The sequence below is a fragment of the Kocuria tytonis genome (genome assembly GCF_003226895.2).
Taxonomy (GTDB): domain Bacteria; phylum Actinomycetota; class Actinomycetes; order Actinomycetales; family Micrococcaceae; genus Kocuria; species Kocuria tytonis.
Window position 1 is genome coordinate 397,796 of sequence record NZ_PNJG02000002.1, and the last position, 56,712, is coordinate 454,507.

At 69.5% G+C, this 56,712-nt stretch carries 52 protein-coding genes and 1 pseudogene (2 of these 53 only partly in view); 24 read left to right on the plus strand and 29 right to left on the minus strand.

Annotated features, from left to right (window positions below; translation table 11 throughout):
- From C1C97_RS12685 to C1C97_RS07705, 3 genes are all read right to left on the minus strand, one after another.
- On the minus strand, positions 1–279 hold the 5' portion of the coding sequence (locus C1C97_RS12685; RefSeq protein WP_121031027.1) for a heavy-metal-associated domain-containing protein. Its footprint begins 81 nt before the window's first position; only the first 279 of its 360 coding nucleotides appear in the window; it begins with the start codon at positions 277–279; the stop codon falls past the left edge of the window.
- A gap of 68 nt (positions 280–347) precedes the next feature.
- A complete protein-coding gene (locus tag C1C97_RS07700; RefSeq protein ID WP_064846434.1) occupies positions 348–1,487 on the minus strand; it encodes a sensor histidine kinase in 1,140 nt (379 codons plus the stop codon).
- Positions 1,484–2,185, minus strand: a complete 702-nt coding sequence (locus tag C1C97_RS07705) for a response regulator transcription factor (RefSeq protein ID WP_064846433.1) — start codon at positions 2,183–2,185, stop codon at positions 1,484–1,486. Before C1C97_RS07705 ends, C1C97_RS07700 begins: the two co-directional genes overlap by 4 nt.
- Positions 2,186–2,319: 134 nt before the next feature.
- Here C1C97_RS07705 and C1C97_RS07710 point away from each other — a divergent pair, with 134 nt between their 5' ends.
- Entirely contained in the window at positions 2,320–2,922 is a 603-nt protein-coding gene (locus tag C1C97_RS07710) for a CueP family metal-binding protein (RefSeq protein ID WP_121031029.1), read from the plus strand.
- A 72-nt stretch (positions 2,923–2,994) separates the two neighbouring features.
- On the opposite strand, the pseudogene C1C97_RS07715 reads toward C1C97_RS07710, so the two are convergent.
- The 3 genes and pseudogenes from C1C97_RS07715 to C1C97_RS12170 form a co-directional block, all read right to left on the minus strand.
- Positions 2,995–3,612 (minus strand): annotated as a pseudogene (locus tag C1C97_RS07715) (recombinase family protein).
- A 383-nt stretch (positions 3,613–3,995) separates the two neighbouring features.
- The gene (locus C1C97_RS07720) at positions 3,996–4,244 is read right to left on the minus strand and encodes a hypothetical protein (protein WP_121031031.1); all 249 of its coding nucleotides are present in this window, start codon (positions 4,242–4,244) and stop codon (positions 3,996–3,998) included.
- A gap of 129 nt (positions 4,245–4,373) precedes the next feature.
- The gene (locus C1C97_RS12170; RefSeq protein ID WP_147406063.1) at positions 4,374–4,823 is read right to left on the minus strand and encodes a hypothetical protein; all 450 of its coding nucleotides are present in this window, start codon (positions 4,821–4,823) and stop codon (positions 4,374–4,376) included.
- A 118-nt stretch (positions 4,824–4,941) separates the two neighbouring features.
- Between C1C97_RS12170 and C1C97_RS07730 the strand changes: the two genes are divergently transcribed.
- Positions 4,942–5,379 carry a GyrI-like domain-containing protein gene (locus tag C1C97_RS07730; RefSeq protein WP_110920741.1) on the plus strand — a complete coding sequence of 146 codons (438 nt, stop codon included), beginning with the start codon at positions 4,942–4,944 and terminating at the stop codon, positions 5,377–5,379.
- A gap of 44 nt (positions 5,380–5,423) precedes the next feature.
- Here the strand turns inward: C1C97_RS07730 and C1C97_RS07735 are convergent, their stop codons facing one another.
- Together C1C97_RS07735 and C1C97_RS07740 are read right to left on the minus strand one after the other, a co-directional pair.
- A complete protein-coding gene (locus tag C1C97_RS07735) occupies positions 5,424–6,275 on the minus strand; it encodes a hypothetical protein (protein ID WP_121031035.1) in 852 nt (283 codons plus the stop codon).
- Between the two features lie 90 nt (positions 6,276–6,365).
- Complete coding sequence (locus tag C1C97_RS07740; protein ID WP_121031037.1) at positions 6,366–6,974, minus strand: aminotransferase class IV; 609 nt, start codon at positions 6,972–6,974, stop codon at positions 6,366–6,368.
- 539 nt (positions 6,975–7,513) lie between these two features.
- Between C1C97_RS07740 and C1C97_RS07750 the strand changes: the two genes are divergently transcribed.
- The 3 genes from C1C97_RS07750 to C1C97_RS07760 all read left to right on the plus strand — a co-directional run bounded on the left by C1C97_RS07750 (position 7,514) and on the right by C1C97_RS07760 (position 12,459).
- Positions 7,514–7,810: a hypothetical protein gene (locus tag C1C97_RS07750; protein ID WP_121031039.1), complete on the plus strand. Its 297-nt coding sequence runs from the start codon at positions 7,514–7,516 to the stop codon at positions 7,808–7,810.
- 164 nt (positions 7,811–7,974) lie between these two features.
- Positions 7,975–9,396: a glucose-6-phosphate dehydrogenase gene (locus tag C1C97_RS07755; RefSeq protein WP_121031041.1), complete on the plus strand. Its 1,422-nt coding sequence runs from the start codon at positions 7,975–7,977 to the stop codon at positions 9,394–9,396.
- Positions 9,397–9,615: 219 nt separating this feature from the next.
- On the plus strand, positions 9,616–12,459 hold the full coding sequence (locus C1C97_RS07760) for a DUF4401 domain-containing protein (protein WP_233542817.1): 2,844 nt from the start codon (positions 9,616–9,618) through the stop codon (positions 12,457–12,459).
- A 243-nt stretch (positions 12,460–12,702) separates the two neighbouring features.
- Here C1C97_RS07760 and C1C97_RS07765 read toward each other — a convergent pair whose 3' ends face one another.
- Positions 12,703–14,265 (minus strand): AbgT family transporter, encoded by a 1,563-nt coding sequence (locus C1C97_RS07765; RefSeq protein WP_110919534.1) that lies wholly within the window; start codon positions 14,263–14,265, stop codon positions 12,703–12,705.
- A gap of 287 nt (positions 14,266–14,552) precedes the next feature.
- Between C1C97_RS07765 and C1C97_RS07770 the strand changes: the two genes are divergently transcribed.
- Genes C1C97_RS07770 through nadC form a run of 4 tightly spaced genes read left to right on the plus strand, consistent with a single transcriptional unit; the run spans position 14,553 to position 19,455 of the window.
- Positions 14,553–15,260 carry an NUDIX hydrolase gene (locus tag C1C97_RS07770; RefSeq protein ID WP_158591139.1) on the plus strand — a complete coding sequence of 236 codons (708 nt, stop codon included), beginning with the start codon at positions 14,553–14,555 and terminating at the stop codon, positions 15,258–15,260.
- Positions 15,257–16,582, plus strand: a complete 1,326-nt coding sequence (nadA, locus tag C1C97_RS07775) for a quinolinate synthase NadA (protein ID WP_121031044.1) — start codon at positions 15,257–15,259, stop codon at positions 16,580–16,582. The genes C1C97_RS07770 and nadA overlap by 4 nt, the downstream gene beginning before the upstream one ends.
- Positions 16,575–18,578, plus strand: coding sequence for an L-aspartate oxidase (locus C1C97_RS07780; protein WP_121031046.1), 2,004 nt, complete (start codon positions 16,575–16,577; stop codon positions 18,576–18,578). Before nadA ends, C1C97_RS07780 begins: the two co-directional genes overlap by 8 nt.
- Positions 18,556–19,455, plus strand: a complete 900-nt coding sequence (nadC, locus tag C1C97_RS07785) for a carboxylating nicotinate-nucleotide diphosphorylase (RefSeq protein ID WP_121031048.1) — start codon at positions 18,556–18,558, stop codon at positions 19,453–19,455. Before C1C97_RS07780 ends, nadC begins: the two co-directional genes overlap by 23 nt.
- Here nadC and C1C97_RS07790 read toward each other — a convergent pair.
- Positions 19,452–19,784 (minus strand): cupin domain-containing protein, encoded by a 333-nt coding sequence (locus C1C97_RS07790; RefSeq protein ID WP_110919530.1) that lies wholly within the window; start codon positions 19,782–19,784, stop codon positions 19,452–19,454. The genes nadC and C1C97_RS07790 overlap by 4 nt on opposite strands.
- 59 nt (positions 19,785–19,843) lie before the next feature.
- Between C1C97_RS07790 and C1C97_RS07795 the strand changes: the two genes are divergently transcribed.
- Positions 19,844–21,022 (plus strand): cysteine desulfurase family protein, encoded by a 1,179-nt coding sequence (locus C1C97_RS07795; protein ID WP_121031050.1) that lies wholly within the window; start codon positions 19,844–19,846, stop codon positions 21,020–21,022.
- Between the two features lie 167 nt (positions 21,023–21,189).
- On the opposite strand, the gene C1C97_RS07800 is transcribed toward C1C97_RS07795, so the two are convergent.
- A complete protein-coding gene (locus C1C97_RS07800; protein ID WP_121031052.1) occupies positions 21,190–22,167 on the minus strand; it encodes a 2-hydroxyacid dehydrogenase in 978 nt (325 codons plus the stop codon).
- Positions 22,168–22,275: 108 nt separating this feature from the next.
- A complete protein-coding gene (locus C1C97_RS07805) occupies positions 22,276–22,896 on the minus strand; it encodes a superoxide dismutase (RefSeq protein WP_110919527.1) in 621 nt (206 codons plus the stop codon).
- A 159-nt stretch (positions 22,897–23,055) separates the two neighbouring features.
- Here C1C97_RS07805 and C1C97_RS07810 point away from each other — a divergent pair, with 159 nt between their 5' ends.
- Positions 23,056–23,664: a GNAT family N-acetyltransferase gene (locus C1C97_RS07810; protein WP_110919526.1), complete on the plus strand. Its 609-nt coding sequence runs from the start codon at positions 23,056–23,058 to the stop codon at positions 23,662–23,664.
- 87 nt (positions 23,665–23,751) lie between these two features.
- On the opposite strand, the gene C1C97_RS07815 is transcribed toward C1C97_RS07810, so the two are convergent.
- The 9 genes from C1C97_RS07815 to C1C97_RS07855 all read right to left on the minus strand — a co-directional run bounded on the left by C1C97_RS07815 (position 23,752) and on the right by C1C97_RS07855 (position 34,015).
- Entirely contained in the window at positions 23,752–24,360 is a 609-nt protein-coding gene (locus tag C1C97_RS07815; RefSeq protein ID WP_121031054.1) for an SRPBCC family protein, read from the minus strand.
- Between the two features lie 410 nt (positions 24,361–24,770).
- Positions 24,771–26,663: an alpha-amylase family protein gene (locus C1C97_RS07820; protein ID WP_199712233.1), complete on the minus strand. Its 1,893-nt coding sequence runs from the start codon at positions 26,661–26,663 to the stop codon at positions 24,771–24,773.
- 531 nt (positions 26,664–27,194) lie between these two features.
- On the minus strand, positions 27,195–28,163 hold the full coding sequence (locus tag C1C97_RS07825; protein WP_121031058.1) for an ABC transporter substrate-binding protein: 969 nt from the start codon (positions 28,161–28,163) through the stop codon (positions 27,195–27,197).
- Positions 28,160–28,837, minus strand: coding sequence for an ABC transporter permease (locus C1C97_RS07830; RefSeq protein WP_110919522.1), 678 nt, complete (start codon positions 28,835–28,837; stop codon positions 28,160–28,162). The genes C1C97_RS07825 and C1C97_RS07830 overlap by 4 nt, the downstream gene beginning before the upstream one ends.
- Positions 28,834–29,589 carry an ABC transporter permease gene (locus C1C97_RS07835; RefSeq protein ID WP_121031060.1) on the minus strand — a complete coding sequence of 252 codons (756 nt, stop codon included), beginning with the start codon at positions 29,587–29,589 and terminating at the stop codon, positions 28,834–28,836. Before C1C97_RS07835 ends, C1C97_RS07830 begins: the two co-directional genes overlap by 4 nt.
- On the minus strand, positions 29,586–30,752 hold the full coding sequence (locus tag C1C97_RS07840; RefSeq protein ID WP_110919520.1) for an ABC transporter ATP-binding protein: 1,167 nt from the start codon (positions 30,750–30,752) through the stop codon (positions 29,586–29,588). Before C1C97_RS07840 ends, C1C97_RS07835 begins: the two co-directional genes overlap by 4 nt.
- A 63-nt stretch (positions 30,753–30,815) precedes the next feature.
- Positions 30,816–31,535, minus strand: a complete 720-nt coding sequence (locus tag C1C97_RS07845; protein ID WP_158591140.1) for a DUF421 domain-containing protein — start codon at positions 31,533–31,535, stop codon at positions 30,816–30,818.
- 45 nt (positions 31,536–31,580) lie between these two features.
- Positions 31,581–33,428, minus strand: coding sequence for an ABC transporter ATP-binding protein (locus C1C97_RS07850; RefSeq protein WP_407657266.1), 1,848 nt, complete (start codon positions 33,426–33,428; stop codon positions 31,581–31,583).
- Positions 33,429–33,529: 101 nt separating this feature from the next.
- Positions 33,530–34,015 carry a MarR family winged helix-turn-helix transcriptional regulator gene (locus C1C97_RS07855; RefSeq protein ID WP_110919538.1) on the minus strand — a complete coding sequence of 162 codons (486 nt, stop codon included), beginning with the start codon at positions 34,013–34,015 and terminating at the stop codon, positions 33,530–33,532.
- A 189-nt stretch (positions 34,016–34,204) separates the two neighbouring features.
- Between C1C97_RS07855 and C1C97_RS07860 the strand changes: the two genes are divergently transcribed.
- On the plus strand, positions 34,205–34,882 hold the full coding sequence (locus tag C1C97_RS07860) for a hypothetical protein (RefSeq protein ID WP_233542818.1): 678 nt from the start codon (positions 34,205–34,207) through the stop codon (positions 34,880–34,882).
- 108 nt (positions 34,883–34,990) lie between these two features.
- Here the strand turns inward: C1C97_RS07860 and C1C97_RS07865 are convergent, their stop codons facing one another.
- On the minus strand, positions 34,991–35,368 hold the full coding sequence (locus C1C97_RS07865) for a hypothetical protein (protein WP_121031066.1): 378 nt from the start codon (positions 35,366–35,368) through the stop codon (positions 34,991–34,993).
- Positions 35,369–35,511: 143 nt separating this feature from the next.
- Here C1C97_RS07865 and C1C97_RS07870 point away from each other — a divergent pair, with 143 nt between their 5' ends.
- The 4 genes from C1C97_RS07870 to C1C97_RS07885 all read left to right on the plus strand — a co-directional run bounded on the left by C1C97_RS07870 (position 35,512) and on the right by C1C97_RS07885 (position 40,179).
- Positions 35,512–36,342, plus strand: a complete 831-nt coding sequence (locus C1C97_RS07870) for an aldo/keto reductase (RefSeq protein ID WP_121031068.1) — start codon at positions 35,512–35,514, stop codon at positions 36,340–36,342.
- Positions 36,343–36,470: 128 nt separating this feature from the next.
- Positions 36,471–37,982, plus strand: coding sequence for a peptide MFS transporter (locus tag C1C97_RS07875; RefSeq protein WP_233542819.1), 1,512 nt, complete (start codon positions 36,471–36,473; stop codon positions 37,980–37,982).
- 225 nt (positions 37,983–38,207) lie between these two features.
- Positions 38,208–39,719 (plus strand): APC family permease, encoded by a 1,512-nt coding sequence (locus C1C97_RS07880; RefSeq protein WP_121031070.1) that lies wholly within the window; start codon positions 38,208–38,210, stop codon positions 39,717–39,719.
- Positions 39,720–39,768: 49 nt separating this feature from the next.
- The gene (locus C1C97_RS07885; RefSeq protein ID WP_121031072.1) at positions 39,769–40,179 is read left to right on the plus strand and encodes a universal stress protein; all 411 of its coding nucleotides are present in this window, start codon (positions 39,769–39,771) and stop codon (positions 40,177–40,179) included.
- Positions 40,180–40,310: 131 nt separating this feature from the next.
- Here the strand turns inward: C1C97_RS07885 and C1C97_RS07890 are convergent, their stop codons facing one another.
- Positions 40,311–41,087, minus strand: a complete 777-nt coding sequence (locus tag C1C97_RS07890) for a phosphatase PAP2 family protein (protein WP_233542820.1) — start codon at positions 41,085–41,087, stop codon at positions 40,311–40,313.
- Positions 41,088–41,454: 367 nt separating this feature from the next.
- Between C1C97_RS07890 and C1C97_RS07895 the strand changes: the two genes are divergently transcribed.
- The 3 genes from C1C97_RS07895 (at position 41,455) to C1C97_RS07905 (ending at position 46,474) form a co-directional block, all read left to right on the plus strand.
- Positions 41,455–42,675 (plus strand): ROK family transcriptional regulator, encoded by a 1,221-nt coding sequence (locus C1C97_RS07895; RefSeq protein WP_110919182.1) that lies wholly within the window; start codon positions 41,455–41,457, stop codon positions 42,673–42,675.
- Between the two features lie 421 nt (positions 42,676–43,096).
- Positions 43,097–44,527: a sugar porter family MFS transporter gene (locus C1C97_RS07900; protein ID WP_121031074.1), complete on the plus strand. Its 1,431-nt coding sequence runs from the start codon at positions 43,097–43,099 to the stop codon at positions 44,525–44,527.
- Positions 44,528–44,812: 285 nt separating this feature from the next.
- Positions 44,813–46,474, plus strand: a complete 1,662-nt coding sequence (locus C1C97_RS07905; protein WP_121031076.1) for a thiamine pyrophosphate-dependent enzyme — start codon at positions 44,813–44,815, stop codon at positions 46,472–46,474.
- Between the two features lie 121 nt (positions 46,475–46,595).
- On the opposite strand, the gene C1C97_RS07910 is transcribed toward C1C97_RS07905, so the two are convergent.
- Positions 46,596–47,852, minus strand: a complete 1,257-nt coding sequence (locus C1C97_RS07910; RefSeq protein ID WP_121031456.1) for an MFS transporter — start codon at positions 47,850–47,852, stop codon at positions 46,596–46,598.
- Positions 47,853–48,225: 373 nt separating this feature from the next.
- Between C1C97_RS07910 and C1C97_RS07915 the strand changes: the two genes are divergently transcribed.
- Positions 48,226–49,227, plus strand: coding sequence for a zinc-binding dehydrogenase (locus tag C1C97_RS07915; RefSeq protein ID WP_121031077.1), 1,002 nt, complete (start codon positions 48,226–48,228; stop codon positions 49,225–49,227).
- A 13-nt stretch (positions 49,228–49,240) separates the two neighbouring features.
- Here the strand turns inward: C1C97_RS07915 and C1C97_RS07920 are convergent, their stop codons facing one another.
- Positions 49,241–49,918: a DedA family protein gene (locus C1C97_RS07920; protein ID WP_110919186.1), complete on the minus strand. Its 678-nt coding sequence runs from the start codon at positions 49,916–49,918 to the stop codon at positions 49,241–49,243.
- A 315-nt stretch (positions 49,919–50,233) separates the two neighbouring features.
- Between C1C97_RS07920 and C1C97_RS12545 the strand changes: the two genes are divergently transcribed.
- Genes C1C97_RS12545 through C1C97_RS07930 form a run of 3 tightly spaced genes read left to right on the plus strand, consistent with a single transcriptional unit; the run spans position 50,234 to position 52,095 of the window.
- A complete protein-coding gene (locus C1C97_RS12545) occupies positions 50,234–50,734 on the plus strand; it encodes a hypothetical protein (RefSeq protein WP_233542821.1) in 501 nt (166 codons plus the stop codon).
- 29 nt (positions 50,735–50,763) lie between these two features.
- Positions 50,764–51,387, plus strand: coding sequence for an alpha/beta hydrolase-fold protein (locus C1C97_RS12550; protein ID WP_233542822.1), 624 nt, complete (start codon positions 50,764–50,766; stop codon positions 51,385–51,387).
- Between the two features lie 15 nt (positions 51,388–51,402).
- The gene (locus C1C97_RS07930) at positions 51,403–52,095 is read left to right on the plus strand and encodes a hypothetical protein (protein WP_121031079.1); all 693 of its coding nucleotides are present in this window, start codon (positions 51,403–51,405) and stop codon (positions 52,093–52,095) included.
- 7 nt (positions 52,096–52,102) lie between these two features.
- Here C1C97_RS07930 and C1C97_RS07935 read toward each other — a convergent pair whose 3' ends face one another.
- From C1C97_RS07935 to C1C97_RS07945, 3 genes are all read right to left on the minus strand, one after another.
- A complete protein-coding gene (locus C1C97_RS07935) occupies positions 52,103–53,353 on the minus strand; it encodes an MFS transporter (protein WP_121031458.1) in 1,251 nt (416 codons plus the stop codon).
- 400 nt (positions 53,354–53,753) lie between these two features.
- Complete coding sequence (locus C1C97_RS07940; RefSeq protein ID WP_110919187.1) at positions 53,754–54,392, minus strand: rhomboid family intramembrane serine protease; 639 nt, start codon at positions 54,390–54,392, stop codon at positions 53,754–53,756.
- Between the two features lie 103 nt (positions 54,393–54,495).
- A complete protein-coding gene (locus C1C97_RS07945; protein ID WP_199712214.1) occupies positions 54,496–55,050 on the minus strand; it encodes a peptidylprolyl isomerase in 555 nt (184 codons plus the stop codon).
- A 158-nt stretch (positions 55,051–55,208) separates the two neighbouring features.
- Between C1C97_RS07945 and C1C97_RS07950 the strand changes: the two genes are divergently transcribed.
- Positions 55,209–56,123, plus strand: coding sequence for a hypothetical protein (locus C1C97_RS07950; RefSeq protein ID WP_110919189.1), 915 nt, complete (start codon positions 55,209–55,211; stop codon positions 56,121–56,123).
- Positions 56,124–56,250: 127 nt separating this feature from the next.
- Here C1C97_RS07950 and C1C97_RS07955 read toward each other — a convergent pair whose 3' ends face one another.
- A protein-coding gene (locus tag C1C97_RS07955; RefSeq protein WP_110919190.1) for an Nramp family divalent metal transporter crosses the window boundary here: on the minus strand, positions 56,251–56,712 show its end. 834 nt of this gene lie beyond the right edge of the window; the window shows 462 of its 1,296 coding nt (coding positions 835–1,296); its start codon lies off the right edge, out of view — the gene reads right to left on this strand; it ends in the stop codon at positions 56,251–56,253.

A 56,712-nucleotide genomic window follows, 5' to 3' on the forward strand; every position in this document is an offset into this window, starting at 1 on the left:
GGTCACCGCGCAGACGCTGCCGGGCACCAGCTCGATGCTCGCGGCGTGAACGCCGTCCACCGCTTCCAGGGCCGTAGTCACGGCCCTGGCGCAGTGCCCACAGGTCATACCCTCCACTCGATATGTGGTTGCCGGAGCCGGGGCCGGTGCTCCAGGCCCGTCTGTTCCAGGGGTGGTCGGGACGGCGGCCGGGATGTCCTGGCCTGAGCCATCTTGGGTGGAGGCACAGCAGGCACAGCCGGCGGAGGCCATCGGCAATAGAGGGTGGGTCGGGGTCATGAGTGTTCCTTTCAGAACGAAGACTCTTCTTTTAGGGTATACCCCCAAGGGGTATTTTATAAGGAGTGTTAGGCGCCGTTTACCGCAGGTGGCGGCTCGAGGTGGTTCGCGGGCAGGCACAAGGTGAAGGTGGCCCCGTGGCCGCCTCCGATAGAGGCGGCGGTTAGGGTTCCACCGTGGGCCTCGGTCAGGGAGCGGGCAATGGCCAGACCCACCCCGGAGCCGCCGTGGTCACGGTCGCGGGCTGAATCCCCGCGGTAGAACCGCTCAAAGACCTGGCCCAGCTGCTCGGCGGTGATGCCCTCTCCGGTGTCGGTGACAGTGACCCGGGCCTGGCCGGTGGGGGCCCGGTCGGCGCTGAGGGTGACGGTCCCGCCGGTCGGGGTGTGGCGCAGCGCGTTGGTCAACAGGTTGTCCAGAATCTGGCCGATCCGCTGCCGGTCCACGCGCACCGTGCTGTCCTGACGGACCTGGAGGATCAGCTGGACGCCCTGGGCGGCGAAGGCCTCGTGGTGGGTCTCTGTGGTGGCTTGGAGCAGCTGGTCGAGGGTTTCGTCGGTGCAGTCCAGGTCGAGTCGGCCCTCTTCGGCGCGGGAGACATCGTGCATGTCCTCGACCAGCCGGGTCAGCCGCGCTAGCTGATCGGTCATCACCGCTGCGGTGGCCTGATCCCAGGCAGTGACCCCGTCGTGTAAGGCGTCCAGGTAGATAGTGAGCACCGAGACCGGGGTGCGCATCTCGTGGGCCAGGTCCGCCAGTAACCGCCGGCGGGTCTGTTCAGTGCCGTCCAGTCGCTCGGCCATGGTGTTGAACGCCTCCGCCACGGCATCGACCTCGATCCCGGCTCCTGTGGCGGGAACCCGGGTGCCATAGTGGCCGCTGGCCATCGAGGCCGCCGCGCCGGTGAGCGCGTGCAGGGACGCGTGGATACGGCGGGCAAAGAACCAGGCTACCGCGGTGGCCAGGACCAGCGCCGTGGCCAGGGCCACCCCCAGGGTCCACAGGTTGGCGTCTCGGTAGGCTCGCTCCACGTGCAGCACCTGACTGGCCTCCGGCGCCACGTCGGCCCGCAGCAGGTGCTCATGGAAGAGTGGGGGGCCGATCAGGGAGGCGATGACCACCGCCGCCAGGATGCTGGCGACCACCACCAGCAATTGGGCCAGGAAGAACCGAGAGGCCATTCCTCGGGGACGGTAAGGACCGGTCATCGGTGTGCCATCCGGTAGCCCACGCCCCGCACCGTCTCGATATAGCGGTTCGGATCCTCGTTGAGTTTGCGGCGCATGTTTCCGATGTGCACGTCCACGATCCGCTCATCCCCGACCCAGGCCGGATCCCAGACTACGTTGATCAATTGTCGCCGGGACAAGGCCTGGCGCGGGCGGGCCGTCAGTGCCGCCAACAGGTCGAACTCGGTGCGGGTCAGCGCCACCGCCGCATCCTGTGCCCGAACTTCATGAGCGACCAGATCCACCACCAGGTCCTCAAACACCTGTGCCGGTTCAGTGCCGTCCACGGTAGTGCGCGGCCGACGCAGCACCGCCTGCACCCGGGCCACCAGCTCCCGCACGCTGAACGGCTTGGTCAGGTAGTCATCGGCCCCGGCGGCCAGCCCGGCCAGCTTGTCCTCCTCCTGACCGCGCGCGGTCAGTATCACCACATAGCACTCCGAGTAGGTCCGCAGCTGCCGGCATACCTCCAGACCGTCCATCCCGGGAAGCCCCAGATCGAGTACGATCACGTCCGGACCCAGGGCATGTGCCGCTTGCAAAGCCTCCAGGCCGGTGTGCGCGGTGGTGACCTGATAACCCGCGCGCTCCAGGTACGTGGCGACCATCTTCGCCAACGGCTTCTCGTCATCGACCACCAGCACACGGTGAGCCCGTGGCCCCGGATGAATGTCCATTCCATCAGTGTCGCGCCCGCCCCCGTCGGAGGGGTTCAGCCAGGTCCCTTAACGCGGAAATCTTCAACGGATCTTCATACACTCCGCCCCGCGGCGCCCGAAATCAACGGCGAGCCAGCCGTAAAATGGACTGAGTGAAACGAGAACTGATCGTGGCCGGGGCGCTGCTGCTGGCCCTCACCGGCTGCACCGCCGCGCCACAGGCCCAGCCGGTAACAACAAGCACCGCGCCGACCAGCACCACGGCGACCACCAGTGAGTCCGGATTCCTCGCCGATCATGATCTGGCCGGACTGGACGCCGTGCAGATCATCGACCACCTCGACCAGGTCCCCGTCGCTGAGCGCCCGACCGAGCTAATGGCCTCGGTCCGAGCCGATCACCTCCTGCTCTCCGACACGGAACAGGAACTGATTCTCCCGCTGCCGCAGGACCGGTTCTACCTGTCTTTGGCCCCCTACCTCGATCAGACCCACGAGTGCCACTATCACTCCCTGACCACCTGTCGCGGCGAACTGGCCAACGAACAGATCACCGTCCGCATCACCGACGACGCGACCGGCCAGACCCTCATCGAAGAACAGGTCACCACCTTCAACAACGGCTTCGCTGGTTTCTGGCTGCCCCGAGGGATCACCGGCACCATCGAAGTCACCTACGACGGGTACACCGGCCAGAGCACCTTCTCCGCCAGCGACGAAGCCGCCACCTGCCTCACCACCCTTCAACTCACCTGAGTCTGAGGGAACCGCCAACACCGGGCCACTCCACGACCTAGACACAAGTCAGCCACGCAGCCACGCAGATGTTCATCGCCGCTGGGCCAGCACCTTGCATCCGGCCTCGCGCAGCTCACCGGTAGGTGAGACATGGCGGTAGAGCGTCTGGCGGGTGATGCCCAGTTCCTTGCACAGCGCGCTGACGTTCGTGTCACTCTTCCCCCTCGAGGCCATCGCCAGACGGATCTTGGCCGGGGTCATCTTGTAGGGACGCCCGCCCCTGCGGCCCCGAGCCCGGGCCGAGGCCAGGCCGGCCTTGGTGCGTTCGGAGATCAGCTCGCGCTCGAACTCGGCCAAGGCCGCGAAGATCCCGAACACCAGCTTGCCCGAGGCAGTGGTGGTGTCGATCGCCGCCCCCTGGCCGGTGAGCACCTTCAATCCCACGCCCTGCTCGGTCAGGTCGTGCACGATGTTGACCAAGTGGCGCAGGTCCCGCCCGGGTCGGTCCAGCTTCCATACAAGCAAGGTGTCCCCGGAGCGCAGGGCCTTGAGGCAGGCGGCCAGCTCGGGGCGGTCGTTGGTCTTGCCGGAGGCCTTGTCCTCTTACAGGGCATCAGCCTCGACACCGGCGGCGAGCAGGGCATCGCGCTGCAAATCGGTGGTCTGGGACCCGTCGGCCTTGGACACACGCATGTACCTCACCAGCACCCTGCACCTCCATTGTCATGTATTCGACCGTTTCTGCACTGCTCGGAGCCATACCTTCAGCAGCTTCACTTCAGGCCACGAGGGTGAGTGGCCCCAGGGGTGACGGGGGGGGACTGCTGTACGGATAGGTGACACCGAGCCTGGCTGTGAGCTAGTCGCCTACGCGCAGACTTGAGAAGGGCCTCAGATGACTCGTCACCTGGGGCCCTTCTCCCCGTCTACGCTCATGCCGCGTTGTCGCACCTGGCCGGGCACACGACCTACGCGTCCGGGACGCACCCCCACCACGCCCTGAGCCGACTGGAGCTCAAACGACCGTTTGCGCTACACGCAGTGATGCCCCACCCAATTCAGGGTGGGGCATCACTGCGTGTAGCGTCCTGTCAGGCAGCTCGGGCCTTAGCGCGCTGGGCGATGTAGCTCGCCGTCGCGAGAGTGAGGTCAGGGCGAGTTTCGCGGATCTGCTTGATCAACGCGAGTTCGCTCATATCGGCAACAGGTCCGGTAGCGATGCCGTTGGCCCACTGGGCCGCACTAGCTTCGTTCTCGAAGCCCGCTTCGTGGATCGCTGCGGTCTTGTCCCTGCGGTCTCCGAGGACCTTGTGCTTGAGGTTCGTCAGTTGCCCGCTCATGGGGTTGCTCCTACCTAGTAGACATCACTTCTTTTCCACCATGGCATGAATCGCCCTGACAATCGACCAGAATGAACGCCTAAATCCGACGACCTGCTGATGACCGTGTAGTTCAAACGACCGTTTGAGCTACAGCGCCGCGTTCGCCGCCTCGACACGTCCTTGGAGGCGACGAACACCGTCCCGAATCATCGCGCCATACCCCTGCTCGGGCAGTCGTGCGACAGATTGCTGCGCCCGTGCAGCCTGATCTTCGGCGTCTTGGACGCGCCCAGCGCGCAGGTAATCATCACCGAGGTTAAGGTGCAAGCTTGGAGCGAACCCCCCTGTCGAGGGAACTCCGATGGCTGCGAGGTCACCGTCTTGGAGGTGTGTGAACTCTGTCAGGGATTGCTCGTCCCAATGAGTCTCGCTCTGAAGATTCTCCTGCTGGTCGGCCAGGTAGTGCGCCAACACGCACCGTTGGGCATGGTCTTCTTCGACCGTCTCATCCCAGCATTTTTCAAGAGCCGCCTTGGCGGCTTCGCTCCGACCGTTGACCGCTTGACCGACTGCTTCGAGGACTGGTTCCCAACTCATGCCCCCAACGCTAAACGTGAGGACGGACATGGCCGCAGATAGGTAGCTCGAACGACCGTTCATGCACCTCTCACCCGAGGGCTTGAAAACCTTCCAAAATCTTGGCTAGACCTATCACATGAGTAACTACCCAGATCGTCACGCCTTAGGTCGGATCGACGTCATCACCCTCGAAGACCTGCCCGCCCTGAGTCGAGACGTCCCCCTCGACCTCCCGAGCATCCAGGCGGGGTGGTCCGACTTCGAGCATGGCTTCGACTCCTTGAGGGGGCGGCGCATGATGGGCCTCGTCTATGGCGGATCGCAGATCTACCGCATGTGTTCAACACGTCTGGACCGCGATGCTGACAACCCTCTCGGCCTGGACGAAACGACGATCCCCGGTGGGTCATACCTGCGTTTGCGCCTGCGAGGTAAGGCGCCGGCGGTGTACGGACAGATCGGTGAAGCTTTCGATGTCCTTTTTTCGCACGCGGGGCATGACTCCACGCGCCCCCATATCGAAAGCTACCGGCGCGAAGGCGAGATCGACTGCCTCGTACCGATCCTCGTATAGCTCAAACGAAGCTTTCTGCACCGCGTGAACGGGTAGTAGGAGCCTTACTCCGCGAGTCGGCGCAGCATGTTGGCGAGCAGTATGACCGCGTCAGCAGCGATGCCTGCGTTGACTCGATCAGCGCGGGGTGAATGCTTCACCTTGTGTGCGAGGGCTGAGGCCTTCTTCACGAGTCCACGCAGCTCCTCGTTCTCCTTACCGCCCATTCGTTCTGCGATGTAGGCGCCGACACGCAGGTCTGTCTTGTCGACGGGTGGTGGCTTCTCGCCTGCTGCCCAGTGCTTGGCAGGGTCGAAGACGGTGGCGCTCAACGCCTCCAGAACGGCTACAGAGCGGTTCCCGCAGTCACGGTAGTCCTGCATCGCGGTCGCGGTACGGAAACGCTGGCGCAGTCCTGCGATCTCAGTGTCGACTCGCGTCCATCCGGTCTTCGCGTGAGGTGAGACAGGTTCCACCAAGTCTGAGCGGATTTGGACATCCTCGGCTTTTTCCAGGGCTTCGATGATCGGGTCGAAGTGCCGGCCGATGATGTCGCGGCGAGCCTGCCACCCGCCAGAGCCAGAAGCTCCGACGCTGACCCAGTGGGACTTGAACGAGTCATAGTCGCGCCAGGGTGGATCGAAGGTGAGGCCGCGTCGCTCGAGCATTATCCTGAGCGCTCGAAGGATGATCCAGCTTTCTTCTCGCTCGACGTTCGCGGTGCCATCGGTACCGAAGGATGTGTAGGCGCCGCGAACCAGGCGTGCCAGCGACATCGCTGATTCGAGGTCATCGTCTCCTGCGATAGGTCCGCGGGCGAGGTTCTTGATGAGGTCGATGTTCACGCTGCGGCGGATCTTGCCCCAGGGGTCGAGGGGGTCAGTGGGTTCCTCGATCCACAGCTCGCTTTCTCGCACGTCGTTAGCGCCTTTCAGGACTCGCTGTATCGGGAAAGTTGGGAATGGTCCTCGCACAGAGGTTGGCGCCTCGAACGCGACGAAGGTGCCTCAGGGGCGAGCGATCTGAATCTCGTTCCAGAGAGTGCTGACCCAGAGTTCCGCTTGCGGGCGGATTGCGCCGGCGAGGTTCTGGCCGGCTTGTCTGATCTGGCGGGGGTTGGTGATGCGTTCGTGGTGGGCGATGCGGTTGCGTTGGATGTTGAGGCGATCGGCCGCGTCGTACACCCGCCTGCGGGCTGTGCCGGGCAGGAACGCGTTATGCAGGGCGGGTACCCATAGCGTGCGGTCGTAGCTGCGGGAGAGCAGCTTGCGCCAGAACCCGAAGGTGAGAGCAGCGACCATATGGCCAGGTTCGATGGCGGCGTTCCCCGAAGTGCGGGAACGTCTAGCGCGGTCTGCTTCGCACGTGCGGCGCGCTTCACGCAGGCGCTCCGCGTCGCGCGTCGTGAGAACGCGAACGAAGGGGGAGTCCTCGTCATGCCAGGCGCCATAGTGATCGGTGAGCGCATGGTGCAGGGCGTTACGCAGGATGACTTCGACGCCGCCGATGAACACCCAGGTCTTGGCCTGAAGGGCGGCTTGGTTTTCGTAGCGGCGCAGAGCGTCAGCATCGGACAGCAGGCGCCAGCTGTTGGGGTCCTTCTTGTACCAAGACATCCGTTCTTGGGACAGGAGGGTCAGGACCTCGGTGGGATCGATTGGGGCGCTCCTGATTGCTATCCTAGAAGTCGAACGCCGTAGTACCGCTCTGGCTGTGAGCTAGTCGCCTACGCGCAGACTTGAGAAGGGCCTTAGATGATTCGTCACCTGGGGCCCTTCTCCCTGTCTACGCTCATGCCGCGTTGCCGCGCCTAGTCGGGTACACGACCTACGCACCGGGGCACACCCCCACCACGCCCTAAGCCGACTGGAGCATGAGCAACGTTGAGTTCACCCCCTCGGCTGCCCGCCACGGAATCGCCCGCGAAGACGCGATGTACGCGGTGCGTGCTTCCGTGGTCCACGGTTCCCGTTCCGGGCCGTGACGGGCAAGGGGACGCAACGCTGTTCATTGGCCACCCGCAGACGGGCCGGTGGTTGGAAGTCATCGCAGATATTCGTCCCCCGCATGGGGTGCTGATCTTCCACGCGATGGAGTTGACCGGCAAGTTCCGCCCCCACCTCCAGGAGAACTGAGCATGGACTGATACGAGAAAATGCCCCGCGACATCGAGGGCGGCACCGTCGTTCCCAACGCCAGCCGCCTGACCCGCGACCCGAAGGCCGGTGAGCGCATCCTGCTCGACGCCGCCGGGGTGGAGACCTGGGAGGAGTTCGAGCGCGTGGAGATGGGGCGCCCGCGCGTGGGCGAGGGCCGCGGACCCTCCCCGGTGATCCAGACCCGCATCCCCCACGCGTTGAAAGAGCAGCTGGACGCCTACGCCACCGACCACGGCCAGAAGGCCAGCGAAGTCGTACGCGAGGCCCTGGCACGCTTCCTGCGAGCCGCCTGAGCCCCAGGGGACACAGGACGACTGGCTACGCGCGGGTAAGCACCCGAGAACAGTCGGCGTCCCTGGATGCAGGAGGACGTAACGCTGTTGACTCGGGCTGAGACTGCCCGGCGGCTGATGGGCTATCCACCCTGCAGTCCCACCCCACCCCCTACCCTGATCCCATGGACAACATCAGGACCCTCGTGATTCTCGGCGCCTCCGGTGACCTCACCGCGCGCCTCCTGCTCCCGGGGCTGGGCTCGCTGCTCGCCATGCAGCCCGAGCGGGAGATCACGGTCATCGGCTCCGCCCGGGACGACTTCCCGGGTCCGCTCGGCCCGGACGACGACGTGCGCGCGGACACCTGGGAGGAGACTGTCGCCAAGGCGTTCTCGTCCGTGGACGCCACCGGCCCCGCCGTGGACCACGCGCGGGAGAACACCCGCTGGGTTTCGTGCGACGTGACCGAGGCGGCGGACCTCGAGAAGCTGCTGAGCGGCGTCGTCGGCCCCGTGTGCCTGTACTTCGCCCTGGCCCCGGCCATCACCAAGAAGGCGTGCGCGGCCCTGGCTGAGCTGGACTCGCTGCCCGAGGACCTGTACCTCGCCCTGGAGAAGCCCGTGGGCACGGACCTGGACTCCGCGCGGGCGCTGAACGCCCAGGTGGCGCAGCTGGTGGACGAGGAGCACACGTTCCGCGTGGACCACTTCCTGGGCATGCCCGGGGTGCTGGACATCGTGGGGCTGCGCTTTGCCAACCGGCTGTTCGAGCCCGTGTGGGACCGCCGGCACATCGAGTCCATCGAGATCGTCTTCGACGAGACCCTGGCCCTGGAGGGCCGCGGCGAGTTCTACGACTCCACCGGTGCCGCGCGGGACATGCTGCAGTCCCACCTGCTGCAGGTCATGGCGCTGACCATGATGGATCCACCCTCGCGCTTCGACGCCGTGGAGGTCCCCGCGAACACCGCGCACATCCTGCGCGCCACCCGGCTGTGGGACCAGGAGTCCGCCACGCACGCCGCCGAGCACCCGGGGATCACCCCGGTGGTGCGCGGCCGCTACACCGCCGGGACCGTGGGCGGCCACGAGGTCCCGGACTACGCGCGGGAGAAGGACGTGGACCCGGAGCGGGAGACCGAGACGTTCGTGCAGGTGACCCTGGAGGTGGACACATGGCGCTGGAACGGTGTGCCCGTGACGCTGCGCTCGGGCAAGGCAATCGGCAACCCCGCCCAGCACATTCGCGTGACGTTCCGCCGCCCGCCGCACGAGTACCGGGGCTGGCCGCACCCCACCGCGCCCAATGCCCTGACCGTGGGCTTTGAGGAGGAGCACGTGCAGCTGGAGGCGAACGTGGGCAGCCCCTTCGACTCCCGCGGGATGAACCGGCTCACGCTGTCCAGCGGCGTGCCGGAGCCCGGACTGACCGCGTACGGCTCCGTGATGCGATGGATCCTGGACGGGGACCCCACCTTCACGGTGCGCGCGGACGCCACCGAGGAGGGCTGGCGGATCATCGACCTCATCCAGCACGCCTACGACACCTGCGCCCCGCTGCAGGAGTACCCCGCCGGTTCGGAGGGGCCGCGCCGCCAGGGGTGAGCGCGCACGGCGCCGGAACGCACGTCGTGCGCGGCGCCCGGGCTCCAGGCCGGTCCGGCGAACCACCCCGGCCCGCAGCCCCCGGTTTTTAGTGACACATTCATAAACATGTCCCCCTCCCGGTAGGTCGGCCCGTGTTCAGCACGCCCCGTCTGATATTCAGGTTTTACCCAGGTTTCATTCTGGGCATCGGCTGACCACCCCAGGGGAGAGATGACCATGCCTTCATCGGCGCACGATCCGGCGGGCGAGTCCCGGGAACCGGACCCGCAGCACACAGGAGGTGCTCCCGCCACGGGCGGCACGGAGCACCCCGAAACCTCGCACACCGCCGCGGACGACGGCGCGGACCGCACCCGCGCCATCCCGTCCGACGGCACCACCGCCCCCACGAGCGCCGGGACGGCCGCTCCGGCCTACACACCGCCCGCCGCGCTGGCGAGCATGACCGGGCGCCACTGGTGGGTCCCCGTCGTGGCGGGCCTCGGCGGCTACGCCGGCACCGTCATCGGGTCGATCATCGCGCTGCTGCTGAGTGCGCTGGGCCTGGCCATCTCCAACGATTCGAGCAGTGGCGTCACCGAGCAGCTGAACGACCAGCTGGGGGACGCCGTGGGGGTTGACACCGAGACCTCCGGATGGAGCTGGATTGTCTCCGCCCCGTTCCAACTCGCCGCGATGGCCGCGCTGGTGCCGCTGCGCGCGATCATCAGCGCGGACGGCGACAGTGCGTCCGGTGGCATCACGGTCCCGCAGTACTTCGCCCTCGCGTGCGGCATCGCGGCAGCGTGGTTCCTCGCCCGCAAGCTCTCCGCCGGACTGCGCGTGGAGACCCGTGCCGTGCAGTGGGTCATGGCTGCCCTGAGCGGCGTCACGTGGGGCCTGCTGGCTCTGATCGGCACCGTGCTCACCGCCCTGCAGTCGGACACCACTATGTTCTACACGGACGTGCGGCTGCGCATCACGGCCATGGGCGGCCTGCTGTTCCCCGTGCTGTTCGTGGTGGGTTTGCTGACGGCGGCCGCGGCATTCAATGCCCGCTCCACCCAGACCACCCCCGGCCGTGTGGTGATCGGCGCCGAGCGCACCGCCCCCGGTCTGCTCCAGGTGCTGCGCCCCATGGCGGTGCAGTTCGCGGTGTTCGGCAGTCTGGCCGGGCTGGGCCTGCTGATCTTCGTGTTCATCAAGCTGGGCGCGGCAGCCGGGTTCTCCGCCCTGCTGTGGCTGCCGCTCGCGGTGGGCTGGCTGTTCGTCGCGTCCCTGCTGTCCGGGCTGTACACCGGGGGCGCGGCCTCCGGCTTTGGTGACCTCGCGGGACGCCACGACGTCTTCTACCTGTGGTCCGACGGCACCATCCCCGCCTGGGCCGTGGTGCTGAGCATCCTGCTGGCCGTCGTCTCCGTGGTGTGCGCCGCCCTCGTGTGGGCACACGTGCGTCCCGTGGACCAGCGCGTCACGCGCAACCCGTTCTCCTGGGCCGTGCTGCCGCTGGCCTACTTCGTGCTGGGCCTGCTGCTCATGTGGCTGCTCCGGGTGTCCGGCACCTTCCTCGGTGAGGGCTCCAGCACGGCGTCCGCCGGCTTCAGCGTGCGCCCGGCCGGCTGGACCTGCCTGGTGTTCCTGCTGTGGGGGGTGGTCATCGAGCTCCTGGCCCGTTTCGTGGCCCCCGCGTTCATGCACTCCCTGCCCGCTCCCCTGACCCGCGCACTGCGCGGATCGGACCGGGCCCGCGGCCGCGCCGCCGTGGTGGCCTCCGCCGCCGCAATGGGCGGCGCGGGTGTCGCCGCCGCGCACCGTACCGCACCGCACGCCTCGGCACCCGACGACGCCGTCCCCGGCACCACCGCACCCGGTGCCCCGGCGCAGGCAGCGGCGGGAACGACGTCGCCCGGGCAGTACCCCGCCGACGAGCGGGTGAGCGCCCAGCGGGACGTCCCCGCCGCGGGCGAGCAGACGCGGACGCTGCCGAGCTACGACGACCCCACGTCCACCGCGAGCATGCCCGTGCAGCGCACCCCGATGGACCCGGCGAAGAAGAAGCGGATCCGGCTGGTCGCGATCATCGTGGGCGCACTGGTCCTGCTGGGCGTGGTGGCCGCGGTGGTGTTCTCCATCCTGAGCCGCACCGTGTTCGGTCCGGACAACCAGGCCGAGGAGCTGCTGCGGTCCGTGCAGAACGGCAAAGCCTCCGCGGTGACGGACACGGCGAACCCCAATGTGAACACCGCCGAGCGCGCGCTGCTCACCGACGGCGTCTACGGCGCCGCACAGAACCGGATCTCCTCCTACGAGGTCAAGGACACGGACATCAACGGGGACCACGCCACGGTCCACGCGAACGTCACCCAGGACGGGGTGACCACCCCCGTGGACGTGCCCATGGTCAGCGACTCGCGCAACGGGCTGTTCAAGTCCTGGCGCGTGGACGACTCCTCCGGCAACCCGCTGTACCAGACGTTCAGCGTGGAGGTGCCCGCCGGTGTGGGCGAGCTGACCGTGAACGACCAGAAGGTCGCGGTGGACCAGCAGAATGACACCCGCACCCAGCAGTTCACCGTGCTCCCGGGCGACTACGCCGTGGGTGTGGCCTCCCCGGGCAAGTACGTGACCTACGGCGGCAACCAGGTGGCGGAGATCCGCGCCGGGGCGCAGTCCATGGAGTCGAGCATGTCCTTCAGCCGGTCCTTCACCCCCGCGCTGGAGCAGGACCTCACCAAGCAGCTCAACGCCACACTGGACCAGTGCGCCCAGAAGGCGGAGTTCGAGCCCCAGGGCTGCCCGTTCGAGTACTCGATCTTCGGGGACAAGAAGGACTATCGCAACCCCTCGTGGACCATCGAGCGCTACCCCACGTACTCGGTGTCCTCCTCCTCGGAGACGAGCGACGAGATCTCGTACTCCACCTCCAGGTCCGGTGAGGTGCGGCTGGACTACCAGTACAACGAGGAGTACGACGACGACGAACCCGCCGACTGGAAGGACAAGGACACCACCTCGAGCATCTACGGCTCGGGCACGGTGACCGTCTCCGGGGACAAGCTCACCGTGAAGACGAACGACTGATCCCCACCCGCCACCGCCCACCGTGGTGACACCGAACGCCCCTCCCCCGCGCGGGGAGGGGCGTTCGTGCGTGATGGGCGCGGTGGCGCCGCCGTGCCGGAGCGCGGGGATGGACGCAGCCCCTCCCCGCGCGCGTGCGGGGAGGGGCTGCGTCGAGTGTGCTGCGGGGGCGCCCCGGCAGGAAGGGCGAGGACCGTGGAGGGGGCGGCGCGGCGTCGTCGTCCCGCGGCGGGAACCGCGGCCTCAGAGGTCCTGCGGCCCCAGCGGCAGGCCCAGCAGATACCAGAGCACGAACAGCAGGAACCAGCCGATCAGCATGGCGATCGAGACCGGGAGCACCAGGGAGATGAGCGTGCCCACGCCGGCCTCCTTCTGGTAGCGGCGGAGGTAGCCGAGCACGAGCGCGAAGTAGGGGCTCACGGGGCTGATCACGTTGGTGGGGGAGTCGCCGATGCGGAACAGCGCCTGGGTCATCTCCGGGGACACGTTCAGCAGCATGAGCATGGGCACCATCACCGGCGCCAGCAGCGTCCACTGGGCGGAACCGGAGGTGATGAGCAGGTTCATCACGGCCACGATCAGCACGATCCCCGTGAAGGTGAACACCGGGCTGAGCCCCAGCGAGCCGATGAAGTCCGCGCCGTACACGGCCAGCACGGGTCCGATCCCGGACCACTGGAAGTACGCGGTGAACTGAGCGGCCGCGAAGAACAGCACGAGCACCGGCGTCACGGTGGTCAGTCCCTTGGCCATGGCCTCGGGGATCTCGCGGGCCCGCGTCATGGTCCCGGCGGCGCGGCCGTACACCCAGCCCACCACCGCGAACACGATGGCGATCACGATGCCCACGTTGAGCAGCAGCGGGGACATCAGCACGGAACCGTCCTCGGCGCGCAGCGGTGAGCCGGGGATCAGCAGCAGCAGGAGGTAGAGCGCCAGCATGACCAGGAAGGCGATCCCGGCATTGCGCAGACCGCGCTTCTCTCGGGGCTTGAGGCGCATGTCGTTGAAGTCGCCCATGTCCTGCTGCTTGGTGTCCGTGTCCTCGGCGAGCGCCTCACCGCGCTTGGAGAGCACGGTCTCGGTGACCAGGGTGATGATCGCGGCCAGCACCAGCGAGGAGACGAACGTGAAGAAGTAGTTGGACACCGGCGTGACGATCACGCTCTTGTCGATCAGCCCCGCGGCCGCGGTGGTGATGCCGCCCAGCAGCGCGTCCGACGCCGTGGGAAGCAGGGACGCGTTGAAGCCGGCCGCCACGGAGCAGAACGCCACGATCAGACCCACCACGGGTGAGCGCCCGGCGGCCTTGAACGCGAGTGCCCCCAGCGGGATCAGCACCACGTACATGGCGTCCGAGGCGATGGAGCCGGTGATGCCGGTGAGCGCGAGCACGAACGTGAGCCACTTGGGCCCCACGCGCGCCACCGAACCGCGCAGTGCCGCGGAGAGCATCCCGGACTGCTCGGCCACGGCCACACCCAGCAGCACCACGATCACCAGGCCCAGCGGGGGGAACTCCACGAAGTTGGTCACCGATTCGGAGATCATCTTCCGCAGCCCGTCCGGGGCCAGGAGGTTGGTGACCGCCACGGTCTTGCCGGTGGCAGGGTTCACGGCGCTGAGTCCCACGGCGGAGAGGACCCAGCTGAGCAGGAGCACGATGCCCGCGAGCATCAGGAAGAGCCAGAAGGGATCGGGAAGCTTGTTGCCCACCCATTCGATCCAGTTCAGGATCCTGAGCAGGACACCGGTTCCCCTGGTCCCGGTCCCTTTCGGGCGGGCGCTGGGCGCGGTGGAGGACATGGCGGGTTCCGTTCTGACGGCTGCGGCGGACGCGTGATCTGCCCACCGTACGCAACCACCGGGCTCGGGCGGGGCAGGACACGGGCACGCGGACAAGATGGCGCCACCCGGCCCGGGAAGGGCGACGCCGCGGCGCCACCGGGGCGCTCACGCAACGTAGTGGGTGTGCCCCGACCAGGGCCCCGGCGCGTCACACAGCCGCCCTTAGTGTCATTCTGACTTTTAGCCGTTAGAGTCGCTGTGACATCAACTGGGCACCCCCGGTTCCCCCGTGGAAGGCGGCCCCCGTGAGCACACCGTGCGCGAGCATCGCCGTGTCCACCGTGATCTTCACGGTGCGCCCCACCGGCCCCGGTGGCCGCCACGAGCTGTGGCTGCCGCTGGTGCGCCGCATCCGCGAGCCGTACCACCACATGTGGGCCCTGCCCGGCGGCCCGCTGGACGGGGACCAGACGCTCGAGGACGCCGCGACCGCGTACCTGCGGCTCACCGCGGGCCTGGACGCCTCCCACCTGGAGCAGCTCGCCACGTTCGGCGGGCTCACCCGGTCCCAGGGCGCCGACGAGCGCGTGGTCACCGTGGTCTACTGGGCCGCCCTGCCCGCCCAGGACGCCGCGGCGGGCGAGGAGGACCTGAACGTCACGTGGCTGCGGGCCACCGACCTGCCGCCCCTGGCCTTCGACCACTCGCTCGTCGTGGCCCACGCCCTCGAGAGGCTGCGCGACCGGATCGCCGATCCCACGGTGGCGCGCTCCTTCCTGCCCGCCGCCTTCACGATCGCGCAGCTGCGCGAGGTGCACGAGGCGATCCTCGGCCGCTCGGTGGACGCCCCCAACTTCCGCCGCCACGTGCTGCGCTCCGGGCGGCTGCAGGACACCGGCGAGCGCGTTCCCGGCACACCGCACAGACCCCCGGCGCTGTACCGCTTCACGGCGGACGGCGCCCCCGACTTCTTCCGATCCGGACCGAACCCTCTGCACCAGGAGACACCATGACCTCCGTGGCCACCCGCCTGACCCTGCTGACCTCCCGTCCCGACGCCGCGCCCGGCGCGAGCGCCTCGTGCAGCGCGGCGCTCGCCGAGCAGCCGTGGGACTTCCCCACCCCGCTCACCGAGGGCTACGGCCCCGGGGCGTCCCAGCACGACGTCGTCCCCCCGGGCTCGCCGGCACAGCCCGCCATCCCGCAGCGGTACCGGGACGCGAGCCCCCAGGAGCTGGACGCCATGATCCGCGCGGCCAAGCGGACCCTGGGGGAGCGCGTGGTGGTGATGGGCCACTTCTACCAGCGGGACGAGGTCGTGGCGCACGCGGACTTCATCGGGGACTCCTTCCAGCTCGCACAGCAGGCCAGGGCGCACCCGGGGGCGGAGGCCATCGTGTTCTGCGGCGTGCACTTCATGGCGGAGACCGCGGACATCCTCTCCACGGACGCGCAGGCCGTGATCCTGCCGAACCCCGCCGCGGGCTGCTCCATGGCGGACATGGCGGACGAGGACTCGGTGGAGGAGTGCTGGGCCGAGCTCGCGGACGTGCTGGGGCCGCACGCCACGGACGAGAACGGCTCCGTGCTCACGGACGAGCGCGGTGAGCCCCTGGCCTCGGTGGTCCCCGTGACCTACATGAACTCCTCCGCGGCGCTCAAGGCGTTCTGCGGGCGCAACGGCGGCATCGTGTGCACGTCCTCGAACGCCGCCACGGTGCTGGAGTGGGCGTTCGCCCGCGGGCAGCGGGTGCTGTTCTTCCCGGATCAGCACCTGGGGCGCAACACCGCCAAGGCCATGGGGGTGCCCCTGGAGCAGATGCCCCTGTGGAACCCCCGCAAGCCGCTGGGCGGCAACTCCCCCGAGTCCCTGGCCGATGCGCGCGTGATCCTGTGGCACGGCTTCTGCTCCGTGCACCGCCGCTTCACCGTGGCGCAGATCGAGCAGGCGCGCGCCGAGCACCCCGGCTGCACCGTGGTGGCCCACCCCGAGTGCCCCATGGAGGTCGTGGACGCCGCCGACTCCTCCGGTTCCACCGACCACATCCGCAAGGCCGTGGCGGCCGCTGAACCGGGGCGGACGTTCGCGATCGGCACCGAGATCAACATGGTCAACCGCCTGGCCGCCGAGCACCCCGAGCACACCATTTTCTGCCTGGACCCCGTGATCTGCCCGTGCTCCACGATGTACCGCATCCACCCGGGGTACCTCGCGTGGGTGCTGGAGGAGCTCGTGGCCGGGCGGGTGGTCAACCGGGTGAGCGTGGACCGCGAGGTCGCGCGCGAGGCGTCGGTGGCGCTGGAGCGCATGCTCGCCGCGGTGCCGCGTGCGTGACGCCGTGCCCTCCGGAGCGGCGGACGCTCCCGTGCACGTGCTCGTGGTGGGTTCCGGTGCCGCGGGACTCACCGCGGCACTGCGGGCGACCTCGTGCGGGGCGCGGGTCACCGTGCTCACGAAATCCGCCCTCGGGCACACCGCCACGGACCGGGCGCAGGGCGGGATCGCCGCCACGACCCGCGATCTGCCGGGCGGCCAGTCCCTCGACTCCTCGCAGCTGCACGCCCGGGACACCGAGGCCGCGGGGGCAGGGCTGTGCGATGCCGAGGTGGTGCGCGGCGTCGTCGCCGACTCGCCGGACGCCGTCACCGTCCTCACGGAGCACGGCGTGCGGTTCGACCGCGTGGCCGGTCCCGACTCCCCCTGGGTCCAGGGACTCGAGGGAGCCCACAGCGTGCCGCGGATCCTGCACGCGGGCGGAGACGCCACGGGTCATGTCATGCAGAGCGCGCTGACGGGTGCCGTCCGTACCGCGGCGGCACGGAGTGACATGTCCATCAGGGAATACACCGTGGTCACACGGCTCGAGCTGGACCGTGGCGTGGTGCGCGGTGTGACCGTGCGCCCCGTGGCCGCGGACGGGGGCCTCGGCCCGGAGTCCGTCCTGGCCGCCGACCACGTGGTGCTCGCCACCGGCGGAGCGGGACAGCTGCACCCGTTCACCACGAACCCCGCGGTGGCCACGGGGGACGGCATCGCGCTGGCCCTGCGGGCGGGCGCAGCCGTGCGGGATTTGGAGTTCCTGCAGTTCCACCCCACCGCCCTGGCCGCTCCGGGGTCGTTCCTGATCTCCGAGGCGGTGCGCGGCGAGGGCGCAGTGCTGCGCAACCACCGCGGCGAGCGCTTCATGCTCCAGCAGCACCCGCTCGCGGAGCTCGCACCCCGGGACGTGGTGGCCCGGGCCATTGCGGCCGAACGGGCGTCCGCGCCCGAGGCCGAGGTGTTCCTGGACTGCACGCAGCTCCCCGTGCCGGACGGCACCGTCCGATCCGAGTTCCTGGCCCACCGCTTCCCCACGATCGACCGTGCGCTGCGGGAGCACGGCATCGACTGGTCCCGCGAGCCCGTTCCGGTGAGCCCTGCCGCGCACTACCTCATGGGCGGCGTCGCCACGGACGGAACCGGGCGCACGAGTGTGCCCGGGCTGTGGGCCGCGGGTGAGTGCGCGGCCACCGGCCTGCACGGCGCCAACCGGCTCGCCTCCAACTCGCTGCTGGAGGCCGTGGTCTTCGGTGAACGCATCGGGCGGCTCGTGGCGGACGCGCCGGCCGATCCCACGTCCTGGGCAGGACCCGCACTCCACCCCTCCCTGGAGGACCACGACACCCGCGCCATGTCGCAGGGTCCGCACTCATATGCATATGCATCATCCAGTGCGGCGACCGGCCCGCTCCCGTGTGCGTCGCCCGCACCGGCCCCGACCACTCCACCCGGGCCCCGCGGGCAGGTTCGTCGCACGGCCCGGGGCCAGGCCGCGGCCGCCGCAGTGCCCTTCACGCGCACGTCCCGAAAAGCCACCACGCGTCGGGACGCGCAGAGCCCGTTCACCCGCGCGGCACTGCAGGCCGTGATGTGGCGGGGCGCCGGAGTGGTGCGCACGGACGCGGGGCTCGCGGAGGTGGAGCGGACGCTGGACGGGTGGCTCGCGGCGGCGTCGTCGGAAGGCCCCCGAGCGGAGGCGGAGACGCTGTCGGAGCACGAGGACCGCAACCTGCTGACCGTGGCGCGCGAGCTCGTCAGGGCGGCGCGGCTGCGGACGGAGTCCTGCGGGGCGCACCATCGCGCGGACGGCGCGTCCAGCGCGGGCAGCTCGGGCCACCCGGATCCCCGCGACCCCGCGGCGGGAACCCGCCAGAAACCCGCCCCCGACACTCCCGGCAGCCGCGGGGACCACGACCTCCACGGCGGCCACGGGCCCCGTGACTTCCAGAACACCCAGGACCTCTACGACATTCAGGAAAGGACGGCACATGCTGCACCGCTCAGCCGTTGAGACCGTGATCCGCGCCGGACTCGCGGAGGACGCCCCGTGGGGGGATCTCACCTCCGAGCTCGCGATCCCGGCGGACGCGCGGGCCGCCGCCACGGTGACCGCACGCGAGACCGGAGTGTTCGCCGGGGAGGACGTGATCCGCGTGGGATTCGCCGTGGCCGATCCGGACCTGACCGTGGAGCTGCACGTGCGCGACGGGGACCACCTGGACGCGGGAACCGTGGTGGCAACCATCTCCGGGCCGGCGCGCCCCCTGCTGACCGCCGAGCGCACGGTGCTGAACCTCGTGCAGCGCATGTCCGGGATCACCACGACCACCGCGCGCTACGTGGCCGCGGTGGAGGAGACCGTCGCGGAGGTGGAGCGCGCGAACAAGCTGCCCGCCGGGACCATCACCCGCACCCGCGTGTGCGACACCCGCAAGACCACCCCCGGGCTGCGGACCCTGGAGAAGCACGCGGTGACGTGCGGCGGCGGACACAACCACCGCTTCGGCCTCTCGGACGCCGTGATGCTCAAGGACAACCACCTGGCCGTGCTCACGGCGGGCGGCGCCTCGCTCCCCCGCGCCCTGCGCGAGCTGCGCCGGAAGATGCCCCACACGGCATGCCTGGAGGTGGAGGTGGACCGTCTGGACCAGATCGAGGACGTCCTGGCCGGCGGCGCGGACGTGGTGCTCCTGGACAACTTCGCCCCCGCGGACCTGGTCAGCGGGGTGGCCATGATCGACGGCCGCGCCACCGTGGAGGCCTCCGGCGGCATCACCCTGGAGACCATTAGCCGGGTGGCCGCCACGGGAGTGGACGTGATCTCCGCGGGAGCCCTGACCCATTCCGTCCGCGCACTCGACCTGGGCCTGGACATCGCCGTGGGCTAGTGGGCGTTCACCAGGCTCAGCAGGACCACGGAGTCCTCCTGGGCGTGGAGGGAGTGCCGCTGCTGCGGGATCACGGCGTGCTCCCCCGCGGACAGTGTCACGGAGTCCTCGCCCGCGGCGAGCTCCACGCGTCCCTCGACCACCTGCAGGGTGGCCTCACCGGGGTTCTCGTGCTCCTTGAGATCCTCGCCCTGCACGAGCGCGATCACCGTCTGCTGCAGGCGGTGGCCACGGCCCCCGTGGAGGTTGTGCGCGGCGCGTCCACTGGAGACCTCGTGGGCCTGCTCCAGCAGTGTGCGGGCCAGGGTGGTGAGTGAGTTCGCATCCATGTTCCCTGTCTACCGCAGCTCCCGCCGCCCGTCATCCTTCTGCTCGTGAGAGGACACCCATGATCTACCTGGACCACGCCGCCACCGCCGCTCCCCGCCGGGACGTGCTCGAGGCCATGTGGCCGTGGCTCACCACCGAGTACGGCAACGCGTCCAGCCACCACGAGCGGGGCCGCCGTGCGGCCCGCGCCCTGGAGGACGCCCGCGAGCGCGTGGCCGCGGTGCTCCACGCCCGCCCCGGCGAGATCGTCCTCACCTCCGGCGGCACGGAGGCGGACAACCTCGCGGTCAAGGGCATTGCGCTGGCCCGCCGCGAACGCCGCGCGACCCGCACGCGCGTGGTCCCGAGCGCGATCGAGCACCACGCCGTCCTGGACTCGGCGGCGGACCTCGCCCGGTACGACGGCTTCGAGGCGCGGACCGCTCCCGTGGACGCGAGCGGCGTCGTGCTTCCGGACGCCTTCCGCGCGCTGCTCCGGGGCGACGACGCCGCGGCGGAGGTCGCCGTGGCCTCCGTGATGCTCGCGAACAACGAGGTGGGCACCGTGCAGGACATCGCGGCGCTGGCGGAGATCGCTGCCGAGCACGGCGTCCCCCTGCACACGGATGCCGTGCAGGCCGCGGGAGTGCTGCCGCTGGACGTGCGGGAACTCGGGGTGAGCGCGCTGAGCCTTGCGGGTCACAAGATCGGCACGCCCCCGGGCATCGGACTGCTCTGGGTCAAGCGGGGGACACCCCTGCGGCCGCTGCTGAGCGGCGGGGGTCACGAGCGGGGTCGGCGCTCTGGGACGTCCACGGTGGCCGGGGCGGTGGGGCTCGCCGTCGCCCTGGAGGCGGCGGAGCGCGAGCGCGGCGAGTTCGTGCGGCATGGCGCCGCACTGCGGGACCGGTTGATCGGTGGAATCCTGAGCGGGGTTCCCGGTGCTCTGCTCACGGGCCCGGACCCGAGCGCCGGCGGGAACAGGTTGGCCACGAACGCGAGCTTCTGCTTCCCGGGCGTCAACGGGGAAACCGTGCTGGTGGACCTGGAGAACCGAGGGGTGCTGGTGTCCTCGGGGTCGGCGTGCTCGGCGGGCTCCACGGAACCGTCCCACGTGCTCACCGCCCTGGGCCTCCCGCCGGAGGTGGCGAGCACCGCAGTGCGCTACAGCCTGGGCAGGGACACGACGTGCGAGGACGTAGACGCGGCAGTCACCGCCACCGCGGACGTGGTCACGGCGCTGCGTGGCGGCTCCTGAGCCGGGCGATCTGCTGTCCGTCCGGCCAAGCCGATTCCGTGGCGGCCACCCCGGGGCCCGCCCGGCACCCTGCTGATGCGGCGCGCGGCCGGGATTCGGGGCGTCTGCGACCGGGCGGTGCGGGGTCGCCCGCCACAGTCCGGGCAACGGTGGTCGGGCCCGCTCCCCTACACGGTCACCGGGTACGGCGGCTCCTCCCCGCGGGCCATGGCCACGGCGTTCTCCGCGGCCATGCGCGCCATTCCCGCCCGGGTGCCCTGCTCCGCGGAGCCCACGTGCGGGAGCAGGAACGCGTTGGGCAGCTCCAGCAGCTCGGGCTCCACCGCGGGCTCGTTCTCGAACACGTCCAGGCCTGCCGCGAAGATCTCGCCCGTGCGCAGGGCGCGCACCAGGGCTTCCTCGTCCACCACGGGCCCGCGCGCGGTGTTGATGAGCACCGCGGTGGACTTCATCCGGCGCAGCACGTCCGCGTCGATCAGGTGCGTGGTCTCCTCGGTGAGCGGCACGTGCAGCGAGATGTAGTCGCTCCTCTCCACGAGCTCGTCCCACCGCACCTGGGTCACCCGGCCCGCGAGGTCCCCGAGCTCGTCGTCGGAGACCTCCCGGTCCTGCGGCGGACGCTGCGTGAACACGACCCTCATCCCGAAGCCCAGAGCGCGGTGCGCCACGGCCTTGCCGATGCGCCCCATCCCCGCGATCCCGAGCGTGGCACCCGTGACGTCCTGCCCCACCAGCAGATCCGGGCGCAGACCCTCGAACTGCCCGCTGCGCAGGTGCTCGGAGGCCTCGTGGGCACGACGCGCCGCGCCCAGGAGCAGCAGCACGGCCACGTTCGCGGTGGCATCGTTGAGCACGTCCGGGGTGTTGCCCACCGCGATGCCGTGCTCCGTCGCCGCGGGGACGTCGATGTTGTTGTACCCCACCGCGTAGTTCGCGATGCCCTTGATCGTCGCAGCGCCCAGGAGCTCGGCGTCGAAGCGGTCCGAGGTCTGGGACAGCACCACGTCGTACTCACCACCCGTTACCGCCTCCCGCAGCTCGTCGGCGCTCATGCCGCTGCGGATCTCCACTTCTCCCGCGTCGCGCAGGATGCTCGGGCCGGGTTCGGGGATCTCCTGGGTCACCAGGAAACGGGGCGTGCTCATGGGCGGGACTCCTCGGAATGGCTGGCTGGTAGCGCGAAACCCCGCGCGGCGCGGGCCGGGCGGGGTTTCGCGGGTCATGACGCCTGGAGGCAGCGCGTCACGAGTGGATCAGATGAGGGACTTGGCCCCGGCGCGTGCCTTCTCGAAGCGCTCGGAGACGTCCGCCCAGTTCACGATGTTCCAGAAGGCCTTGACGTAGTCCGCCTTGACGTTCTGGTAGTCCAGGTAGAAGGCGTGCTCCCACATGTCCAGCTGCAGCAGCGGGATGGTGGCCACGGGAACGCCGTTCTGCTGGTCGTACATCTGCTCGATCACCAGGTTCCCGGCAACGGGCTCGTACGCGAGGATGGCCCAGCCTGAGCCCTGGATGCTCGTGGCGGCGGCGGTGAAGTGGTCCCGGAAGCCGTCGAAGGAGCCGAAGAAGGTGTCGATCGCCGCGGCGAGCTCACCGGTGGGCTTGTCGCCGCCCTCGGGGGACAGGTTCTTCCAGAAGATGGAGTGGTTGATGTGACCACCCAGGTTGAACTGCAGGTCCTTGGAGAGCTTGGCGGCACCGGCGGCGTCACCGTTGGCGCGGGCCTCCTCCATCTTCTCCAGTGCGGTGTTCGCACCGGTCACGTACGTGTTGTGGTGCTTGTCGTGGTGCAGCTGCATGATCTGGGCCGAGATGTGCGGCTCCAGCGCGGCGTAGTCGTACGGGAGATCGGGGAGAGTGAACTTTTCAGCCATGGTGAAACATCCTTCCGTTTGCGGGCGTGATGCTTCAACTGTCCATCGCCGCCGTTCCACGGGTCAAGAACGTTCAGCCACTGGCGTACCGCTCCCGGGCCCCGGTCACGTTCCGTCACACCGCGTCCCCCGCGCCCGCTCCTGCTCTACCCTCGGGGCATGCCAGCCGACGACGCCGCCCTCCCCAGTTCCCGTCCCGCCCCGAGCACGGCTGGTCCGGACGTCCTGGACGTGACACCCGCCCGGCACCGTCATGCCGCGGGCATCGTCGAGCTCCGGGACACGCTGGCCCGCTGGATGCAGGCGCGCGGCATCGACCAGTGGCGCGAGGGCGAGTTCACCGCCGCCCAGGTGGAGCAGGAGATCGAACGCGGTGAGTGGTGGGTCGTGGAGGCCCCGGGCCACCCCGAGCGGGTTCTCGCGAGCGTCCGGGTGGTCTGGGAGGACCCCATGATCTGGGGGCAGCAGTCCGAACCCGCCGGATACATCCACGGGGTGGCCGTGGACCGCTGCCTGCGCGGCACGGGAACAGGCCCGCGGCTCGTCCGCGTGGCCGAAGAAGTCATCGCCGCCTCCGGCCGGTCGGTGTCCCGCCTGGACTGCGACACGTCCAACCCCGTTCTCGAACCGTTCTACGCAGGGCTGGGCTACACGCCCCGCGGCGAAGTGGATTTCGACGTGCCCGGCATGGACTACCGGGTGAGGCTGATCCGCATGGAACGCGCCCTGCCCCCGCGGGACGGCACCGGGAGCCCGGCGAACGGCTGAGGCCGCACACCGCCACCTCGGCCGACACCCGCGAACGGGCCCCGCGGCGCCAGTCGGATGGTGGTCGGCGTGCGGGTCCGCCGCGCTCTACGCCTGGTGCGCGCAGCGCCGCCTCGGAGCCTTGCGGTGCGCCGCCGCCGGCCGCGAGCGCACGGCCACGACGGGTTCAGGCGCACGTGTCCCCTTCGGAGACCGGGCCGGTGAAACGGCGGCCCCGCTCGACGACCGGGCCGTGACGTCCTGCCGCATCCGCTCCAGTCCGCGGACGATCTTGTGACGGGAGACCTTGCGGGTCCAGGGGATCTTCCACCACAGCGCACCGCGCACGCGGAAGTCCACACGCATTTGCACATCAACCCCGGTGTCCGTGGGCGCCCACGTGTATTCGAGGGTCATGTCCACGGCCCCCCGCGTGGTGCGCAGGAGAAGTGACTTGCCGGGCACCCGATCCGCGACGATCAGGATGAAATCCACGCTGAACGGGCCCACGGGTGCCTTGAACTCCAGTGCCGATCCCACGTCCAGCTGGTGCTCCGGGGACGTGGGCCAGGTGAACTCCACCCCGAACCACTCCCCCATCTCCTTGGGCCGGCCGATCGCACGGTCGAACTCCTCGACGGACACGGGTACGTCCTGCTCGGCGAGCAGGGTGAAACTGCGGTCGGCGTTCTCGACCTGGGTGATGCGAACGGACATGATCCCTCCCTTGAGCGTGCCTCCCCATGCCGCCCGTCCCACCGGGCAGCAACTGCACGCAAGTAATCGGTGGAATCAGTCTGATGCAAAATTGATGACACGTCATCTCAGTTGAGGGGAGAGGCCCGTGCACAGGCGGTGGACAACCGTTATCCACACGTGTGGAGAGGTCGGTGGATAAATCGAACATACGTTCGAGGAAAATCTTCGGATGGCGACAGGGGCAGCGGGAAGAACGCGCTTGACCAGGGGAAACAGTCCACGGTCAGCCCTGGGCGGAACCGGGACAGCAGGCGTCCCATTTATCCACTCCTGTGGAGAAGACGTGTGGACAACACATGTTGTCCACCCTTTTGGGTGTATCTGCCCACCCATGAGGGGACAATTGTATGACAGTGTTATTTCAGACGTCAGGACACCGGGATCACGCGCAGCCAGCGGAATCCGTGTGCCTCCAGGAGGATGCCGCCGCGAAGGTCCACCGACGCGTTCTCGTGGAGGGACACGGCGGCGGGGAGGAACCCGCTGAGGGTCTCTCCCGTGACGAACTGGGACCAGTCGCTGAAGTTGGCCAGGCACAGCACCACGCTGTGCCTGCCGGGCCGCTGGTACCCGAGGACGTGGGGAGTGTGGGTGCCGAACGGGATCAGGGTGGTGCCCTCGAACTCCGGGGTGCCCCTGCGCACCGCGATCATGCCCCTGATCCCGCCGAAGATCCGCCCCTGCACGGAGAAGAGGTCGTGGCGCCGGTCGTAGTCGTTGGCGCAGTACAGCGGCCGGTGCACCCAGCGGGCGTCGAGCGCGTGGTCGGGGTTCTGCTCCCAGTGGGGGTCGTTGAGCTGCCCCGCCTCGTCCCCCAGATAGATCAGGGGGATGCCCCCGGTGCTCATGGCCAGCGAGTACGCCAGCAGGATGCGGTCCACGGCCGGGCCGGGCTCGGTCTCGAGTCCCAGGAGGGAGGCCGTGGTGCCGCAGACCCGGCAGTCGCCCGTGCGGGGATTGTCCTGGAACGCCACCCCATGGGCGAAGCTGCCGGGATGGCGGCCCGTGTAGAACGCGTTGAGGAACCGGCGGTGGCCGCGTGCGTCGACACCCAGCCGCGCGGCGTCGTCGTCCGAGAAGGTCCAGCCGATGTCGTCGTGGCTGCGCACGTAGTTGACCCACGCGGTGCCCTCGGGGGTGCGGTGGCGCTCGGCGAGGGCGGCGGCGAGCAGGGACACGTCCCGGGTGGCCAGGGCCTCCCACGTGAGCGCCATCTGCAGCGGGTTGTAGGACAGCGCGCACTGCTCCGGGTGGACGTAGCGGATGACCTCGTCCGGGTGGACGATCGCCTCGGACTTGAACACCACCGCGGGCGCCGCCAGGGCCGTCACGGCGTTGAACGCGCGCAGCAGGTCGTGGACGCGGGGCTGGGACTCGCACGTGCTCCCCAGCTGCTTCCAGATGAACGCCACCGCGTCCAGGCGCAGCACCTGGGCACCCTGGTTGGCCAGGAACAGCAGCTCCGCGGCCATGGCGTGGAAGACCTGCGGATTGGAGTAGTTGAGGTCCCACTGGAAGCTGTGGAACGTGGACCACACCCAGCGCGGATCGGGATCACGGGGGTTCGCGGCTCGTCCCGCGGGGGTGCTGTCCACACGGGTGAACACCCCCGGGTGGTCGTCCGGGAAGATCTCCCGCGTGGTGCGCTCGAACTCGTCCGGCATGGTGCGGTCCGGGTAGATCCAGTAGAACCGCTCGTAGTGCGGGTCACCCGCGGCCGCCGCGCGGGCCCACGCGTGCTCGTTGGAGGTGTGGTTGAACACGAAGTCCAGCACCAGGGCGATTCCCTGCGCCCGCAGCTGCGTCGCGAACTCCGCGAGCTCGGCCATGGTGCCCAGCGCCGGGTCCACGTGGCGGTAGGAGGACACCGCGTACCCGCCGTCCGAGTTGCCCCCGGGGCTCTCGTACAGGGGCATCAGGTGCAGGTAGGTCAGGCCGAGTTCCTTGAAGTACGGGATCCGCTCCCGCAGCCCGGCGAGGGTCCCTCCGAAACGGTCCACGTAGCACACGCCGCCCACCGCCTCACGGGAGGAGAACCACGGCTGGTCTCCCGCGCGCTGCCGGTCCAGGTCCTTGAGGTCCTGCGGGCGCTGCACATAGGAATCCCAGGCGGTGAGCACGGCCTGCTCCACGACGTCCCAGAAGTCCGGGCGCGGACCGTAGACGGCGTACAGGGACGTGATCAGCCGGCGAACGTGGCGGGTGAGCCGCCCGGTGAAGACGGCACGGTCCTGGGGACTCGCACGGGTGTCCCGGCGCATGTGCTCCTGCAGCACCTCCAGCAGCTGGTCCTGGCCGGTGACGTCGTGGGGGATAGGATTCTCTGGCAGCACGTGAATGCCTCCTCGGCGGGGACGCAGCACGTCCGTAGGGAGTCATGGCGCCCGGGATCCCCCTTGATGCCGAGCTCGGTCCGACCACGTCCGCGCTGACGCGGCCGCGGCCCCGTCCAGCATAGACACGCATCACATCGCGGTCCGACGGTGACGGGCGCATGACCATGTGCTCATCCCCCGTTCACTGCACAGCTTGTGCACAGCGTTGTCCACAGGTGTGGAAACCCTGGGACCACGCCTCGGGCCCACGTGGGGAAACACCGGCGTTGCCGCAAGTCAGCGTGGGCTGTGCACATCCCCGCCGTGTGTGGACAACCCTGTGTGGAAGTGGGCGCGCCCGTCGTCACGACGATCTGGCGACCACGCACCTGAACGGGACATGACGAATGCCCGGGGGTCCCGTCCGATGAACGGGACCCCCGGGCGCTGCACGCTGCCCCCGGAGAACGACGGGTGTCAGGAGGCCTTGTCGTAGCCGTGGTCGGCCAACCACTGCTTGGCGGCATCCGCGGGGTTCTGCTGCTCGTCACCGCTGACCTTGCGGTTGAGGTCGATCAGGTCCTGCGTGGTGAGCTTGGGGGAGAACTGGTTGAGCGCGTCCACCGCCTCCTTGGGCAGCCGGTCCGGGGCGGTGAGCGGCAGCACCTGCTGGGCGATGAAGTTGTTCTTGGGGTCCTCCAGCACCACGAGCTTCTCGTCCTGGATGGCAGGCGTGGTGGTGAAGATGTCCGCCACCTGGGCATCGCCCTTCGTCAGCGCCTGCACGGTCAGGGGCCCGCCGCCGTCGTTGATGGGCTGGAAGGACTTGAAGGAGCAGTCGTACTTCTGCTTGAGCCCGCTCGTGCCGTAGGAGCGCTCCTGGAACTCCGGCGGCCCGGCCATGACCAGCTCGCCGCACGAGGAGGAGAGGTCCGCCACGGTCTTCAGGCCGTACTTGTCCGCGGTGGCCTGCGTGACCACCAGGGCGTCCTTGTCCTCGGCCTTGGAGGCGTCAAGCACAGAAAGGTCCTGGCTCTTGAGCGCGTCCGGCAGGGCCTTCATGATCTCCCCGGAGGAGGCCGCCTCGGCCTTCTTGTCCGCGAACAGCAGCAGGTTGCCGGAGTAGTCCGGGACCACGTCCACGGAGCCGTCCTTGACCGCGCCCACGTAGGCCTCACGCGCGCCGATTCCCGGCTTGGTCTCCACCTTCACACCGGCGTCCCGCAGCACCCCGGCGTAGAGCTCCGCCACGATCTGCGACTCCGGGAAGTCCGCCGAGCCCACGGTGACGGTGTCCGAGGACCCGCCCGAGGCGTCGTCGTTCTTGTCCGCGAGGGGGTCCGAACCGCCGCCGCACGCGGTGAGCGCGAACAGGGCGGTGGAGGCCACCGCGGCGAACGCCGCGGGGCGCCACCGGGTGCGGGGGGATGAGGACTGCGGTGTCATGGACGATCTCCTGTCGATCTGAGGCCGGGCGACGTCACCAGGCGTTGTGCGAGAGCGAGGACTGCGTCCGCGGCCAGGGCGAGCACGGCCACGAGAACCACGGCCGCGAGCATGCGCGAGTAGTCACGCACCGCGAGCCCGTCGATGAGGTAGCGGCCCAGGCCGCCCAGGTTGATGTAGGCCACGATGGTCACGGTGGCCAGCACCTGCAGCGCCGCGTTGCGGATCCCGCCCAGGATCACGGGCAGGGCCACGGGGATCTCCACGCGGAACAGGGTCTGGGACTCGGTCATCCCCATGGCACGCGCCGCGTCCACGAGGGCGGGTGAGACCGCGGCGATCCCCGAGTAGGTCCCGGAGAGGATCGGCGGGATGGCCAGCAGCACGAGCGCCAGGATGGGCGGCATCAGCCCCAGGCCCATGAGCAGCGTGAACAGCGTGAGCAGACCCAGGGTGGGCAGCGAGCGCAGGGCACCGGCCAGGCCCACGACCACTCCCCCGCCGCGCCCGGTGTGACCCACCCACAGGCCCAGGGGCACCGCGATCACCAGGGCGATCGCCATGGTCAGCACGCTGTAGCCCACGTGTTCGAGCAGGCGCTGGGGGATGCCCGTGGCACCGGTCCAGTGGGCGGGATCGGTGAGGAACTGCGCGGCCTCGGCGAACAGGCTCATGCGGACGCACCCCCCGACTCCACAGTGGCCAGGGCGCCGGCGGCACCGCGAGCGCCCCCCGTGTCCGCGCCGTCCCCGGTGTCGTCGCGACGCCGCGCGCTCGCGTGCGGCGCGGCGGTGCCGGTGCGCTGCCAGCGGGTCATGGTGTGGCCGAGCAGGCGCAGCAGCTGGTCCAGCACCACGGCGATGACCACGGTGGCCACGATGCCCACCACGATCTCCGCGACGATCGAGCGCCGCAGCCCGTCCGTGAACAGCGTGCCCAGGGACTGGATGCCGATCACCGCTCCCACCGAGACCATGGAGATGTTGGAGACGGTGGCCACGCGCAGTCCGGCGATCATCACGGGCACGGCCAGGGGCAGCTCCACCCCGAAGAAGCGGCGGGCGGGTTTGTACCCCATGGCGGTGGCGGCCTGCAGCACGTCCCGGTCCAGGGACTCGAACGCGTCCACGCACGAGCGCACCAGGATGGCGATCACGTAGAGGGTCAGCGCCACGATCACGTTGCTCACCGCGGTGATGCGTGTGCCCAGGATCAGCGGCAGTACCACGAACAGTGTGAGCGAGGGGATCGTGTAGAGCAGCGAGGACCCCGTGACGAACAGGGGCCGGAGCCACCGGTTCCCCGCCGCCAGCCGTGCCAGCGGCACACTGATCAGCAGGCCGATGACCACGGGGACCACGGACTGCATCAGATGGGCTCCCGCGAGCTCCAGGACCGCGGGCCAGTTGTTCGTCAGCCAGTTCACGCCTGCTCCGCCCCGTGGTGACGGGTGGCGCGCTGCTCCTCGATGGCCCGCATCACGTCCTCGCCGGGTACCACACCGGCCACGGAGCCGTCCTCGTGGACGGCCACGGCCTGACCCGAGGGCGAGGACAGCGCGGCGTCGAGCGCGGTGCGCAGGGAGTCGCCCTCGTGCCACAGGGTGCCGCCCACGCGCAGTTCCTCACGCCCCGCGGCCTCCCCTCCCGAGCGCACGGGCAGCCACCCCAGGGGGTGGCGGCGTTCGTCCACCGCGAGCACCCAGTCTGACGACGCCGCCGCGCCCGTTCCCTGCCACGGTGCCGGGTTCTCGCTGCCCGGGCCCACCACGGTGCGCTCGCCGGTGTCCGCGGCGAGCACGGTGACGGGTTGCAGCGCCACGGCGGCGTTCTCGAAGCTCAGGGAGCGGAACCCGCGGTCCCGGCCGATGAAGTCCGCCACGAAGTCGTCCGCCGGGGCCCGCAGCAGCTCCTCGGGCGTCGCGTACTGGGCCAGCCTGCCACCGCGGGCGAAGACCGCAACGCGGTTGCCCAGCAGGATGGCCTCGTCGATGTCGTGGGTCACGAAGATGATGGTGCGGTGCAGCCGCTTCTGCAGGTCCAGCAGCTCGTGCTGCAGGTCCTGGCGCACCACGGGGTCCACGGCGGAGAAGGGCTCGTCCATGAGCAGGACGGGCGGATCCGCCGCGAGCGCCCGGGCCACGCCCACGCGCTGCTGCTGACCACCGGAGAGCTGTGCGGGGTACCGGGTGGCGAGCGACTCGTCCAGACCCACCGAACCGAGCAGCTCACGGGCGTTCGCGCGGGACTCCTTCTTGGAGACCCCGTTCAGGCGCGGGACGGTGGCGATGTTGTCCTCCACAGTCTTGTGGGGCAGCAGACCGGACTGCTGCATCACGTAGCCCATGGAGCGGCGCAGCTGGGCGGCCGGGATGCTGGAGACGTCCTGTCCGTTGACCTCCACCACACCGGAGGTGGGATCCACCATGCGGTTGAGCATGCGCAGGGACGTGGTCTTGCCGCAGCCGGAAGGACCGACGAACACCGTGAGAGAACCCGAGGGAACGTCCAGGTCCAGGTTGTCCACCGCAGTGGTGCCGTCCGGATAGACCTTGCTCACTCCGCGGTAGCGGATGGCCATCTCGGTCATGGGGTCCGTGTCCCTTCGTAGGCGTTGCACCATCCTAGCCACCCGCAACAGCAGGGGAACGAACTATTCCGCTCGGGCCGGACCGTCCAATGGTATGTGACTCCCGCCACCCGGAGCTGCGTCCGGGGCCGGATCGACCGATGCGTCGGCGGCATCCCGGCCCGCGGGGGTGTCCGTGCCGACGGATCCTCGGCTGGTGCGTCCCCGGGCGGCCTCGGGGCCGGGCGCCAGGTACTGCTCCGGGATCCGCTGCGCACCCGCCACGTCCGCAAGCAGGTGGCGGTCGATGGGCACTCCCCGGCGCAGCACGCTGATCCCGCCACCGGGTTCGTGCAGCACGCAGGCCACTTCCCCGTAGGACCGCACCCCCGCGCGGCGCAGGGCTCCGTGCAGCTCGGACCGGGTGATGTGAGCGCGCTGCAGGGCCTGCTCGTCCACGTCCGCACCGACCATCAGGATCCGCGCGGGAGCATTGAACAGTCGCTGCCACCGCGGCCGGGCTCCCAGCCGCCCAAACACCGCCTCCAGGAGGAACAGGACGGCGAGTCCCAGCACACCGCTCGCGAGAGTGGGCGGGTGGCCCAGGATCACGCGCCCGGCCACCGCTCCCAGCATCACGGTGACCACTACGTCGAACGTGGACATGGCCGTGAGGATCCGCTGGCCGAGCAGGCGCACGAACACCAGGAACGTCAGGTAGATCCCCACGGCCGAGAGCACCACGGCCGCGGCGTGCGGGAACGAGATCCCCAGCTCTCCCGCCAGTTCGTCCCATCCGTTCACGCGCCGCTCCTGCCCTCGAGGCAAACCTTTCGTCCAGGAGGAACGCTACCGAGCGGCGTCGTGGTCCCGGCCGTTCGCGGCGAACTGGGTGTCGTGCAGCTCCGCGTAGCGACCGCCACGCGCGAGCAGCTCGGTGTGGGAACCGCGCTCCACGATCCGCCCGGCCTCGATCACCAGGATCTGGTCCGCCTGCCGGATGGTGGAGAGCCGGTGGGCGATCACCACCGCCGTGCGCCCGGACATCGCCTCGTCCAGGGCGGCCTGCACGTGCGCCTCGTTGGTGGAGTCCAGCGCGGACGTGGCCTCGTCCAGGATCACCACGCGAGGGCGTGCGAGGAGCAGGCGGGCAATGGTGAGCCGCTGCCGCTCACCGCCCGAGAGCCGGTAGCCGCGCTCCCCCACCACGGTGTCCAGACCGTCCGGCAGGGACGCGATCACGTGCCGCAGCCGGGATCGGTCCAGGGCGTCCCACAGGTCCGCGTCCGTGACACCCTCGCGCGCCACGCTCAGGTTGGCGCGGATGGTGTCGTGGAAGAGGTGCCCGTCCTGCATGACCATGCCCACCGTGTGGCGCAGGGACTCGAAGGTGGTGTCACGGACGTCCTGCCCGCCGATGCTCACTTCACCGGAGTCCACGTCGTACAGTCGCGCGACCAGCTGAGCGATCGTGGACTTGCCCGCCCCGGAGGAACCCACCAGGGCCACCGTGTGGCCGGGGGCCGCACGGAAGCTGACGTCGTGCAGCACCTCTTCGCCACCGCGGGAGTCCAGCACCGCGACGTCCTCCAGGGAGGCGAGCGAGACCTTCTCCGCCGACGGGTAGGAGAAGTTCACGTGGTCGAACTCCACCGCCACGGGCCCCTCGGGCAGCGCACGGGCGGTGGCGCGCTCCGCGATCAGCGGTTTGATGTCCAGGACCTCGAACACGCGCTCGAAGCTCACGATGGCGCTCATGATGTCCATGTGGGCGTTGGCGAGCATGGTCAACGGGGTGTACAGCCTGGTCAGAAGCATTCCCAGGGCCACCACGGAACCGGCGTCCAAGTGGCCCAGGATGGCCTGGGCGCCGCCCACGCCGTACACCAGTGCCAGTGCCAGGGCCGAGACCAGGGTCAGTGCCGTCACGAAGGTGGTCTGCAGCATGGTGGCCCGGATGCCGATCCCGCGGACGTCGTCCGCGCGGGCCGCGAACTCCCGGGACTCCTCCACGGGGTCGCTGTAGAGCTTCACCAGGGTGGCGCCGCCGGCGGAGAACCGCTCGGTCATGCGCGTGGACATCTGCGCGTTGTACTGCGCGGACTGGCGCTGCAGCGCGGCCAGCTTGCCACCCATCGCGCGCGCGGGGATCAGGAAGATGGGCAGCAGCAGCAGGGACAGCACCGTCACCTGCCACGAGATGGTGACCATCACGCCCACGGTGAGCAGCAGGGACACCAGGTTGGAGACCACGCCGGACAGCGTCCCGGCGAAGGCGCGCTGCGCTCCGATCACGTCCGTGTTGAGCCGGGACACCAGGGCGCCGGTGCGGGTGCGCGTGAAGAACGCCAGGGGCATGGTCTGCACGTGGTCGTACACCGCGGTGCGCAGGTCGTAGATGAGCCCTTCGCCGATGCGCGAGGACTGCAGCCGGCTCAGCAGGGACAGCCCGGCGTCCGCGACGGCCACCACGGCGATGGCGACGGCCAGCCACACCACCACGGAGACGTCGTGGCCACCGGTGATCGCGTTGACCACGCGGCCCGCCAGGACGGGGGTCACGACCCCCAGCACCGCCAGCACCACGGACACCAGGACGAACGCGGTGATGGCCCCTCGGTGGGGTCGCGCGAACGTGGCGATCCGCCGCACGGTCCGGCCGCTGATCTTGCGGCCCTTGTTGTCCTGCCCCTTCATGGTCCGCCACATGGCCATGTGGGCGCTCTGCATGCTCACGCGGCCACTGTAGACCTGCGTTCCGACGCCATGGACCGGCGGGGCCGGGGCGGGTCAGGGGATCAGGCGGAGCAGTCCAGTCCCAGGACGCTGCGTGCCGAGCTGCCGCAGTTGAGAGCGCGCCCGATCTCCCGCAGCTGCCCCACCTGTTCGCTGCTCAACCGGTCGAAGACGATCTCGCGGACGTGACGGACGTGCGCCGGAGCCGCTTCCCTCACGCGGTCCATTCCGGCGGGGGTGATCTCCGCGATCACCACGCGGCGGTCGTCCTGCCGGCCCTCGCGGGTGACCAGCCCGTCCCGCTCCATGCGCGCCACGATGCGCGAGAGCCTGGACTGGGAGGTGTTGGTGGCGGTGGCCAGCGCCGACATCCGGTGCCGGTGGTCGGGCGCCTCGGACAGCATGGCGAGCACCAGGTACTCGGCCAGGGACATGCCCTCTTCGCTACGCAGCTGCCCCTCCACGGACCCGGGCAACCTGAACATGATCGAGACGAGGGCCAGCCACGCCTCCCGCTCGTCCTCCGACAGCCACTTCGTGTCACTCATGCGCCCGAGTGTAGTGAGCATATATTGCCGCGGCAAATATTTCCGATTCGCCCGAGACCCCGGCATCAGCGGAGCGCTGGGCCAGCGCCGTTTACCGCACTGGTGTGCCCGCCCGGGCGGGCACACCACCGCCACACGGTGCCCGCCCCACCTGATGTCGGGCCGCTCGCCTGCTCCATAATGAGGAACATGGACTCCCTCGCCACCTGGCCCGCGCCCCTGACCGTCGACGACCGGGGTTTCGACGCCGCCGCCATGCGCCAGCTGGGCCGTGCGCCGTCGTCCGGGCGGCCGAGCGCGGACGCGACGGCCGAGGGCGCCCCGGGGCCCGCAGCGCCCTCGAAACCGTCTCTGCGCGAGAGGCTCACGGCGTCGCTGCTGCTCGTGATTCCGGTGGTCTCCGCGGCCGTGGTGGTGCTGAGCGCCCTGCGCTACGCGGACACCCACAACGGCCTGTGGCTGGGGGTCATCGCCGTGGTCCTGGTGCTCGCGGCGCTCTCGTGGGTGACCATGCTGCGTCGTTCGTTCGCGAAGGCCCAGGGGCACCTGGCGGCGCGGCTGCCGGGCGTGATCGGCTACGGCGTGGGGATCGTGCGGGAGCTGGACGTGGCGTCCCCGTTCGACGAGAACGGCGTCTCGGACACCGTGACCGCGCACCTGACCCTGCGGGTGAACCCCACGCAGGGACCGGCGTTCACCGGGACCGTGGACGCGGTCTACCGCACCGCGGACGCCGAGAAGCTCGAGGTGGGATCCCACGGCCCGGTGCGCTACCTGCGTTCGGACCCGGAGGCCACGGTGAGCATCGAGACCCGTCTCGCCGATGAGAAGGTGCAGCAGATCTACCGCGCCGCCGCCATGAACTGACGGTCCACCGGGGTTCGAGGCGGGTCACGTCCAGGGGAGCGACGGCCCGCGTCTCAACGTCGAGCGGTGGGCGCCCAGGGTGTCTCCGGCGGTGTATGACCGCAGGGCTCAGGACGCGGAACGCTCCCGCTCCGTGGCCGGTGCGGCCGCGCGGACGGCGGAGGAGCCGCCCTTCGTGGCGGCCGGGGTGCTCGAGGCCGAGCGAGCGGACACGGAACGCGGGGCACTCGCGGGGGAGACGACGTCGTGCTGCTCGGTGTCCGTCTCCGGCTCCACGACCACGCGGGTGCCGGTATCGCGAGCGCGGGACGGCGAGTCCTCGATGGCGGTGATGCTCACAGCCATGACGTTGAGGGCGATCCCCAGCAGGGCGAGAATCCAGCCGAGCACGGCCACGGAGCCCGTGGCCAGCAGCAGCCCGATCACCACCAGGGCCAGGGACGTGAGATATGCGGGGGTCTTCGCGCGCCGGAAGTTGAACTGCATGTGTCCATTTCATCATGCTTCCCCGGCTGCTCGGCCCCGGTGGGAAGCCCGCCGTGGGACTTCACCCAGAACTTAACGGGTTGTCAGAACCGCCCGCCACGCAGTTGACTAGTCGGTAGTTGTCAACGAAAGGATTCAGCGAGATGCCCAGGAACCAGACCCTTCAGCTCAACGACGGAAACACCATCCCCCAGCTCGGCTTCGGCGTGTGGCAGGTGGACGCGGACGTCGCCGAGGACGTGGTGAGCCAGGCGCTGAAGATCGGCTACCGCCACATCGACACCGCCAAGATCTACGGCAACGAGGAGGGCGTGGGGCGCGCGATCGCCAACAGCGGCATCCCGCGCGAGGAGCTGTTCATCACCACCAAGCTGTGGAACGACGACCAGGGCTACGAGTCCACCCTCGAGGCCATGGACAAGTCCCTGGAGCGTCTCGGCCTGGACTACGTGGACCTGTACCTCATCCACTGGTCGCAGCCGGAGAACGGTAAGTACCTGGACACCTGGAAGGCGTTCCAGGAGATCAAGGCCTCCGGCAAGGCACGCTCCATCGGCGTCTCCAACTTCACGGAGAAGGCACTGCAGGACGTTCTGGACACCGGCACGGTTCCGGCCGCGCACCAGATCGAGCTGCACCCCTACTTCAACCAGCAGCGGATGCGGGACATGGATGCCCAGCACGACATCGTGACCGAGGCCTGGTCCCCCCTGGGCCAGGGCAAGGCGGACCTGCAGGACGAGACCATCGGCAGGATTGCGGAGGCCCACGGCGCCACCCCGGCACAGGTGATCATCGCGTGGCACCTGGCCATCGGCAACGTGGTGTTCCCCAAGTCCGTGACTCCGGAGCGCATCCAGGAGAACTGGGACGCCCAGGACGTCACCCTCTCCCCGGAGGAGATCGAGCAGATCACCGGGCTGACCCGGGACGACGGTCGCATCGGCCCGGATCCCGCGGACTTCAACGACTGATCACGCCCGGAACCGCCTGACCGGATCCGCGGCAACGCCCCCGGGCGCCTCGCACCAGGTGCCCGGGGGCGTTCCCATGGCGAGTCGAAGATCAGTTCGCCGGCCGTCCGGGTGCATCATGGTGAGTTATGAGTCACAACACCCCGGGTGACGGCCCCATCAGCGGCGCGCCGGTCAGCCCCAACACGAACGTGGACCCGCACAACCCCGCGGGCAGGAAAACCTTCTTCGGCCAGCCAGGCATGCTGGCCAACCTCTTCTCCGTGGAGATGTGGGAGCGCTTCTCCTTCTACGGCATGCAGGCCCTGGTCCTGTTCTACATGTACTACTCGGTCTCGGACGGCGGCCTCGGCATTGATGAGGGCGTGGCGGCGGGCATCGTGGGCGCCTACGGCGGCACCGTGTACCTGTGCTCCATCCTGGGCGGCTGGGTCGCGGACCGGTTGCTCGGTTCCGAGCGCACCATGCTCGCCTCGGCCGTGCTCATCATGCTCGGCCACATCGCCCTGGCGCTGATCCCCGGGGTTGCCGGCCTGACCGTCGGTCTACTGTGCATCGCCGTGGGCTCCGGCGGCCTCAAGACCACGTGCGTGAGCCTCGTGGGCACCCTCTACGAGCGTGAGGACCCCCGCCGCGACGCCGGTTTCTCCATCTACTACATGGGCGTGAACATCGGCGCCTTCTTCGGCCCGCTGCTCACCGGCTTCGCATGGGGCACGTGGGGCTTCCACTTCGGATTCGGCATCGCGGCCATCTTCATGGCCTTCGGCCTGGTCCAGTACCTCCTCACCCGCAAGGGCCTGCCCGACAGCGTGCACACGGTGGCCAACCGACTCCCCCGCTCGCAGTACGGCAAGTGGATCGGGATCGCCGTGGCCTTCATCGCGGTCGTCCTGGTCCTGCTGTTCACGGGCATCCTGAACCCGGGCAACCTGTCCGACGCGGTGATCCTGGTGGTCGTGGTGGCCGCCATCCTGCTGTTCACCATCATGCTGCGGGACAAGGGCCTCTCGGCGGACGAGCACTCCCGTGTGGTGGCGTTCATCCCGCTGTTCATCGCCACCGCGGCATTCTTCGCGCTCTTCCAGCAGCAGTTCACCGTCCTGGCCATCTACGCGGACACCCGCCTGAAGCTCGACATCCTCGGTTTCGCCTTCAAACCGTCCGTCGTGCAGTCCATCAACCCCGTGTTCATCATCCTGCTGGGCATGGTCTTCGCGGCCGCATGGACCAAGCTGGGCACCCGGCAGCCGAGCACACCCGTGAAGTTCGGCATCGCGCTGCTGCTGATCGGCGTGGCGTTCCTGCTGTTCATCACCCAGGCCCAGACGGCGTCCGTGTTCATCGGCTGGATCGTGCTCGTGCTGTTCTTCGCCACCCTGGGCGAGCTGTTCCTGTCCCCCGTGGGCCTGTCGCTGGCCACCAAGCTCGCCCCGCGCAAGTTCCCGGTGCAGATGGTCGCCCTGTACAACCTGTCCGTCGCCCTGGGCACCGCCCTGTCCGGCTCCCTCGCCGAGTTCTACTCCCGCGAGAACGAGGTCGGCTACTTCGGCACGATGGGCGCCATCACCATCGTGCTCGGCATCGTCATGCTCCTCGTCGCCAAGCCCATCCTCAAGCTCATGCGCGGCATTCGCTGAGGCCATCCGCTCATGGGCGCGCGCCCCGTACCCGCCCCGGGTGCGGGGCGCGTCGTCGTTCGGACGGGCGCGGCGACGACGCCGCGGCGCCCCGAGCGGCATTGGCCACCGCACCTACCCCGCATCCCTTAGGGTTGCCTGTACGAATGAGCCGCGAGTCACAGTTCATGTCCGAGGACCGGAGGACAGTGCGCGGCCGCACGAGGTCGACACCCGGAGGACGAGATGAGCGATTCAACGACATCGCACGGTGCCACAGCGGCATCGGCGGCGAAGGGCGGGGGCACCGCCCCCGCGGACCCGAGCGCCGGGGGCAACGACTCCTCCGGACAGAGCCATGAACTCAAGCGCGTGATGGGCCCGGGACTGCTCCTGCTGTTCATCGTGGGCGACATCCTGGGCACCGGCGTGTACGCCCTGACCGGCAACATCGCCGGTGAGATCGGCGGCGCGGCGTGGGCTCCCATCCTCGTGGCGTTCGTGGTGGCCACCATCACCGCGTTCTCCTACCTGGAGCTCGTGACCAAGTACCCCGGGGCCTCCGGTGCGGCGCTCTACACCCACAAGGCCTTCGGCATCCACTTCCTGACCTTCCTGGTGACCTTCGCCGTGCTGTGCTCCGGTTTGACCTCCGCGGCCACCGCCTCCAGCACCGTGGCGGCGAACTTCGCCAAGGGGTTCCACCTGGACATGAGCCCCCTGGGGATCACCGTGGTGGCCGTGACCTTCATGGCCCTGCTGGCCCTGATCAACCTGCGCGGGGTGTCCGAGTCCGTGAAGCTCAACGTGGTCCTCACGATCATCGAGCTCACCGGCCTGCTGATCGTGATCCTCGTGGGGTTCTGGGCCGCGGCCCAGGGCAATGCGGACTTCAGCCGCACCGTGGTGTTCGAGACCTCCGACGACAAGGGCATGTTCATGGCCCTGACCGCCGTGACCTCTCTGGCGTTCTTCTCCTTCGTGGGCTTCGAGGACTCCGTGAACATGGTGGAGGAGACCAAGGACCCCACCCGAAACTTCCCCCGCGTGATGCTGATCGGGCTGTGCATCACGGGTGTCATCTACGTCCTGGTGTCCCTGTTCACCGTGGCGATCGTGCCGATCGGTGAACTGGGCGAGTCCACCACGCCGCTGCTGGACGTGGTGAAGATCGGTGCGCCGGGCGTGCCCATCGACACCATCTACCCGTTCCTCACCATCTTCGCCGTGGCCAACACCGCGCTGATCAACATGCTCATGGCCTCCCGCCTGCTGTACGGCATGGCGAAGCAGGGTGTGATCCCCGGCGTGCTGGGCAAGGTCCTCCCCGGCCGGCGCACCCCGTGGGCCGCCATCATCTCCACCACCCTGCTGGGCATGGTGCTGATCGTGCTGGTGAACAACGCCATGGGCAAGAGCACCGCGTCCGCCCTCGGCGGCACCACCGCGCTGCTGCTGCTCGGGGTGTTCACCGTGGTCAACGTGGCCGCCATCATCCTGCGCCGTGACCGCTCGCAGGAGGACCACAAGTACTTCCACGCCCCGCGCGTGCTGCCCTACCTGGGCGCCCTCACGTGCGCGTTCCTGCTGGGTCCGTGGGCCCAGGACACCATCGAGTACCAGATCGCCCTGGTCCTGATCGCCCTGGGCGTGGTGCTGTGGCTCGTGAACTTCCTCTACGCCCGCCTGTTCACCGGGCGCCGGACCCGCTTCCAGCACCCCGAGGACATCGCCCACCTCGAGGACGTGGACCGCTGAGGTCCCCCTCCCACCCCCACATCCACTGCCACACGGACCCGGAGACCCCATGAACATCGTTGTCGGATACCTGCCCACACCCGCCGGCCGCGCCGCCCTGCGCGCCGCCATGGCAGAGGCCTCCCTGCGCTCGGCAGGCCTCACCGTGGTCCAGGGGCACCAGAACAAGCGCTGGGGCCGCCACACCGACTCCGAGGAGACCGACGCCGCAATCCAGGAGGACCGTGCGGCCCTCGACGCCAGCGGCCTGTCCTACGAGCTGGTCCCCGTGGCCGACGACGCCGATCCCGCGGACATCATCCTGGACGTCACCGACCGTGAGCACACCCAGCTGCTGGTCATCGGCACCCGCAAGCGCACGCCGGTGGGCAAGCTGATCATGGCCCCCACCACGCAGCGCCTGCTGCTCGAGGCCGGGTGTCCGGTGCTGTGCGTCAAGGCGGGGTACGGCGTCGACTGATCCGGCGACGTCGCCCGCCGCAGGTGCACCCGCGGGCATCTCTGCATGAACCCGAGCACGACGACGGGCCGGACCTCTCGAGGTCCGGCCCGTCGTTCGTGTTCGGGGGGTCGTGTTGGGGAGGGATGGGGTCAGGCCGCGCGGTCCGAGTGCTGGTCGTGCCGAGCCGTTCCCCTAAGCGGCGCCTCGCGAGCGACGGAGGACCCGGAGCCCTCGGCGCGTGCGGCAGCGGTGGGCCCCGTCGCCCCACGGGGTGCAGGGGCTCTGAGCGTCACACCGGCCTGGCGCCACGAGAAACCGAATGCCAGTGCCGGCACCACCGTGTTGGCCACGCTGGCACCCGCCATGACGCCGGCCCAGGCCACGGGCAGCGCGGCGAGGACGTCCAGGGGGTAGTGCGCCCCGGAGTACATCCGGGCGGCTCCCACGGCCACCACACCGAGGGTGCCCCAGAGCAGGACGGAACGACGGGTCCGGGCGCCGGAGGCCACGAGGCTCAGTCCCAGGACGATCGCGACCAGGGCGCCGGTGTGCGAGGACGGGAAGGACATGGACCCGGTGACCGCGCCCAGGGGATCCCCCGAGACCGTGGGTCGGGGGCGTTCCACGGCCAGTTTCACGATCCCCACGGCAGCCCATCCGGACAGCGCGGTGATGCCGAAGCCGGCCGCGTCCAGGGGGCGGCGTCGGATCACGGCCAGCCAGCCGATGACGGCGGCAATGATCAGGACGGCCGCGCCGTTGGACAGTGCGATCTGCACCACCGTGGCGAGAACGTCCAGGAGGGCATTGCGGTGCTGGGAGAGCCCCTCGAGCAACGCGGTCTCCCCGTCGGTGATCCGCGGTGACAACACCAGCAGACGACCGATTGTCGCCGTCACGAGCACCGCGACCAGAGGAACGGCCACGCGGTGACGCAACTGCGGCAAGTGCCACGGGGACCCGCCCGGCGAGGGGGAAGTGTACTGCGCCGGATTGGTCATGTCCCAATGGTGACACGAGACACCGAACGAATCCTGAAACGGGCGTGTCGTGGGGGAGGTGGCGCGCGTAAGCGTGCGTTTCACGTGAAACAGTAACTGCAATTACAACGTAAAACGGATGCATAGCTGCACAGCTATATGTTTAATCATACGAATGGACAGGGATGCACCGCGATTCGCCTCCGCCCTGCGCACCGCGCCGCGCAGCGTGCCCGGATTCAGCCCCTTCCGTACGTCACTCGAACGATGACTACACTCGGGCTCCAACAAGCATTCGAGAAGGGAAGAGACAATGACGTCCTCGCCCCCCGCCCCGGACTCCGACCTCCAGTCCCCCTCGGGCGGCGGCCACCTCCCCGACACCGCGGCCCCGGGGTCACAGGCGGCGCTGCGACGGGCCAACCGTCGTCGTGTCGTGGACACCGTGCGCTCCCAGGGAGCCGTGACCCAGGCGCGAATCGCCCGGGAGACGGCCCTGGCGCCGTCGACGGTCTCCTCGATCGTCAAGGAGCTCACGGCCTGCGACCTGCTCGCCGTGGAGCCCGATCACGGGGGGCGGCGCGGTCAGCGAGTGCGGTTCAGTGCGAGCGCGGGCTACCTGGTGGGCGTGGACGTGGGCCATCGTCACGTGGAGGTGGCGCTGGCGGACCTGAACCTGGAGATCCGCGCTCGGCGCCGTTCCGAGCTGCCCGCGGGCCACCGGGCCCAGGACGTGCTGGCCGAGGTGCGTGAGACCTGCTCGGATCTGCGGGCCTCCCTGGGCATCGCGCCCGACCGCGTCCTGCACGCCGGCCTGACGCTGCCCGCGCCGGTGGACGCGCAGCGTCGGGCACTGGACTCGGATGCGATCCTCCCGCGCTGGGCGGGCACCGACGTCCGGGCCCTGGCGGCACGGCTGCTCGACTGTCCCGTGGTGGTGGAGAACGACGCCAATGCGGGTGCCGTGAGCGAGCACGCCCTCGGGGCGGGCCGCGGGGTCGCGGACATGGCCTACCTGAAGGTCGCCCACGGGGTGGGCGCCGGTCTGATCCTGGGTGGCCGGCTGTACCGCGGGGCGAGCGGGTCGGCCGGCGAGATCGGGCACATCACGCTCGACGAGGGCGCGGGACTGTGCCGCTGCGGCAACCGGGGGTGCCTGGAGACCTTCGTCTGCGCACCGGCGGTGCTGGATCTGGTGCGGACCTCGGGGCAGCACGCGGGCACGGTGGCCGACGTGGTGGCCACGGCCCTGCAGGGGGACCCCGGGTGCCGCAGGGTCGTCGCGGACACCGGGCGGGTGCTCGGCAGCGCCGTGGCCCAGCTGTGCAACCTGCTCAACCCGGAACTCGTGGTGCTGGGTGGTGAGCTGGGGCAGGCCGGGGACCTCGTGCTCGATCCCATGATGGAGGCCGTGGACCGGTACTCCCTGCACGGCGACACACGGCTGCGGATCGTCCCGTCCGAACTGGGCGCCGGCGCGCACCTCATGGGCGCACTGATTTTGGCCCGGAGCGAGAGCTCGCTGCCGGTGTGAGGGGCGCCCGCGTCGGTGCCCGTCCTCACCCGCCTCCCAGCGCCGCGGAACTCCGCTCACGTGAACCGGCCGGACCGCTCCCCCCATGCCCGGTGTCGGATCACGCGCAGCGGGCTGCAGCGTGGAGTTCTGTCAGCACGCAACACCGGATCCCGGGGTGAAGCGTCCGGGTCTGTCGGACACGCGAACCCCGGCATGTCATGACATGCCGAGGTGTTGTGTTCAACTCATGGACATTTTGTGACGCGAGTCCTAGTCTTGGGTCACTGTCCTTCCCCGGCAGCCCGCCAGACCTGCCCCCGGCAGTTCTCCCACCCCGCCGCGGCGGGCGTTTTCCGGTCCTGAATCCCGGAACAGCGGCGCGTTCTCGGGCGCGGGACCGTCCGAGCGTTGAATTTCTGTACAGCAAGGGAGCTGCGGGATGAGCCATCCGGCGCAAGCAGACTCACCGGAGCGTCACCAGACGAACACCGGTGCAGTCGTTCGAATCACCACCGTGGCCGCGTTCGGCGGCCTCCTCTTCGGCTACGACTCCGCCGTGATCAACGGCGCGGTCTCCTCCATCCAGTCCACGTTCGACGTGGGCCCGGGGCCCCTCGGCTTCGCGGTTGCGGCCGCCCTGCTGGGTGCCGCGGTGGGTGCGTTCTTCGGCTCCCGGATCGCGGACCGCGCGGGACGCATCCCCATCATGAAGATCGCGGCCGTGCTGTTCCTGGTCTCCGCGATCGGCTGCGGACTCACGCAGTCCATCGAGTGGCTCATCGTCTGGCGCGTGGTGGGTGGCATCGGCGTGGGCGTGGCCTCCGTGATCGCCCCCGCCTACATCGCAGAGGTCTCTCCCGCGCACCTGCGTGGCCGCCTGGGGTCGCTGCAGCAGATGGGCATCGTGCTCGGCATCTTCCTGTCCCTGCTGGTGGACGCCCTGTTGGCCAACTGGGCCGGCGGTGCCGCCAATGAGCTCTGGTTCGGCCTGGCCGCCTGGCGCTGGATGTTCCTGATCATGGCCCTGCCGGCCGTGCTGTACGGCATCGGCTCGTTCCTGATCCCCGAGTCCCCCCGCTTCCTGGTCTCCGCGGGCCGCGAGGACGAGGCTCGCGCGGTCCTCTCCCGCATCCACGGCGATGCGGCCGTGGATGGTCGTGTGGACAGGATCCGCACCACGGTCAACAACGAGCGCAAGCCCCGTTTCTCCGATCTGCGCGGTTCCATGGCGGGCCTCAAGCCCGTGATGTGGGTGGGCATCGGCCTGGCCGCCCTGCAGCAGTTCGTGGGCATCAACGTGATCTTCTACTACTCCAACGTCCTGTGGGAGTCCGTGGGCTTCAAGGAGTCCGATTCCTTCGCCATCTCCGTGGCCACCTCCGTGGTCAACGTGGCGGTGACCGTCGTGGCCATCTTCCTGGTGGACAGGATCGGGCGCCGTCCGCTGCTGCTCGTGGGTTCCGCGGGCATGGCCCTGTCCCTGGGCGTCATGGCCGTGGTGTTCGCCACCGCCAGCAAGGTCATGGTGGACGGGCAGCTCACCCCGGACCTCGGCCCCGTGGCCGGCCCCGTGGCCCTGATCGCCGCCAACCTGTTCGTGGTGTTCTTCGGCGTCTCCTGGGGCCCGCTCATGTGGGTGCTGCTCGGCGAGATGTTCCCCAACCACATCCGCGGTGCCGCCCTGGCCGTTGCCGGCGCGGTGCAGTGGATCGCCAACTGGGCCGTGACCGTCACGTTCCCGTCCCTGTCCAACTACTCGCTGGGTCTGACCTACGGCATCTACGCGTTCTTCGCCCTGGTGTCCCTGATCTTCACCGTCAAGATGGTGCGGGAGACCAACAACGTGGAGCTCGAGGACATGCACGACTGAGCACCCGCACGTCACTGCGCCCCGGCTCGCGGCCCACACCGCGCCGGGGCGCCGTCGTGCGCGGGGTCCCGTCCGCGATCGGGCACCCCGGGCTCCGGGCGTCCCCTGCTTCGGAGCCGGGGTGGTGGGATGACGCGGTGGCGTCCCCGTGACCCGTGCGTCCCGGATGCTGGACGCATTGCGGGGGCGGGACCTACGGTCGGGTATTTTCGAGACACCTGTGCAGGCATCCGGGTGCCGGGGCCCGGATCGACCCCCTGTTTTCGACGGCGAAAAGAGACTCCCATGACCCAGCAGACCGCCACCACAGCTCCGGGACGCAAGTCCGCGGGCCACGTGATCGTCGACTCCCTCGCGGCCCACGGCGTGGAGCGCGCCTACGTGGTCCCCGGGGAGAGCTACCTGGACGTCCTGGACGGGCTCCACGGCTCCCCCATCGACACCGTGGTGTGCCGCCAGGAGGGCGGCGCCGCCTACATGGCGGAGGCGGACGGGAAGATGAACGAGGTCCCGGGTGTGGCCATGGTGACCCGCGGACCGGGTGCCGCGAACGCCCACGTGGGTCTGCACACCGCGTGGCAGGACTCCACACCGATGGTGCTGTTCGTGGGACTGATCCCCTTCGAGCACCGGGAGAAGGAGGCCTTCCAGGAATTCGACCCGCACCAGTGGTTCGCCTCGGGCGCCAAGCGGGTGATGGTGCTCGACCACGCGGAACGGGCCTCCGAGTATGTCGCCGAGGCCATGTTCGCGGCACGTTCGGGGCGCCCCGGGCCGGTGGTGGTGGGACTGCCCGAGGACGTCATCACCCGCGAGATCGAGGCCACCCTCCACCCGGTGATCCCCGTGGCCGGCGGCGGCATGACCATGGACGACCGACAGGCCCTCGAGGCCGCGCTGCGGCAGTCCCGCAAGCCGCTGTTCGTCTTCGGCGGCAACGACTGGACCGTGGTGGGCGCCGAGCGCTTCACCCAGTGGCTCGAGGAGCACCACATCCCGGCCGCGGCGGAGTGGCGGTGCGAGGGCACGGTGCCTTTCGGTTCGCCGTCCTACGTGGGGCCGATCGGCTACGGGCGCCCCAAGCCCACCGTGGACCTGCTGGACGAGACCGACCTGCTGGTGTTCGTGGGAACGGTTCCCGGGGACGTGATCACCAACGGCTTCCTGGTGCGCCAGGACTGGTCCAAGAAGAACTTCATCGTGACCATGGATCCCTCCATGCGGGGACGTTCCGGCGCGGTCACCTACCAGATCGTGGCCAAGCCGGACATCTTCGTGCGGGACCTGGTGCAGCTGGACCTGCCGGTCAAGGACAGCTGGAAGGACTGGTGCCACCGGATGCGGCGGCAGCAGGAGGAGTTCTCCGCCCCTCAGCCGCTGCCCGAGCAGGACGGTCCGGCCACCATGGACACCATGATGGCGGCCCTGGTCGATTCTCTGCCGGACGACGCCATGGTCACGTTCGGCGCGGGCGAGCACACCAACTGGGCGCACCGGTACTTCCCCACGAACGGCTACGCCTCCATGATCTCCGCGCGCAACGGATCCATGGGATATTCGATCCCCTCCGCCGTGGCCGCGTCCCTGAACTTCCCCGACCGCAGGATCGTCTCCATCGCCGGGGACGGCGAGTTCCTCATGAACGGCCAGGAGCTGGCCACCGCCGCGCAGTACGGCGCCACGCCGCTGGCGATCGTGATGGACAACCAGGAGTACGGCACCATCCGCACCCACCAGGAGCACCAGTACCCGGGGCACGTGTCCGGGACACAGCTGAGAAACCCTGATTTCGCGGCCATGGCGGCGGCCTTCCACGGTTTCGGGGTGCGCGTGGAGCGGGAGTCGCAGATCCCCGACGCCCTGGAGCAGGCCTGCGCGGCCATCGACCGGGATCACACGTTCGCGCTCATCCACCTGATCGTGGAGCAGCGCAGAAAAGCATACTGAGCAGAACATACTCACTGGCCGGAAGGCGGTACGACGACGCCGCGGCGCCCTCCCCGGGGAGGCACCGCGGCGTCGTCGGCCACTGCCGCCGCCGTGCGGTGCCCCGCCTCTCCCGGTGCCGTCAGCGCAGGGGGTGCTCGGCCTGGTCCCGGTGCATGCGGCCGAGGAGCACGGCGAGGACCCCGAGCGAGGGGGTCAGCACCGCGACCGTCCAGAAGATGACGGCGGGCGGCAGCAGCTGCGAGACGGGGCCGGCCACCGCCATGGAGACGGGCATGAGCAGCAGCGACACGAAGAAGTCCAGGGACGAGATGCGGCCCAGCATGTGCCCGGGGACCCGGCGCTGCAGCAGTGTTCCCCAGATCACCTGACCCGCCCCGCCCGTGGCACCGAAGATGCACAGGGCCAGGGCCATGACCCACCACGAGTGGGTCATGCCCACCAGCCCGAAGGGCAGGGTGCCGAACCCCCACAGCCAGACCATGGTGGTGAGGTACTTCCTGGGCAGCTGGAAGGACGCCATGATGCTGGAGCCCACGGCCGTGGAGATGCCGTAGAGGCCCAGCATGGCGCCGTAGCCGGCCACCGTGCCCCCCAGCCGCTCCACCAGGAGGAACGGCACGAGCACCTCGAGGGGTCCGATGAACAGGAAGATCGCGCTCATGGCCCACAGCAGGGTCCACAGCAGCCAGGGAGTGCGCAGGCAGTAGCGGAACCCCTCGAGCATGTCGCGGAGCATGGTCGGGCGGGGGGCGGCGTCGTCCGTGGCTCCCCGGGGGTCCTCCCGTTCGGGAAGCCGCAGCCGCAGCATGAATGCGAGGGCCACGGCATGGCACACCGCGATGGCGAGCACGGAGGCCCCCGGAAACGTCAGACCGGCCAGGATGCCGCCCACGGCGGGGCCGGCCGCCAGCTGGAGCAGCGGCCGCGCCGTGCCCTCCACACCGTTGGCGGCCAGCAGCTGGCCGGGAGGCAGGATCCTGGGCAGCGCCGCGGAGTACGCGGGATAGAAGAAGCCCACGGCGCCGGAGAACACGAACGCGGCGGCGCCCAGGTGCCAGAGCGCGAGGGTGCCCGTCACGGTGAGGGCCACGATGCTCAGCGCGGTGACCAGGTTGGCCACCTCCACACACCGCAGGATCACGTTCAACCGGAACCGGTCCGCCGCCACCCCGCCGAGCAGCACGAAGATGACCATGCCCACGGCGCCGACCGCCGTGACCAGGGAGAGGTCCACCGCGGAGCCACCCAGGGCCATGACCCGTGCCACCAGCGCCACGGCCCACAGCCCGGAACCGAACACGCTCACGCACATGGCCAGCGCGAGCACGGTGTACGCGCGCGAGGCGAACGGCATGAGGGCCCGGGGGAGTTTCACCGTCACAGGCTATCGGCCGCCCGCGCCACCGCGAGCGCGGGGTCCGCCGCGGATCGTGCCGGCCCGCGCGCCGTCGGTCGGGACGTGCGCGCGCACCACCCCCGCGCGGCGGCCCCTCGGGCACGTGTGTTCAGCAAGGTGTCGCTCCGGTGCACACCACCCGCGCGCGGCGGCCCCGAACCGCGTGATCCGCGGTCGGCCGGGGGCTGCACACCGGCCACCCGCACGCGAGGGACGCACAGTCCGTGATCCACGTCTCCTCGTGACGTACCGTGGGAACCCGGGAGGCTGCGGCCCTCCCTGTCCCCGGCCTCCGCTCCCCTGCCCCGGAGTCCGTGGCCCGCACGAAGAAGTCCAGCACGAAGGAGTGCCCATGCGCGCAACCCATGTCCCCGAAACCGGAACCGTGCTCGTCAAGCAGTGGCCGGATCCCCGGGCCACCAGGGAGGGGGAGTTCGTGGTCAAGCTGGTCGCCGCCTCCGTGTGCGGTTCGGACCTGCACTCGGCGCTGCACGGCACCATGAACGAACGCGGTCCCCAGCTCGCGGGATACCCGGGCCACGAGGGCGTGGGCGTGGTGACCGAGTCCCGGTCGCAGAAGTTCCCGGAGGGCACGGCGGTGCTGTGCGTTCCCCCGGGACAGATCGGCGGGACGTTCGCGGAGTACATGCTCCTCGACGACCTCCATGCCGTGGCCCTGCCGCCCGAGGTGGATCCCGGGGACCTCACCCAGATGCGCCGCTACATGATGGCGCAGCAGATGGGCACCTGCATCTACGCGATGAACCTCTACTGGCCCACCGAGGTGCCCGCCCGCACGGCCGGGACGTGCGTGATCATAGGAGCGGGTTCCGCCGGACTCTTCTTCCTGCAGGACGCCCTGCGCCGCGGGTTCGAGCAGGTGATCGTCTCGGACAAGGAGGAGTCCCGGCTCCGGATCGCCCGTGAGCTGGGTGCCCGCACGGTGCACGTCCCGGACGAGAGCCTGCCCGCCGTGGTCTCGGAGCTCACGGGCAACGTGGGCGCGGACCTCGTGATCGAGGCGGTGGGATCGGATGCGCTGCGGGCCGAGGCGGTGGAGATCGTGGCGGACCGCGGCATCGTGGGGTGGTTCGGCCTGTACGAGAGTTTCGACCCCGCACCCATCCCCCTGTACCAGGTCTTCCGGAAGTCGGTGCGGCTGCAGGCCTCGATCGCGGCCCAGTCCGAACCGGGTCTGGTCTCCTTCCACGAGGCCGTGCGTCGCATCCACGAGGGAGAGGTGGAGGTGGACTACTGCCTGGGCTCCGTCCACCCGCTCGAGGAGACGCTCGAGGTCCTGCGGCTCGCGGAGCGCGGCGGGGACGGGACCGTGAAGTTCACGATCGTCCCCTGAGCATCCTGAGCGCTCAGTCGCGACCGGTGCTCGGCCCCTCCTGGGGGTCCCTGTTGCGCAGGCTCGTGATGATCTGGATCCCCACCGGGATCAGGGACAGCACCACGATGCCGATGGCGATCAGGTCCACGTGATCGCGGATCAGCGGGATCCCGCCCAGGAGGGATCCCGCCACCACCATGATGGTGACCCACAGGAAACCGCCCAGGACGTTCCACCCCACGAACTCGCGGTACGGGTGGCGCGCGGCACCGGCCACCAGCGGCACGTAGGTGCGCACGATGGGGACGAAGCGGGCCAGCACGATGGACCTGCCGCCGTACTTCCGGAAGAAGTCCTCGGTCTGGTCCAGGTAGGAGGTCTTCAGGAACCGCGCGTCGTCCTTGAAGAAGCGCCGCCCGAACCGGTGGCCCAGGTAGTACCCCACCTGGTCGCCGGCCACCGCGGCGATGAACGGCACCAGGATCATGAGCCACAGGGGGACGTGCAACGCCTGGTGCAGCAGACCGCCCGTGAACAGCAGGGAGTCCCCCGGCAGGAACGGGAACAGCAGTCCGGACTCCACGAAGACCATGAGAGTCATCCCCGCGAGCGCCCACGGGCCGAGTTGTTCGAGCAGCTGGGCGGGATCCCCCAGCGGGAGCAGCTGCGGGGCGAGGAACCCGGCCGTGTGGATCACTTCTGGCGTCATGGTGTCCCAGTATGCCTTCCGAAGGTCTCCGCCGCGGCATCCCGCCCGCGCCCGACGACGCCCTGTTGCCACGCCACGCCGCGGCGCCACCCGCACCGGGTGGCCCGGCGAGCGCAAGGCCGTGCGCCGGCTGGGTGTCCCCCGGCAACTGCCCGTTCCCGGCCTGTCGCGCACCGCCCCGGGCTCCGGACGTCCCTGGGATGTCTCCGTGCAGTGGTCGGCGCGGATTCGGGAACGGGCCGGACCGGGCGCCCTCCACTGCGTTGTGCAGCACCTGACAACCCGGACCCGTCGAGTGGAAACGAGCACTGCCCGATGACGTTCTTCGAACTGACGGGATGGCCCGTCTTCATCGCCGTCTCGGTGGTGGCGGTCCTTCTCGTGGTGGTCACGGTGGGCGTCCTCCCCCGCCACCGACGGCCCGGTGCGGGCAAGTACGTGCTGCAGTTCGTCGCGGTGGTGCTCGTGCTCGTGTTCGCGCTCGCGGGGATCTTCCTGAAGATGAACATGGACAACCAGTGGTACTCGAGCTGGGGTGACCTGTTCTCGGACGGCGGTGGCGCGGTGACCACCGAGAGCGTGGGCGCGCTTCCCATGGCGGCGAAGGCCGTCGAGGAACTTCCGCACCGGCCCTTCACGGCGGCGCAGTCCGCACCCGCCAAGAACACGTTCTTCGGTTCCCAGCTGGACCCGGCCAACACCTCGGGGCAGTGGGTGAGCTTCAAGCTGCCCGGCGCGGAGTCCGGGACCACCCAGGACGCCACCGCCTGGCTGCCCCCCTCCTACATGAGCCAGCCGCACCGGGCGTACCCCTGATCACCGCGTTCACCGGGTTCCCGGGAGACGTGCGGACCTACACGAAGGCCATGGACATCGCCCACCACATCCGCACCGGTGTCTCGGAGGGAACCATGCGGGAGGCCATCGTGGTGATCCCGGACGTCTACCCCGGCAACAACGACACCGAGTGCGTGGACAGCTCCCACGGCCGGTGGGAGACCTACGTGAGCAGGGACGTGGTCTCGTGGACCCGGCAGAACCTGCGCGTCTCGGACGACCGGCGGGCCTGGGCCACCCTGGGGTACAGCGCCGGCGGGTGGTGCTCCACCATGTTCACGGTGCGCCATCCGGAGATCTGGGCCAGCAGCGTGAACCTGGCCGGGTACTTCCACCCGATGTACACCCGCGGGCAGCAGTGGAAGACCGCCGACCCCGCGTCCTACGACCTCGCGGCGCTCGTGCGTCGCAACAGACCGGACGTGGACATGTGGTTCTTCTCCGGCGGCGAGGACAAGATTTCCCGCGACGCCATCCGGGCGTTCTCGCCGTCCGTGTCCGCTCCCACCGGTCTGGTCTCCAACATCTCCCAGAGCGGCGGGCACCGGGTGGCCCTGTGGGAGGCGCAGCTGGATCCGGCCCTGACGTGGCTGGGTCGCACGTCACCCGCCTTCGCCGCCGTTCCCGCCTGATCCCGGAGAGACTCCATGAACGCACTGCAGTACGCCGGCACCGTGTTCGCCACGGCCCTGGGTGGTTTCGATCCCGTCCCGATGATCATCATGGCCGCGGCGCTGGGGGCCGGGGTGCGCCGGCGGCACATCCTGAGATCCTCCACCCTTCTCCTGGCCGGCACCGCGGCATGGGGGTTGGCGCTCACCCTCCTGGCGGGGCCCGTTCTGCGCAGCGTGGACTGGTGGGCGCTGGTCCGCCACGGCGACGTCGCGGCCTGGGTGGAGCTCGGGCTCGCCGTGGTCATCGGGGGATATGCCCTGTGGCGTCTCGTCTCACGCCGCCGTTCCGCGACGCAGGAGACCCCCGAGAAGCCGGCCGCCACGAACCCCTGGGCCCTGTACGTCACCGCAGTGGTCTTCGTGGGGATCGTGATCTTCGATCCCCCCTTCGACATCCACGTGGCCGTCGCGGCGTCCCAGCCGCTGCCGCGAGTGGTCCTCGGCTGGGTCGTGTGGGCGCTGGTGAGTCAGCTGGCCCTGACCCTGCTGGTGATCCTGACCCTGGTGGGCAGGCAGGAGCGCTTCTCACGCGTCATGCGCCGCGCGTGGACCGCGGTGGCGCCGTGGGTCAACCTCCTGGTCACCGCCCTGCTGGGGCTCGCCGCGGTGCTCATGGTCCTCGACGCGGCGATGTACCTGGTGATGGGGCGCTTCCTGATCGGGTGACCGGACCTCAGACCGCGGTCTGGGAGGCGGTGACGGGATGCCCGGCCGCCAGGCGGCGTCGTCGGTCCGCCCGCTGCCGCCGAACCCCGGCGAACGCCAGCAACGCTCCCGCGACGGAGAGTCCGCAGGCGACGACGGCGGGTGAGCGGTACCCGAAGCCGGCGGAGATCACCGCACCGCCCAGCAGGGCACCGATCGAGTTGGCCACGTTGAACGCCGCGTGGTTGAGGGAGGCCCCCATGAGCTCGGCGGGCCCGGCCGCGGTGATGAGCCAGCTCTGGATGCTCGGCATGATGTACGAGTTGACCAGGGACATCACGAAACCGGCCACGAAGATGCCCACGGGAGAACCCGCGAGCGCCCCCATCAGCAGCAGAGCCGCGGCCAGGGCGGGAAATCCCACGGCCATGGTCCGCCTGGCGCTGCGGTCGGCGCTGATGCCGCCCACCACGTTGCCGATGGTCATTCCCACGCCCACCACCGCGAGCAGCCACGGGATCCCCTCGGCCGGCAGGCCGGCGAGCTCACGGCCCATCTGGGACAGGTAGGTGTAGATCGCGAAGAACCCGCCGAAGCCCACTGCGGCGACCCCCATGACGATCCACACCTGGGGGCGCGCGAAGGCCAGCAGCTCACCCCGCCGGCTCGCTCCCAGCATCGGCTCCTGATGGGGCACCGTGAGCCAGAGCCCGATCACGGTGAGCACGAAGACCGCGGCCACGGCGCCGTACGCCATGCGCCAGCCGTACGCCTGGCCGATGGCCGTCATCACCGGCACACCCACCACGTTGGCCACCGTGAGACCCGAGAGCGCCAGCGCCACCCCCTTGGCCTGGTTGCCCGGGCCCATGACGGTGGCCGCCACCAGGGACGCGAGACCGAAGTAGGCGCCGTGCGGAAGACCGGCCAGGAACCGCACCACGATCAGCGCTGCGAAGGACGGCACCGCGGCGGAGGCGAGGTTGCCCGCGAGCAGCGCCGCCGCCATCACCAGCAGCATCACCGTGCGGGAGGACTTGGCGGCGACGAAGGAGATCACGGGGGCTCCCACCACCACGCCCACGGCGTAGGCGCTCACCAGCCACCCGGCCCGGGCGATGCCGGTCTCCGGAGAGGACCCGAAGAGACCGGGCATGAGGTCCTGTGCGATCTGGGGCAGCAGGCCCATGGACGCGAATTCGGTGCATCCGATGCCGAACCCTCCGAGGGCCAGGGCGAGCAGCGCAAGTCGACGGCGTGCGGGAGTCAGCTGGGTCACGACCACATGGCCTTTCGGGGATCCGACAACGGGACGAGGGGGCGGGCAGGGAACACACCACCCGGCGGGTGCCCTCCCCCGCGGAGCGGGGGATGCACGTGCGTGTCGAGCACAGTCGTGACCGGACACGAATCAGTGGAACGCGGCCGGGGCAGGAATTATTCGCGCACCCGCACCCGTGTGGGTGAGATCACCGGGGCGCTTCTCCCCACCCGGTGCACGAAACTTGTCCACAGGTGTGGAGAAGAGTGTGAATATCTCGGAGAACATGTGTGTGCACTGCCCTCGCTGCCTTGCATCCGACTATCCACAGCACTGTTCACAGCTGTGGAATTACACGCGTGTGAGTTGTCGACAGGTGTGGACAACCACTGTGGAGAACTGCCCCGGCGGGCTGCTCTCAGAGCCGCGGGCGAAGGCCCGGAACCATGAGGAGGCCCACGACGGCCCCGGTCGCCAGTCCACCGAGGTGCGCCTGCCACGCAATGCCGCCCACCAGGAAGCCGAAGGCCAGGTTGATGGCGATCAGCACCGTGATGGGCACGACGCTGTTCCTGAAGTGCCGCATGAACACGAACATGGCACCGAACAGTCCGAAGATCCCGCCGGAGGCACCGATGACCAGCACCCACGGATCGCCCCACAGGAACACCCCCGCCGAACCCCCCAGGACGGAGGCGAGGAACAGCACGGTGAACCGCCATGCCCCGAGCAGCGGTTCGAGCATCCGCCCGAAGAGGTAGAGGGTGTACATGTTGAGCAGCAGGTGCACGGGCGAGGGCATGGCGTGCACGAATCCGCTGGTGAGCACCCGCCACGGCTGGGCCTGCGTCAGGGCGGGGGCGTACCCCAGGATGGTCGAGAGGTCGTAGGGGGTGAGCACACGCGTGGCCCACTGCAGCCCCCACATGAGCACGCACACGCCGATGAGCACCCACGTGACGGGCCAGCCGCTGCGACGCCCGCGACCACGCCGCCCGGGATCATGGCGTCCGGGTCCCGAGGTCTCGAGGGGCTGCTCGGGCGGGATCTGGTTCATGGGGTCTCCGGCATGTCAGGTGGTCGAGAGGGCGAAGGCCCCGAAGACGGGCGAAGCCCACCCGGTGACCGGGTGGGCTCCGTTCCGAGAGCGGCAGAGGTGCTCAGAGCGCTTCCACGTCGATGGAGGTGATCACGCAGTCCTCCACGGGACGGTCCTGACCGCCGGTGCGGACCTCGTTGAGCTCGTCCACGACCTTCTTGGAGGCGTCGTCCGCCACCTCACCGAAGATGGTGTGCTTGCCCTGCAGCCACGTGGTGGGTGCCGTGGTGATGAAGAACTGGGAGCCGTTGGTGCCGCGGCCGTTGCGGGTCCCGGCGTTGGCCATGGCCAGCATGTACGGGGCGTTGAAGTTCAGCTCCGGGTGGATCTCGTCGTCGAAGTTGTAGCCCGGGCCGCCGATGCCCTGGCCCAGCGGGTCACCGCCCTGGATCATGAAGTCCTTGATGATGCGGTGGAAGACGACGTCCTTGTAGAGCGGGCCGTCCTGCTTCTCTCCGGTGCGGGGATCCGCCCAATCCTGGGTCCCGTCCGAGAGACCCACGAAGTTCTTGACGGTCTTGGGCGCGTGGTTGCCGAAGAGCTCCACCACGATGTCCCCGTGGTTCGTGTGGATGGTGGCCTTGTGCGTCGCATTGGCGGAAGTCATGGGTGTCATTCTGGCACGGGCGTCCCGGAGGCGTCAGGACGGGTGGAAGTTGTTCAGCGCACAGTGAAAAGCACGGTGGGTCACGGTGAACCCGGGGGTCACACGGGGTGCAGAACGTATGCTGGGGGTGGAGATCTACACCATCACCACTGTCGGAGGGAGACATCATGAGCTTGTTCAAGAGCAATGCCCAGAAGCAGGCCAAGGCCGCCAACAAGGCCGCTGAGTCCAAGGTCGTCAACGCCGGGGACTGGCTGTCCGCGGAGATCGGCGAACTCGGCGAGAAGCTGCAGCAGGGTGTGCAGGCGGGTGCTTCCGCGCTCGCGAGCGGCGTGGAGGCCACCGGCCCGTACGTCCAGGACGGTCTGGGCAAAGCCCAGGGCCTCGGGGACGACGTCAAGCAGCGCGGCGAGAAGGCCAAGGCCGCCGGTGCCGCCGCTGCCGCACCCCTGGCCGCGAAGGCCGCGAAGAAGACCGCGACCGGTCGTGCCGCCGCCCAGGAGAAGTACTCCGGCGCCGTGGCCGCACTGGCCGGCAAGGTCGCGGACACGGACACCTCGGACCAGTTCGACGCTCTCGTGGCCAAGCTGACGGGTGACAAGAAGACCGTCAAGCGCATCCAGAAGGCCGCTCGGAACTCGGCCAGGGACTACGCCAAGCAGCAGAAGAAGGCCCAGGGCGGCCACAAGGGCCTGCTGGTCCTCGGTCTGCTCGCGGCCGGCGGCGTGGCCGGTGTGGCCGCGTGGCGTGCCTCCCGCCCGGTCCAGGATCCCTGGAAGACCCCCGCCACGGCGTCGCCGCGCGTGTCGGCGTCCCCCGTCAACACCAACTCCACGGTTGCCGCGGGCACCGGCGTGAAGGTGGACGACGTCAAGGACCCCACCTCCTCCGCACACAAGGAGGGCACCGCCTCCCAGGCCGCCCACCGCGCCACGGACAGCGTGAAGTCCGTCGCGGAGGACGCCAAGCAGACCGTCAACGAGGTCAAGGAGCAGATCAAGGGCTCCAAGACCGAGGACGACTCCAAGCTCGGCTCTGCGGACAACAACTCCAAGCACAACCCGGGCGGCCCCAAGCACTGAGCCCCCGCCGGATGCCCTGACGGGCAGCCCGCCGTGCCGACGACGCCGCGTTCCCCGCGAGGGGGGCGCGGCGTCGTCGTGTTACGGTCCGGCTCGCGAGCGACGGGGCGGGGCGGCGCGGGGACCGTCAGGAGAGGATCCCCGCGACCGTGTCGTAGGCCTGGTACACCCCCAGGATGATGAAGAGCACGGCGCACACCACCAGAACGGCATTGGTGAACATGCCGTTGCGCCAGCGCTCGGGCGTGCGGGACGTGTTGAGCAGCCCCAGCAGCGTGATCGCCAGAAACGGCATGAAGAGCGCGCCCAGCACGCCGTAGAGCAGGATCAGGAACACGGGCTTGTCCAGCAGCAGCAGCACCATGGGTGGGAACGTGAGCCAGAACAGGTAGAACTTGAAGTACCTGCCACCGCTCAGGGTGTCCGGGTGACCACTGTGCTTGTGGCGCACGTTGCCCCAGTAGTCCGCGAACATCAGAGAAACCCCGGACCACACGCCCACCACGGACGAGAACGAGGCGGCCCAGAACCCCACGAGGAACGTCACTCCGATCACGTCCCCGTAGCGCTCCCGCAGCACCTGGTCCAG

Coding starts and splice junctions, on each gene's coding strand:
- C1C97_RS07700 (WP_064846434.1), bottom strand. CDS start 1,487: ATGACCGGTCCTTACCGTCCCCGAGGAATGGCCTCTCGGTTCTTCCTG.
- C1C97_RS07705 (WP_064846433.1), bottom strand. CDS start 2,185: ATGGACATTCATCCGGGGCCACGGGCTCACCGTGTGCTGGTGGTCGAT.
- C1C97_RS07720 (WP_121031031.1), bottom strand. CDS start 4,244: ATGAGCGGGCAACTGACGAACCTCAAGCACAAGGTCCTCGGAGACCGC.
- C1C97_RS12170 (WP_147406063.1), bottom strand. CDS start 4,823: ATGAGTTGGGAACCAGTCCTCGAAGCAGTCGGTCAAGCGGTCAACGGT.
- C1C97_RS07730 (WP_110920741.1), top strand. CDS start 4,942: ATGAGTAACTACCCAGATCGTCACGCCTTAGGTCGGATCGACGTCATC.
- C1C97_RS07740 (WP_121031037.1), bottom strand. CDS start 6,974: ATGTCTTGGTACAAGAAGGACCCCAACAGCTGGCGCCTGCTGTCCGAT.
- C1C97_RS07750 (WP_121031039.1), top strand. CDS start 7,514: ATGCCCCGCGACATCGAGGGCGGCACCGTCGTTCCCAACGCCAGCCGC.
- C1C97_RS07755 (WP_121031041.1), top strand. CDS start 7,975: ATGGACAACATCAGGACCCTCGTGATTCTCGGCGCCTCCGGTGACCTC.
- C1C97_RS07760 (WP_233542817.1), top strand. CDS start 9,616: ATGCCTTCATCGGCGCACGATCCGGCGGGCGAGTCCCGGGAACCGGAC.
- C1C97_RS07765 (WP_110919534.1), bottom strand. CDS start 14,265: ATGTCCTCCACCGCGCCCAGCGCCCGCCCGAAAGGGACCGGGACCAGG.
- nadA (WP_121031044.1), top strand. CDS start 15,257: ATGACCTCCGTGGCCACCCGCCTGACCCTGCTGACCTCCCGTCCCGAC.
- nadC (WP_121031048.1), top strand. CDS start 18,556: ATGCTGCACCGCTCAGCCGTTGAGACCGTGATCCGCGCCGGACTCGCG.
- C1C97_RS07790 (WP_110919530.1), bottom strand. CDS start 19,784: ATGGATGCGAACTCACTCACCACCCTGGCCCGCACACTGCTGGAGCAG.
- C1C97_RS07795 (WP_121031050.1), top strand. CDS start 19,844: ATGATCTACCTGGACCACGCCGCCACCGCCGCTCCCCGCCGGGACGTG.
- C1C97_RS07800 (WP_121031052.1), bottom strand. CDS start 22,167: ATGAGCACGCCCCGTTTCCTGGTGACCCAGGAGATCCCCGAACCCGGC.
- C1C97_RS07805 (WP_110919527.1), bottom strand. CDS start 22,896: ATGGCTGAAAAGTTCACTCTCCCCGATCTCCCGTACGACTACGCCGCG.
- C1C97_RS07810 (WP_110919526.1), top strand. CDS start 23,056: ATGCCAGCCGACGACGCCGCCCTCCCCAGTTCCCGTCCCGCCCCGAGC.
- C1C97_RS07815 (WP_121031054.1), bottom strand. CDS start 24,360: ATGTCCGTTCGCATCACCCAGGTCGAGAACGCCGACCGCAGTTTCACC.
- C1C97_RS07820 (WP_199712233.1), bottom strand. CDS start 26,663: ATGCGCCGGGACACCCGTGCGAGTCCCCAGGACCGTGCCGTCTTCACC.
- C1C97_RS07825 (WP_121031058.1), bottom strand. CDS start 28,163: ATGACACCGCAGTCCTCATCCCCCCGCACCCGGTGGCGCCCCGCGGCG.
- C1C97_RS07830 (WP_110919522.1), bottom strand. CDS start 28,837: ATGAGCCTGTTCGCCGAGGCCGCGCAGTTCCTCACCGATCCCGCCCAC.
- C1C97_RS07840 (WP_110919520.1), bottom strand. CDS start 30,752: ATGACCGAGATGGCCATCCGCTACCGCGGAGTGAGCAAGGTCTATCCG.
- C1C97_RS07850 (WP_407657266.1), bottom strand. CDS start 33,428: ATGAAGGGGCAGGACAACAAGGGCCGCAAGATCAGCGGCCGGACCGTG.
- C1C97_RS07855 (WP_110919538.1), bottom strand. CDS start 34,015: ATGAGTGACACGAAGTGGCTGTCGGAGGACGAGCGGGAGGCGTGGCTG.
- C1C97_RS07860 (WP_233542818.1), top strand. CDS start 34,205: ATGGACTCCCTCGCCACCTGGCCCGCGCCCCTGACCGTCGACGACCGG.
- C1C97_RS07865 (WP_121031066.1), bottom strand. CDS start 35,368: ATGCAGTTCAACTTCCGGCGCGCGAAGACCCCCGCATATCTCACGTCC.
- C1C97_RS07870 (WP_121031068.1), top strand. CDS start 35,512: ATGCCCAGGAACCAGACCCTTCAGCTCAACGACGGAAACACCATCCCC.
- C1C97_RS07875 (WP_233542819.1), top strand. CDS start 36,471: ATGAGTCACAACACCCCGGGTGACGGCCCCATCAGCGGCGCGCCGGTC.
- C1C97_RS07880 (WP_121031070.1), top strand. CDS start 38,208: ATGAGCGATTCAACGACATCGCACGGTGCCACAGCGGCATCGGCGGCG.
- C1C97_RS07885 (WP_121031072.1), top strand. CDS start 39,769: ATGAACATCGTTGTCGGATACCTGCCCACACCCGCCGGCCGCGCCGCC.
- C1C97_RS07895 (WP_110919182.1), top strand. CDS start 41,455: ATGACGTCCTCGCCCCCCGCCCCGGACTCCGACCTCCAGTCCCCCTCG.
- C1C97_RS07900 (WP_121031074.1), top strand. CDS start 43,097: ATGAGCCATCCGGCGCAAGCAGACTCACCGGAGCGTCACCAGACGAAC.
- C1C97_RS07905 (WP_121031076.1), top strand. CDS start 44,813: ATGACCCAGCAGACCGCCACCACAGCTCCGGGACGCAAGTCCGCGGGC.
- C1C97_RS07915 (WP_121031077.1), top strand. CDS start 48,226: ATGCGCGCAACCCATGTCCCCGAAACCGGAACCGTGCTCGTCAAGCAG.
- C1C97_RS07920 (WP_110919186.1), bottom strand. CDS start 49,918: ATGACGCCAGAAGTGATCCACACGGCCGGGTTCCTCGCCCCGCAGCTG.
- C1C97_RS12545 (WP_233542821.1), top strand. CDS start 50,234: ATGACGTTCTTCGAACTGACGGGATGGCCCGTCTTCATCGCCGTCTCG.
- C1C97_RS07930 (WP_121031079.1), top strand. CDS start 51,403: ATGAACGCACTGCAGTACGCCGGCACCGTGTTCGCCACGGCCCTGGGT.
- C1C97_RS07940 (WP_110919187.1), bottom strand. CDS start 54,392: ATGAACCAGATCCCGCCCGAGCAGCCCCTCGAGACCTCGGGACCCGGA.
- C1C97_RS07945 (WP_199712214.1), bottom strand. CDS start 55,050: ATGACACCCATGACTTCCGCCAATGCGACGCACAAGGCCACCATCCAC.
- C1C97_RS07950 (WP_110919189.1), top strand. CDS start 55,209: ATGAGCTTGTTCAAGAGCAATGCCCAGAAGCAGGCCAAGGCCGCCAAC.